The organism is Asticcacaulis sp., from assembly GCF_047605585.1.
GTDB lineage: Bacteria > Pseudomonadota > Alphaproteobacteria > Caulobacterales > Caulobacteraceae > Asticcacaulis.
On record NZ_JASGFK010000003.1, the window covers coordinates 343,419 to 400,325 of the forward strand.

General features: G+C 59.8%; 54 protein-coding genes (1 of these 54 cut by a window edge). 32 read left to right on the forward strand and 22 right to left on the reverse strand.

Features of this window, described 5'->3' with window-relative positions; all coding sequences use genetic code 11:
- Positions 1–240: 240 nt before the first annotated feature.
- Entirely contained in the window at positions 241–522 is a 282-nt protein-coding gene (locus tag QM647_RS10800; RefSeq protein WP_414995520.1) for a hypothetical protein, read from the forward strand.
- A 49-nt stretch (positions 523–571) separates the two neighbouring features.
- Here the strand turns inward: QM647_RS10800 and radC are convergent, their stop codons facing one another.
- Together radC and map are read right to left on the reverse strand one after the other, a co-directional pair.
- The gene (gene radC / locus QM647_RS10805; protein ID WP_414995521.1) at positions 572–1,306 is read right to left on the reverse strand and encodes a RadC family protein; all 735 of its coding nucleotides are present in this window, start codon (positions 1,304–1,306) and stop codon (positions 572–574) included.
- A gap of 2 nt (positions 1,307–1,308) precedes the next feature.
- The gene (map, locus tag QM647_RS10810) at positions 1,309–2,127 is read right to left on the reverse strand and encodes a type I methionyl aminopeptidase (protein ID WP_414995522.1); all 819 of its coding nucleotides are present in this window, start codon (positions 2,125–2,127) and stop codon (positions 1,309–1,311) included.
- Between the two features lie 171 nt (positions 2,128–2,298).
- Between map and QM647_RS10815 the strand changes: the two genes are divergently transcribed.
- Together QM647_RS10815 and QM647_RS10820 are read left to right on the forward strand one after the other, a co-directional pair.
- Positions 2,299–3,150: a division plane positioning ATPase MipZ gene (locus tag QM647_RS10815; RefSeq protein WP_414995523.1), complete on the forward strand. Its 852-nt coding sequence runs from the start codon at positions 2,299–2,301 to the stop codon at positions 3,148–3,150.
- Entirely contained in the window at positions 3,150–3,611 is a 462-nt protein-coding gene (locus tag QM647_RS10820) for a J domain-containing protein (RefSeq protein ID WP_414995524.1), read from the forward strand. Before QM647_RS10815 ends, QM647_RS10820 begins: the two co-directional genes overlap by 1 nt.
- A gap of 143 nt (positions 3,612–3,754) precedes the next feature.
- Here QM647_RS10820 and QM647_RS10825 read toward each other — a convergent pair whose 3' ends face one another.
- Positions 3,755–5,224 carry a serine hydrolase gene (locus QM647_RS10825; RefSeq protein WP_414995525.1) on the reverse strand — a complete coding sequence of 490 codons (1,470 nt, stop codon included), beginning with the start codon at positions 5,222–5,224 and terminating at the stop codon, positions 3,755–3,757.
- 534 nt (positions 5,225–5,758) lie between these two features.
- Between QM647_RS10825 and QM647_RS10830 the strand changes: the two genes are divergently transcribed.
- The 3 genes from QM647_RS10830 to clpA all read left to right on the forward strand — a co-directional run bounded on the left by QM647_RS10830 (position 5,759) and on the right by clpA (position 9,351).
- On the forward strand, positions 5,759–6,196 hold the full coding sequence (locus QM647_RS10830) for a phasin family protein (protein WP_414995526.1): 438 nt from the start codon (positions 5,759–5,761) through the stop codon (positions 6,194–6,196).
- A 339-nt stretch (positions 6,197–6,535) separates the two neighbouring features.
- Positions 6,536–6,865 (forward strand): ATP-dependent Clp protease adapter ClpS, encoded by a 330-nt coding sequence (clpS, locus tag QM647_RS10835; protein WP_414995736.1) that lies wholly within the window; start codon positions 6,536–6,538, stop codon positions 6,863–6,865.
- 170 nt (positions 6,866–7,035) lie between these two features.
- On the forward strand, positions 7,036–9,351 hold the full coding sequence (gene clpA, locus QM647_RS10840; protein WP_414995527.1) for an ATP-dependent Clp protease ATP-binding subunit ClpA: 2,316 nt from the start codon (positions 7,036–7,038) through the stop codon (positions 9,349–9,351).
- Positions 9,352–9,440: 89 nt separating this feature from the next.
- Here the strand turns inward: clpA and QM647_RS10845 are convergent, their stop codons facing one another.
- Positions 9,441–9,935 (reverse strand): MarR family winged helix-turn-helix transcriptional regulator, encoded by a 495-nt coding sequence (locus QM647_RS10845; protein ID WP_414995528.1) that lies wholly within the window; start codon positions 9,933–9,935, stop codon positions 9,441–9,443.
- Between the two features lie 73 nt (positions 9,936–10,008).
- Here QM647_RS10845 and QM647_RS10850 point away from each other — a divergent pair, with 73 nt between their 5' ends.
- The 3 genes from QM647_RS10850 (at position 10,009) to QM647_RS10860 (ending at position 13,309) form a co-directional block, all read left to right on the forward strand.
- Positions 10,009–11,148 (forward strand): FAD-dependent oxidoreductase, encoded by a 1,140-nt coding sequence (locus tag QM647_RS10850; RefSeq protein WP_414995529.1) that lies wholly within the window; start codon positions 10,009–10,011, stop codon positions 11,146–11,148.
- 51 nt (positions 11,149–11,199) lie between these two features.
- Positions 11,200–12,171 (forward strand): magnesium transporter CorA family protein, encoded by a 972-nt coding sequence (locus QM647_RS10855; protein ID WP_414995530.1) that lies wholly within the window; start codon positions 11,200–11,202, stop codon positions 12,169–12,171.
- A 142-nt stretch (positions 12,172–12,313) separates the two neighbouring features.
- A complete protein-coding gene (locus tag QM647_RS10860; protein WP_414995531.1) occupies positions 12,314–13,309 on the forward strand; it encodes an LLM class flavin-dependent oxidoreductase in 996 nt (331 codons plus the stop codon).
- Here QM647_RS10860 and QM647_RS10865 read toward each other — a convergent pair.
- The 3 genes from QM647_RS10865 to QM647_RS10875 are packed head-to-tail and all read right to left on the reverse strand — an operon-like array spanning position 13,306 to position 16,191.
- Positions 13,306–15,084 (reverse strand): DUF4153 domain-containing protein, encoded by a 1,779-nt coding sequence (locus QM647_RS10865; protein ID WP_414995532.1) that lies wholly within the window; start codon positions 15,082–15,084, stop codon positions 13,306–13,308. The genes QM647_RS10860 and QM647_RS10865 overlap by 4 nt on opposite strands.
- Positions 15,085–15,133: 49 nt before the next feature.
- Complete coding sequence (locus QM647_RS10870) at positions 15,134–15,760, reverse strand: histidine phosphatase family protein (RefSeq protein ID WP_414995533.1); 627 nt, start codon at positions 15,758–15,760, stop codon at positions 15,134–15,136.
- Positions 15,760–16,191 carry an HIT family protein gene (locus tag QM647_RS10875; RefSeq protein WP_414995534.1) on the reverse strand — a complete coding sequence of 144 codons (432 nt, stop codon included), beginning with the start codon at positions 16,189–16,191 and terminating at the stop codon, positions 15,760–15,762. The genes QM647_RS10870 and QM647_RS10875 overlap by 1 nt, the downstream gene beginning before the upstream one ends.
- Positions 16,192–16,267: 76 nt before the next feature.
- Here QM647_RS10875 and crcB point away from each other — a divergent pair, with 76 nt between their 5' ends.
- From crcB to QM647_RS10900, 5 genes are read left to right on the forward strand one after another with little or no spacing between them, the layout of a single operon-like run.
- Positions 16,268–16,672, forward strand: a complete 405-nt coding sequence (gene crcB, locus QM647_RS10880) for a fluoride efflux transporter CrcB (protein ID WP_414995535.1) — start codon at positions 16,268–16,270, stop codon at positions 16,670–16,672.
- Positions 16,669–17,673: an RluA family pseudouridine synthase gene (locus tag QM647_RS10885; RefSeq protein WP_414995536.1), complete on the forward strand. Its 1,005-nt coding sequence runs from the start codon at positions 16,669–16,671 to the stop codon at positions 17,671–17,673. The genes crcB and QM647_RS10885 overlap by 4 nt, the downstream gene beginning before the upstream one ends.
- Positions 17,670–18,368 carry an HAD-IA family hydrolase gene (locus QM647_RS10890; protein WP_414995537.1) on the forward strand — a complete coding sequence of 233 codons (699 nt, stop codon included), beginning with the start codon at positions 17,670–17,672 and terminating at the stop codon, positions 18,366–18,368. The genes QM647_RS10885 and QM647_RS10890 overlap by 4 nt, the downstream gene beginning before the upstream one ends.
- A gap of 1 nt (position 18,369) precedes the next feature.
- Positions 18,370–19,116, forward strand: a complete 747-nt coding sequence (locus QM647_RS10895; protein ID WP_414995538.1) for an ATP12 family chaperone protein — start codon at positions 18,370–18,372, stop codon at positions 19,114–19,116.
- A gap of 4 nt (positions 19,117–19,120) precedes the next feature.
- Positions 19,121–20,587: a sulfotransferase gene (locus QM647_RS10900; protein ID WP_414995539.1), complete on the forward strand. Its 1,467-nt coding sequence runs from the start codon at positions 19,121–19,123 to the stop codon at positions 20,585–20,587.
- Here the strand turns inward: QM647_RS10900 and QM647_RS10905 are convergent.
- Positions 20,547–20,915, reverse strand: coding sequence for an Mpo1-like protein (locus QM647_RS10905; protein ID WP_414995540.1), 369 nt, complete (start codon positions 20,913–20,915; stop codon positions 20,547–20,549). The genes QM647_RS10900 and QM647_RS10905 overlap by 41 nt on opposite strands.
- Positions 20,916–21,014: 99 nt before the next feature.
- Here QM647_RS10905 and QM647_RS10910 point away from each other — a divergent pair, with 99 nt between their 5' ends.
- Positions 21,015–22,067, forward strand: a complete 1,053-nt coding sequence (locus QM647_RS10910; protein ID WP_414995541.1) for an acyltransferase family protein — start codon at positions 21,015–21,017, stop codon at positions 22,065–22,067.
- Here the strand turns inward: QM647_RS10910 and QM647_RS10915 are convergent.
- The 6 genes from QM647_RS10915 to QM647_RS10940 are packed head-to-tail and all read right to left on the reverse strand — an operon-like array spanning position 22,064 to position 30,043.
- Entirely contained in the window at positions 22,064–23,206 is a 1,143-nt protein-coding gene (locus QM647_RS10915) for a GNAT family N-acetyltransferase (RefSeq protein ID WP_414995542.1), read from the reverse strand. The two genes, QM647_RS10910 and QM647_RS10915, sit on opposite strands and share 4 nt — an antisense overlap.
- 46 nt (positions 23,207–23,252) lie before the next feature.
- Entirely contained in the window at positions 23,253–24,665 is a 1,413-nt protein-coding gene (locus tag QM647_RS10920) for a M20/M25/M40 family metallo-hydrolase (RefSeq protein WP_414995543.1), read from the reverse strand.
- A gap of 11 nt (positions 24,666–24,676) precedes the next feature.
- Entirely contained in the window at positions 24,677–26,080 is a 1,404-nt protein-coding gene (locus tag QM647_RS10925; protein ID WP_414995544.1) for a M20/M25/M40 family metallo-hydrolase, read from the reverse strand.
- A 58-nt stretch (positions 26,081–26,138) separates the two neighbouring features.
- Entirely contained in the window at positions 26,139–27,857 is a 1,719-nt protein-coding gene (locus QM647_RS10930; protein WP_414995545.1) for a J domain-containing protein, read from the reverse strand.
- On the reverse strand, positions 27,848–29,551 hold the full coding sequence (locus tag QM647_RS10935) for an Hsp70 family protein (protein WP_414995546.1): 1,704 nt from the start codon (positions 29,549–29,551) through the stop codon (positions 27,848–27,850). The genes QM647_RS10930 and QM647_RS10935 overlap by 10 nt, the downstream gene beginning before the upstream one ends.
- A gap of 21 nt (positions 29,552–29,572) precedes the next feature.
- Positions 29,573–30,043: a RidA family protein gene (locus QM647_RS10940; RefSeq protein WP_414995547.1), complete on the reverse strand. Its 471-nt coding sequence runs from the start codon at positions 30,041–30,043 to the stop codon at positions 29,573–29,575.
- Between the two features lie 242 nt (positions 30,044–30,285).
- Here QM647_RS10940 and QM647_RS10945 point away from each other — a divergent pair, with 242 nt between their 5' ends.
- Both QM647_RS10945 and QM647_RS10950 read left to right on the forward strand, forming a co-directional pair.
- On the forward strand, positions 30,286–30,654 hold the full coding sequence (locus tag QM647_RS10945; RefSeq protein WP_414995548.1) for a response regulator: 369 nt from the start codon (positions 30,286–30,288) through the stop codon (positions 30,652–30,654).
- 9 nt (positions 30,655–30,663) lie between these two features.
- Complete coding sequence (locus tag QM647_RS10950; protein ID WP_414995549.1) at positions 30,664–32,031, forward strand: PleD family two-component system response regulator; 1,368 nt, start codon at positions 30,664–30,666, stop codon at positions 32,029–32,031.
- A gap of 137 nt (positions 32,032–32,168) precedes the next feature.
- Here QM647_RS10950 and rpmG read toward each other — a convergent pair whose 3' ends face one another.
- Complete coding sequence (gene rpmG, locus QM647_RS10955) at positions 32,169–32,336, reverse strand: 50S ribosomal protein L33 (RefSeq protein WP_018079812.1); 168 nt, start codon at positions 32,334–32,336, stop codon at positions 32,169–32,171.
- A gap of 203 nt (positions 32,337–32,539) precedes the next feature.
- On the opposite strand from rpmG, the gene QM647_RS10960 reads away from it, so the two are divergent.
- On the forward strand, positions 32,540–33,109 hold the full coding sequence (locus QM647_RS10960) for a hypothetical protein (protein WP_414995550.1): 570 nt from the start codon (positions 32,540–32,542) through the stop codon (positions 33,107–33,109).
- A gap of 75 nt (positions 33,110–33,184) precedes the next feature.
- Positions 33,185–33,697, forward strand: coding sequence for a DUF805 domain-containing protein (locus QM647_RS10965; RefSeq protein WP_414995551.1), 513 nt, complete (start codon positions 33,185–33,187; stop codon positions 33,695–33,697).
- Positions 33,698–33,708: 11 nt separating this feature from the next.
- On the opposite strand, the gene rnr is transcribed toward QM647_RS10965, so the two are convergent.
- Both rnr and QM647_RS10975 read right to left on the reverse strand, forming a co-directional pair.
- Positions 33,709–36,114 (reverse strand): ribonuclease R, encoded by a 2,406-nt coding sequence (gene rnr / locus QM647_RS10970; protein ID WP_414995552.1) that lies wholly within the window; start codon positions 36,112–36,114, stop codon positions 33,709–33,711.
- Between the two features lie 51 nt (positions 36,115–36,165).
- Positions 36,166–36,636, reverse strand: coding sequence for a response regulator (locus tag QM647_RS10975; RefSeq protein WP_414995553.1), 471 nt, complete (start codon positions 36,634–36,636; stop codon positions 36,166–36,168).
- A gap of 272 nt (positions 36,637–36,908) precedes the next feature.
- Between QM647_RS10975 and QM647_RS10980 the strand changes: the two genes are divergently transcribed.
- Positions 36,909–38,414, forward strand: a complete 1,506-nt coding sequence (locus tag QM647_RS10980) for an ATP-binding protein (protein ID WP_414995554.1) — start codon at positions 36,909–36,911, stop codon at positions 38,412–38,414.
- Between the two features lie 11 nt (positions 38,415–38,425).
- Complete coding sequence (locus QM647_RS10985; protein WP_414995555.1) at positions 38,426–38,887, forward strand: response regulator; 462 nt, start codon at positions 38,426–38,428, stop codon at positions 38,885–38,887.
- A gap of 1 nt (position 38,888) precedes the next feature.
- On the opposite strand, the gene QM647_RS10990 is transcribed toward QM647_RS10985, so the two are convergent.
- Positions 38,889–39,584, reverse strand: coding sequence for a DUF1345 domain-containing protein (locus QM647_RS10990; protein WP_414995556.1), 696 nt, complete (start codon positions 39,582–39,584; stop codon positions 38,889–38,891).
- Between the two features lie 97 nt (positions 39,585–39,681).
- On the opposite strand from QM647_RS10990, the gene QM647_RS10995 reads away from it, so the two are divergent.
- From QM647_RS10995 to QM647_RS11020, 6 genes are all read left to right on the forward strand, one after another.
- Complete coding sequence (locus tag QM647_RS10995; protein ID WP_414995557.1) at positions 39,682–40,128, forward strand: SRPBCC family protein; 447 nt, start codon at positions 39,682–39,684, stop codon at positions 40,126–40,128.
- Positions 40,129–40,230: 102 nt separating this feature from the next.
- Positions 40,231–42,318, forward strand: a complete 2,088-nt coding sequence (locus tag QM647_RS11000) for a prolyl oligopeptidase family serine peptidase (RefSeq protein WP_414995558.1) — start codon at positions 40,231–40,233, stop codon at positions 42,316–42,318.
- Positions 42,315–43,250, forward strand: coding sequence for a class A beta-lactamase (bla, locus tag QM647_RS11005; protein ID WP_414995559.1), 936 nt, complete (start codon positions 42,315–42,317; stop codon positions 43,248–43,250). The genes QM647_RS11000 and bla overlap by 4 nt, the downstream gene beginning before the upstream one ends.
- Before the next feature lie 2 nt (positions 43,251–43,252).
- Entirely contained in the window at positions 43,253–44,176 is a 924-nt protein-coding gene (locus tag QM647_RS11010; RefSeq protein WP_414995560.1) for a glutaminase, read from the forward strand.
- 113 nt (positions 44,177–44,289) lie between these two features.
- On the forward strand, positions 44,290–44,892 hold the full coding sequence (locus QM647_RS11015) for a hypothetical protein (RefSeq protein ID WP_414995561.1): 603 nt from the start codon (positions 44,290–44,292) through the stop codon (positions 44,890–44,892).
- Between the two features lie 112 nt (positions 44,893–45,004).
- Positions 45,005–46,138, forward strand: coding sequence for an endoglucanase E (locus QM647_RS11020; RefSeq protein WP_414995562.1), 1,134 nt, complete (start codon positions 45,005–45,007; stop codon positions 46,136–46,138).
- Here the strand turns inward: QM647_RS11020 and QM647_RS11025 are convergent.
- From QM647_RS11025 to QM647_RS11035, 3 genes are all read right to left on the reverse strand, one after another.
- A complete protein-coding gene (locus QM647_RS11025) occupies positions 46,135–47,520 on the reverse strand; it encodes a protein adenylyltransferase SelO family protein (RefSeq protein WP_414995563.1) in 1,386 nt (461 codons plus the stop codon). The genes QM647_RS11020 and QM647_RS11025 overlap by 4 nt on opposite strands.
- Before the next feature lie 7 nt (positions 47,521–47,527).
- Entirely contained in the window at positions 47,528–49,333 is a 1,806-nt protein-coding gene (locus QM647_RS11030; protein WP_414995564.1) for a long-chain-acyl-CoA synthetase, read from the reverse strand.
- Positions 49,334–49,491: 158 nt separating this feature from the next.
- Positions 49,492–50,691 (reverse strand): ricin-type beta-trefoil lectin domain protein, encoded by a 1,200-nt coding sequence (locus tag QM647_RS11035; protein WP_414995565.1) that lies wholly within the window; start codon positions 50,689–50,691, stop codon positions 49,492–49,494.
- 157 nt (positions 50,692–50,848) lie between these two features.
- Between QM647_RS11035 and QM647_RS11040 the strand changes: the two genes are divergently transcribed.
- Positions 50,849–51,295 carry a glycine zipper 2TM domain-containing protein gene (locus tag QM647_RS11040; protein ID WP_414995566.1) on the forward strand — a complete coding sequence of 149 codons (447 nt, stop codon included), beginning with the start codon at positions 50,849–50,851 and terminating at the stop codon, positions 51,293–51,295.
- Positions 51,296–51,466: 171 nt separating this feature from the next.
- Here QM647_RS11040 and QM647_RS11045 read toward each other — a convergent pair whose 3' ends face one another.
- Complete coding sequence (locus QM647_RS11045) at positions 51,467–51,997, reverse strand: hypothetical protein (protein ID WP_414995567.1); 531 nt, start codon at positions 51,995–51,997, stop codon at positions 51,467–51,469.
- A 327-nt stretch (positions 51,998–52,324) separates the two neighbouring features.
- Between QM647_RS11045 and QM647_RS11050 the strand changes: the two genes are divergently transcribed.
- The 4 genes from QM647_RS11050 to QM647_RS11065 form a co-directional block, all read left to right on the forward strand.
- Positions 52,325–54,007, forward strand: coding sequence for an AIPR family protein (locus tag QM647_RS11050; protein ID WP_414995568.1), 1,683 nt, complete (start codon positions 52,325–52,327; stop codon positions 54,005–54,007).
- Positions 54,008–54,037: 30 nt separating this feature from the next.
- Positions 54,038–54,970, forward strand: coding sequence for a hypothetical protein (locus tag QM647_RS11055; RefSeq protein WP_414995569.1), 933 nt, complete (start codon positions 54,038–54,040; stop codon positions 54,968–54,970).
- A 209-nt stretch (positions 54,971–55,179) separates the two neighbouring features.
- Positions 55,180–56,697: an Asp-tRNA(Asn)/Glu-tRNA(Gln) amidotransferase subunit GatB gene (gene gatB, locus QM647_RS11060; protein WP_414995570.1), complete on the forward strand. Its 1,518-nt coding sequence runs from the start codon at positions 55,180–55,182 to the stop codon at positions 56,695–56,697.
- Positions 56,698–56,855: 158 nt separating this feature from the next.
- Positions 56,856–56,907, forward strand: the beginning of a protein-coding gene (locus tag QM647_RS11065; protein ID WP_414995571.1) for an ABC transporter ATP-binding protein. 875 nt of this gene lie beyond the right edge of the window; 52 of the gene's 927 nt are visible here — the first part of the coding sequence; its start codon is at positions 56,856–56,858; its stop codon lies beyond the right edge, outside the window.

The window sequence follows — 56,907 nt, forward strand, 5'->3', positions numbered from 1 at the left end:
GCAAAATAACTATATTATATTCAGGTTCTTATAAATGCGAAGTCCGCCGCCGATGACCATTTTGTGTCATCTGAAAGTGCTTTCACCTATCGCCAGAACTCCAAATCCGGTCTAAGATCGGGCGTGGTTGGAATCGTCTTCGCGACCAGCCGGCGTGTTTTACCTCTGGGCGGCTCTGTTCTATTTCATACGGAGTGGAGGCGACGGTCATTATTTTTTGACGATATTACGGGGTTTGTTGTGAGCACGAGATTATACGATACCGCCTGGGTGAGTGTTGAAGGTGTGGAACAGCCGCTTCAGGTCCATAAGGACAAGCGCAATCCGGCCTTGTTCTTCGTAGGCGACTATATTTACGATATCGATGGCCGGGCCATGGGATCGCAGGGGCCTTCGGTGCCGCGCATCCTGACGGTGCACAGTCTGCAGTCGGCGCGCGAAATCGGCCTGCGGGTCAATGTCGACATGGGCGCGGCCTATCCGGAAGCGCGCGAATTCGTCAGCCAGCGCGTTATTTATTAAAAAGCGCAATCCAAAAAGTGTAACGCACTTTTGGGGAATAGTTGCGCGACTAAAAAGCGCCGATCTGTTTGAGGCTGGCCACGCCTTCGCGGCCGACGATCAGATGGTCGTGAATGGTGATTTTGAGCGGCTTGCCGGCGGCCACAATCTGCTTCGTCATATCGATGTCCCCCTGTGATGGCATCGGATCGCCGGACGGGTGATTGTGGACTAAAATAACCGAACTCGATGACAGCTCCAGCGCGCGGCGCATGATTTCGCGCGGATAGGCCGGCGCGTGATCGACCGTGCCGTGCCCCATGATCTCATCGGCGATCAACTGGTTCTTCTTGTCGAGGAACAGGATGCGGAACTGCTCGCGCGGTTCGTGCGCCAGAGTGACCTTCAGATAAGAGATCAGCGCCGACCACGAAGAGATCACGGTGGTGCGTTTCAGCGGCTCGGCCACCATGCGGCGCGTTGCCTCGAACATCAGGGCGAGGTCGAGCGCGATATCGGCGGTCATGCGCAGCGCCTTGCCCGAATTGTCTACCGCCGAGACCTGAAGCATGTCCTCCAGCGGCGCGGAAAGTGCAGCGGGCAGGGAGCCGAAGCGCGCCAGCAGGGCCTTGGCCAGCGGCTTGACATCGCGCTGGGGAATAGAGCGGAAGAGGAACAGTTCCAGCAGTTCGTAATCGGGCAGGGCGGAGACACCGCCCAGCCGGGCGCGGTGACGCAGACGATGGCGATGGCCGCCATGATCCGGGCGGGCTGCAATGTCTTCGGTGTCCCCCCCGTCCGACATCTCTAGCCCAGAACAGGTGCCGGTTTGAACTGTCCGGTTGGCGAGGCGGTGAAGAGTTCGACGCCGTTTTCCGTTACGCCGCAGCTGTGTTCGCACTGGGCGGTCAGCATCTTGTCGCGCGTCACGGCGGTCCAGCCGTCATTCAGCACCTTCACGTCGGGTTTGCCGAGATTGATCATCGGCTCGACCGTGAAGAACATGCCCTTTTCCAGCCGCGGGCCAGTGCCGGGCTTGCCAAAGTGCAGGACGTTCGGCGTGTCGTGGAAAACGCGGCCGACGCCATGGCCGCAGAAATCGCGGACCACCGACATGCGGTGGCTTTCGGCGTATTTCTGGATGGCGGCGGCGATATCGCCAAAGGTATTGCCGGGCTTGATCTGGGCCAGGCCGAGCGCCATGGCTTCGTAGGTCACGTCGATAAGGCGCTTGGCCTTGGGCGCCACGACACCGACTTCGTACATGCGCGAGGTATCGCCATGCCAGCCATCGACGATGCAGGTGACATCGATATTGGCGATGTCGCCTTCGCGCAGGGTCTTTTCCGACGGAATGCCATGGCAGACGACGTGGTTGGGCGAGATGCAGACCGTATGCTGGTAGCCGCGATAGAACAGACAGGCCGACAGTCCGCCATGATCGGCGATGAACTCACGCGCCAGGTCATCGAGATACGAGGTCTTCACGCCTGGCACCACATAGGGGATCAGCATGTCCAGGCATTCGGCGGCGACGCGGCCAGCCTTTCTCATGCCGGCAAAGTCCTCGTCCGTATGGATGCGGATGGTGTCGGAGCGGAGCATATAGTCGGAATCTGTGTTCATGGCGGCAATATAGTCCTGTCGTCCGGTTAAATCCAGTAGGGCCAGAGACTTAACAAGCGACAACTTACCCACCTGAAAATTTAACACTTGGTTAACCTTGCTCTGGCGGCAGGGGGCGGATCAGCTTAAATGGGAGGTTACCATCGGCTTTATGGTGGGCGGGAGTGAATGATGTCTGATACGCGTATTCTGGTGTTCGGTAATGAAAAGGGCGGGGCGGGGAAATCCACCGTGGCCATGCATGTGGCCGTACACCTGCTGCACCTCGGCAAGCGCGTGGCCTTCATCGATCTCGACCTGCGCCAGCGTTCGCTCGCCCGTTTCTTCTCCAACCGCGCCAAATGGGCGGCGGCCAACGAGAAGGTGCTGCCGAACGCCTTCGAGCCGCATCTGCACGACAAGCCGGCCAGCCTGCTGGCCATGCCGGAAGCGGAGGCCAAGGCGGCCTTCGACCGTGCGCTCGATGAAGCCATTGAGCAGGCCGACTACATCATCATCGATACGCCGGGTGGCGATCACGTCCTGTCGCGCCGGGCGCATGCCGTGGCGCACCTGATCATCACGCCGATGAACGACAGCTTTATCGATTTCGACCTGCTGGGCGAGGTCGATCCGGTGACCCTCGATGTCAAGCGGCCGTCGATCTATGCCGAGACCGTGTGGAATTCGCGCAAGCAGCGCGCTGTCTGGGACGGCAAGTCGATCGACTGGATCGTGCTGCGCAATCGCCTGGCCGCCAATGAGGCGCGTAACCGTAAACGGGTGGATGAGCGCGTGCAGGCCCTGGGCAAGCGCGTCGGCTTCGAGGTGCTGGCTGGTCTGCGTGACCGGGTTATCTATCGCGAGCTGTTCCCGTTTGGCCTCACGGTCGCCGATCTGTCGGCGGAAATCCGTCCGGTGGCGGTATCGCTGACTCATATCGCCGCACGTGCCGAACTGCGTGCCCTGATGGGATCGCTCGGCCTGGAAGCCGGCGAGGAAGTGCCGCATACGGTCGAAGATATTGAGGCCGTGGACGCCTGATGTTGTGGGCCATCGGGGCGGTCGCTGTCTTTCTGTTCCTGGCCTGGGTCGGGAAACAGTCGCGTCTGGGGCGTTTGAACCCCGGACCGTGGATACGCCAGTTCCGTACGCTGCGCAGTGTCATCGCCATGGGGTTGGTGGTGTTGGGCGTCACTCTGTTGATGCGCGGAATGGTGTGGCAGGGGCTGGTGTCGTTCCTGGTGTCGTTCGTGCTGAGCGGCAGTGTGCGCTATCAGGCTTATTTTCGCCAGCCTCAGCAACCGGCGACGGCTGCCAGCTATACCCCGGAAGAGATCAAGGCTTATAACACCCTGCGGCTGGCCATCGGCGCCGATCGGAAAGCGATCCGTGAGGCGTGGAAGCGGCTGATGAAGGCGGCGCACCCGGATCAGGGCGGGGATGTGGGGCGCGCCAGTGCGCTGAATGCGGCGCGTGACGTGCTGCTCAAACGCCGTCGCTAAACTTACGGGGTTTGGCTCGGCGCCCCCGGGGCCTGCGGCCCCAAGTCTTCTCTCTTTCCAAAGAAAAACCCGGTCTTTAAGGCCGGGTTTTTCTTTGGAACAAGGTAAGATTTGTGGGGTCACGGACCCCACGCCCCGTAAGTTTAGGCGTCGGGCTTAATCACCATGCAGTCCAGATGTTTGGCCGAGATATCCTTGCAGGCGGCCGAGGCCTGGGCCTTGGTCAGGGTGACAAAGCGCGTGCGATACCAGCCGTTTTCATTCTTGCTGATGTCGGTGGTGCCACCGGAGAGATGATCGCTGAACTTCGTCTTCATCTTCTTGGCCCAGTCATTGGCCAGAGTCTTGTCCTTGAAGGCGCCGATCTGGATGGCATAGACCGCCGTCGGGTCCTTTTTCTTCTTGCCCTTGCTGTCCTTCGCCGCATCCTTGGCCTTGTCCGCCAGCTCAGCCTTCTTCGATTTGGCAGGAGCCTTGTCGGCGGTGGCCACCTGGGTAGTCTTTACCGGCGCGGGCGTCTTGACCACGGCAACGGTGTTGGTGGCGGCGCTCAGGGCCTGGGCCACGTCCGGCGCCTTTACGGTCGAGCTGGTGCGCTGGACATCGACATCCGCGGCATTGGCCTGTTCGCTGCCGGCCAGGGTTTCGCGCAGCTGGGCATCGGTGAGAGGCGAATTGCCGACCACCTGACCGTTATCCGCCAGGATGGTATAGGGTTGCGGGCTGTCCGGCAGCCGGGCTTCGGCATCCATGGCGCGGGTGAATTCGTTCTGGGCGATTTCGATCTTCTCGCCACGATCGCGGCGGGCAATGACTTCAAAGCCGGTATTCATCAGGGCCGTGACGTGTTCGCGGCGCTGGGTCTTGTTCGAACCGCCGAGCATGACGGCGATCAGGCGGTGATTGTTGCGCACGCCCGAAGCCACCAGATTATAGCCGGCGGCATTGGTGAAGCCGGTCTTCATGCCGTCGATCCCCGGCATGCCGCGAAGGGGATTATGATTGACATAGGTGCGGCCGCGGAAGTCCTGCGAGGGCAGGTTGAAATAGTCGTAATACTGCGGATAGTCGCGCATCACCGCGCGGGCCAGAATGGCCAGGTCGCGCGCCGAGGAAAGCTGGCGCGGGTCGGGCAGGCCGTTGGCGTTGACGAAACGCGTCTGGGTCATGCCGAGGTCCTGGGCGCGAATGGTCATCATGGCGGCGAAGCGCTCTTCGGTGCCGCCGATCTTTTCGGCCAGAGCCACGGCCAGGTCGTTGGCCGAATAGAGGGCCACCAGGCGCATGGCGGTATCGACATCGATCGAATCGCCCGGCTTGAGATAGACCTTCACCGGCGCCTGCGAGGCCGCCTTGGCACTTATGGTGATCTGATCGGTCGGCTTCAGCGTGCCGTGCGCCAGGGCATCGAACGCCATATAGAGCGTCATGATCTTGGTCAGCGAGGCGGGGTAACGGGCCGAATCGGCGCGCTGGGCATAAAAGACTTCACCCGACTGGGCATCGACGACGATGGCGGCATAACGGGCATTGTCGGTCAGGTCCTGGGCGCCGGCCGCCACAGGTACGCTCACGGAAAAAACAGCCGCGATCAGCAATACAGCCGTTCTCATGCCCTGCCTCCCATTTGAACAGATTTCCCCGGCCCGCTTAAACATCCGCCCGATCATACGCATCAAAAGCTATCCTCAACTCGTTACACACGCGACTTACACATTGCTGATTTCCGCCGGATACTCACAGGATTAAGAAAACCCAGTCCCCTGAAATAAGAAAACAATGTGTTCTCAATGTGAGCGCTAAAATCACCATAACGTCAGAGGCTAATTCTGTCGTGAATTTTCCTTAATCAAAACTTAAACTCACCGGATCGTGACCGTCATCTGCGCATTTCGCGCTGGTTCTGCGCCCCGCTCCATGCGAGACAACCATCACCGTCATATGGACGCCAAGAAACTCCCATATGAGGGGAATCGCGTCGCCGGGACTTTCATTTCATTTTTGTGCAGCGCAACATAAAGCTTGACCTTATGCTGCACCTGCGTTATGTTCCGCATCAATCGGGCAGAAGGTCCGGAACCCAAATGATCTTCACCCAAGCGTGTTCCTGAGTTGATCTGCCCACCCCCATGAAAAGGAGTTTACCCATGTCGGAAGCTGCTGAAACCATCAAGACGACCGTTGATAAGTTCACCACCGCTGGCAATCAGGCCTTCAAGGATTCGGTCGAAAAGACCCTGGCCGGCCTGAACGAAGCCAACACCCTGGCCAAGGGCAATGTCGAGGCCGTCGTCGAAAGCCTGACCGCCGCCACCAAGGGCGCGGAAACGGTTGGCGCGCAAGCCGTGGCCTTCTCCAAGAAGAACTGGGAAGAAGCCGTCTCGGCCGCCAAGACCCTGCAAGGCGCCAAGAGCATCCAGGAAGTCATCGAGCTGCAGTCCAAGTATGCCAAGTCCTCGATGGAAGCCTACGTCTCGGAAATGAACCTGCTGACCGAAACCCTGTCGGCCTCGTTCAAGGATACCTTCAAGCCGATCAACGCGCGCATGACCGCCGCCGTCGAGAAGTTCCAATCCTACCGCTAAGCCAGTCTTACCGCTAAGCAAGTCCTGCCACTAGACAGGGCTCCGCCTCTGGCGGCAGCGCATAAATTAAAGCCCCGCGCCTTGACTGGTGCGGGGCTTTTCCTATCTGACGCAGACCCGTCACACCTTGATACGGTCTGTGATCGCATTGCGGCATGTTTTTGAATTTAGGGCCTTAACAGCGCGGCCATTTGGACTATCTTGTAATCAGGCGACTCCGTCACAATCTGTTAGCAAGCGGCGAATGCGCATATGGCAGATCGTACAGGGTAGCTTCGAGACCTATTTGAGATGAGACGTATTTTGCGACAGAATCAGCAGGCGAACGAACAGGCGGTCATGGCGGCTGACAAGGGCACGACCACCCGTCCGGGGCAGGCGCCCGGTCTGCTGATCGAAACCAAGCCCAAGCCGCAGAAGCCCTCACTTTATCGTGTTCTGATTCTGAACGACGACTACACGCCAATGGAGTTTGTCGTTTACGTGCTCGAGCGTTTCTTCAATAAATCCAGGGAAGACGCCACGCTCATCATGCTGCACGTCCATCAGACGGGGGTAGGGGTGTGCGGCGTCTATACTTACGAAGTCGCGGAAACCAAGGTGGCGCAAGTGGTTGATATGGCGCGCCGCCATCAGCATCCGTTGCAGTGCACTATGGAGAAGGATTGAAGATAGACGAACGGCCGGGATTTTATCCGAATTCTGTCAGCAGAATTCAGATCAGGTTCAGACTGTGGGGGCTAGGGTTCTGCATGGTTAATATCTAAACCACGCGTTAAGAATTCGGGTTCAGAGTTTGAGTTGAGTAACAGCGTTTTCAGGTTTTATTGGAGGTCGTCATGCCGTCATTTTCCAGCGCATTAGAAGAGACCCTGCACCGCGCAGTCGGTCACGCCAATGCCCATCATCACGAATATGCGACACTTGAGCACCTCCTGCTGGCCCTGATCGACGATGTCGATGCGGCGGCCGTCATGAGTGCTTGTAACGTCGATCTGGCCAAGCTGCGCACGGCGCTTGACGCCTATATCGAAAATGATCTCAAGTCGCTGATCGAACCCAGCTCGGAAGAGGCCAAGCCCACCGCCGGGTTCCAGCGCGTCATCCAGCGCGCGGTGATCCATGTCCAGTCGTCGGGCCGCGATGAGGTGACCGGCGCTAATGTGCTGGTCGCCATCTTCTCCGAACGTGAATCGCACGCCGCCTTCTTCCTGCAGGAGCAGGAAATGACTCGCTACGATGCGGTCAACTACATCGCCCACGGCATCGCCAAGAAGCCGGGCGCCTCCGAACCGCGTGTCGTGCGCGGCGCCACGGAAGACAACGCCAACACGTCTGAAGAGAAGGCCAAGGGCGGTTCTACCGATGCGCTTGCCGCTTACTGTGTCGATCTCAATGAGAAGTCGCGCCACGGCAAGGTCGATCCGCTGATCGGTCGTTCGGCCGAGGTCGAGCGCGCCATTCAGATCCTGTGCCGCCGCACCAAGAACAACCCGCTGCTGGTCGGCGATCCGGGCGTCGGCAAGACGGCCATCGCCGAAGGCCTGGCCAAGAAGATCGTCGATGGCGAAGTGCCGGATGTCCTGGCCGGCGCCACCATCTACTCGCTTGACATGGGCACCCTGCTGGCGGGCACCCGCTACCGCGGTGATTTCGAAGAGCGCGTCAAGCAGGTCGTCAAGGAACTGGAGGCGCATCCCAATGCTGTCCTGTTCATCGATGAAATCCACACCGTCATCGGCGCCGGCGCCACTTCGGGCGGGGCCATGGATGCCTCTAACCTGCTGAAGCCCGCGCTGGCGGCTGGCACCCTGCGCTGCATGGGCTCGACCACCTATAAGGAATATCGTCAGCACTTCGAGAAGGACCGCGCCCTGGTGCGTCGCTTCCAGAAGATCGACGTCAACGAGCCGACGCTGGACGACACCATCAAGATCCTGAAAGGCCTCAAGCCCTATTATGAGACCTTCCACCATCTGAAATACACCGACGCCGCCATCAAGACGGCGGTGGAACTGTCGGCGCGTTACATCACCGACCGCAAGCTGCCCGACAAGGCGATCGACGTGATCGACGAAGCCGGCGCCCTGCAGATGGTCCTGCCGGAAAACAAGCGCCGCAAGGTGATTGGTCCGAAGGAGATCGAGTATGTGATCTCCAAGATCGCCCGCGTGCCGTCCAAGACGGTGTCGCGTGACGATACCCAGGCCCTGCGTGACCTGAAGGTGGATCTCAACCGCGTTGTCTTCGGCCAGGACGAGGCCATCGAACAGCTCTCGACCGCCATCAAGCTGGCCCGTGCCGGCCTGCGCGATCCGCAGAAGCCGATCGGCTGCTATCTGTTCTCCGGTCCGACCGGCGTTGGCAAGACCGAAGTGGCCAAGCAACTGGCCGCGACCATGGGGATCGACCTGCTGCGCTTCGACATGTCGGAATATATGGAGCGTCACACTGTCTCGCGTCTGATCGGCGCCCCTCCGGGCTATGTCGGTCACGACCAGGGCGGCCTGCTGACCGATGCCGTCGATCAGCAACCGCACTCGATCGTCCTGCTCGACGAAATCGAAAAGGCGCATTCCGACATCTACAATATCCTGCTTCAGGTCATGGATCATGGCGTGCTGACGGATGCGGTGGGCAAGAAGGTCGACTTCCGCAACGTGATCCTGATCATGACCACGAACGCCGGCGCTTCGGATAACCAGAAGAACTCGATCGGCTTCGGCCGTGAAAAGGTCTCCGGTGAAGATGAAGCCGCCATCAAGCGCCTGTTCACGCCGGAATTCCGCAACCGTCTGGATGCCATCGTCACCTTCAAGCAACTGAAGCCGGAAGTGATTTCGCAGGTCGTCCAGAAGTTCATCCTGCAACTGGAAATGCAACTGGCCGACCGCCATATCTCGATCGAACTGACCGACGAAGCGGCCGCCTGGCTGTCCGAAAACGGTTACGACGAACTGTATGGCGCCCGCCCGCTGGCCCGCGTCATCCAGGAAAACATCAAGAAGCCGCTGGCCGATGAAATCCTCTTCGGCAAGCTGGTCAAGGGCGGCCATATCCTGGTCAAACTGGCCGACGGCAAGATCGCCTTCGATATCACGCCTTCGCAAAAGGGCGCGGATAAGCCGGGCGCCAAGGCCGAAATCGTAGAGTAAGGGCAGGGGACGCGGTCCCCTGCACCCCACAACGCGATGGTGTTAATTGAAAACATAAAAAAATCCCGGACCTTAAGGTTCGGGATTTTTTATGTTTCAGTCTCATCTGCCAAGTGTCGAGGTGCAGAAGGCTGTGCCTCCTGCGTCTTATCCAAGGCTTCCAGATTGGCGATTACCTTCTTCAGCAACAGGCTCAGGGTCGCGACCTCCTCGTCGCTCAGGCCGGTGAGAGCGTCGGCATTGCCCTGGGTCAGCACCTCATGCATGGCGGGCAGGCGTGCGATGGCGTCTTCAGTCAGAGAGATCAGACTGCTGCGTTTGTCCTCCGGATCGGGTATGCGGTGAATCAGGCCGTCGCGTTCCATGCGCGCCAGCATCTGCGCCATGCTGGGCTGCTCGATCTTCGCCCACTGCGCCAGGTCCTTTTGCGGCAGGGCCTTGCCATCTGACAGCACACCCAGCACCGGTAGCTGGCCGGTGCTGAAGCCTAGCGGCTTCAGGCGTTCTTCGCCGAGACGGTTCATCAGGCGGGCGAGGCGATTGACCAGATGCCCCGGTCGCGAAAAGAAATCAGGACTAAACACGGAAACTCCATTTGCATAGGTGCCTATTTAAATATATATAGGTGCCTATTGAATTTGTAGCGGAGCTTTTGACATGACGCAAGTCCAACCCCGTACGGCCATTATCGGCGGTGGCCCTGGCGGCCTGACCCTGGCGCGTCTTCTTCAGCTCAAGGGTATCGACACAACGGTCTTCGAAGCGGACATGGCGCCGGATAGTCGTAGGCAGGGTGGGTCGCTCGATCTGCATACAGAGTCCGGTCTGGCCGCGCTGGCCGCCGCCGGGTTGAGGGAAGAGTTCGACCGCTACGCCCGTCCGGAGGACCAGAGCGTGCGGCTGTACGACAAGGACGGGCTCTGCGTTTACAACGACGATGACGAAAGTCACGATGGCCGCCCGGAGATCGATCGCGCCCAGTTGCGCAGTCTCCTGCTACGCTCCCTGCCGGCGGATACAGTGTGCTGGGGCAGCAAGGTTCGCGCTATCCAGCTGATCGGCGAGGGCTTCGAGATACAGATGGAAAATGGTTCCGGGGGTACTTTCGATCTGGTCGTCGGCGCCGATGGCACCTGGTCGCGAACCCGTGCGCTGGTCTCCGCGGAAAAACCGGCTTACAGCGGTATCAGCTTTGTCGAATTGACTATCGAGGATGCTGATCGCCGCCATCCTGAGTTGTCGCGGTTGGTCGGGCCGGGTAAGATTTTCGCCCTGGCGGAGGGCAAGGGCCTTATCGCGCAGCGCAATTCGGGTGGCAAACTGCATGTCTATGTGGCGTTGCGCGTGCTGGAAAATGCACTAACCGCGCTCGATCTGTCGTCTGCCGACAAGGCGCGCGAGGTGTTGACAGGGCATCTGGCGGGATGGTCGCCGGATCTGCTGGCTTTCATTCAGTCCTGTGGCGATCATATTGCCGCCCGACCGATCTATGCCTTTCCGGTGGGTTATCGCTGGCCGCACCGCAGCGGCGTCACCCTGCTGGGCGATGCGGCGCACGTCATGTCTCCCTTTGCCGGCGAGGGCGTCAATAACGCCATGCTGGATGCTCTTGAATTGGCTCAGGCCATCGCCGGACCGGACTGGCGTGCGGGCGTCCGGGCTTACGAAGAAGCCATGTTCGCGCGAATACCGGAATCCGCGCGCCAGTCCGCTGAGGCTATGGAAGCCTTTCTGGGACCTGACGGTCTGCAAAATGCCGTGCGTATATTCAAGAGCTTCGGTATCGCCGCGTCTTAAGCATTAGGCAAGCGTGTGGGCGTACCCTGTGGAAAACAGCGGGGTGGCCCCATGATCACGATCTTCCACCGGACAGGCGACCGCGTCGCGGAAACGCAGCAAAGGGCCGATCAGAACGTGCCGGACGATCCGGTCTGGGTGGACCTGATCCAGCCCAGCGAAGATGAACTGCGGCAGCTGCCGCAGAACCTCAATATTGCCCTGCCGTCGCGGGAGGAAACCTGGCAGAATCACGCGCTCAACCGCATGTATACACGTGACGGCACCGCCTACATGACCGCCACCCTGCTGGACGATAACGAGGCGCGCACCTGCAGCACGGTCACCCTCATCCTGACGCCGGATTTTCTGATCACCCTGCGCGATATCGATTCCCCCGCCTTCCTTCAGCTTCAGGAACGCCTGCTGCTATCGCCCAAAAAGTTCCGGACGAGCACGGATGTGCTGATGGCGCTTGTGGAAATGCTGATCCTGCGCACCGCCGCCCATGCCGAAGAGGTAATCACCGGCCTGGACCGCCTGTCCGGCCGCATCTTTTCCGATCATGGCTTTGAAGGGGAAAAGCGCACGCCTTCGGAGATTATGCACGAGGTGCTCAAGGCGCTCGGTTTCTATGCCGATCTCAATTCGCGTATCCACGAAAGCACCCAGAGCCTGCATCGCCTGTGCGCCTACCTCGCTAATACCCTGCCGCCGGGGGATGCCTATGCCCGCGCCCTGAAGGCGCTGGGCCGCGATGCGCAATCCGTGACCGAGCAATCGGCTTTCCTCTCGGGCAAGATCAGCTTTCAGCTCGATGCGGCGCTGGGCATGATCAATGTCGAGCAGAACCAGATCGGCAAGATCTTCTCGACCACGGCGGTCTTCTTCCTGCCGCCGGCCCTGGTCGCTGGCATATACGGCATGAATTTCGACCATATGCCCGAACTGCACTGGATGGTCGGCTATCCCGTGGCTTTAGGGCTGATGGTGGTCGCGGTGTTGCTGCCATACTGGTATTTCCGCCGCCGCGGCTGGCTCTGAACTTATAATTTCCGAGCAGGGCTTTCAATCGTAACTGCATCCCCTACATAAGCGCTTAGAGGCCGCGCAGGCTCGCCGCATCGGCGGCGGCGGGCGGTCGCCCTTGCCAGGCCAAGGCCTGGAGGTTTACGGAGCGCGCCGCATGATACCCTTTTCCATCCTCGATCTGTCGCAGATTTCCGAAGGCTCCAGCATCGGCGATGCCCTGGCCAATTCGGCGAAGATGGCGCAGGCAGCAGAGGCGGCGGGCTACAAACGCTACTGGCTGGCCGAACATCACGGCATGCCCGGCATCGCTTCGGCGGCGACCTCCATTGTGATCGCCCATGTCGGTGCGGCGACCAAGACCATCCGCATCGGCTCGGGCGGCATCATGCTGCCCAACCATTCGCCGCTGGTGATCGCCGAACAGTTCGGCACCCTGGAAGCGCTCAATCCTGGCCGGGTCGATCTCGGCATCGGTCGCGCCCCTGGCACCGATATGATGACCGCCCGCGCCCTGCGCCGGAATATGGATGCGGGTGTCGAAAGTTTCCCGAACGATATCCTTGAGTTGCAGCATCTGCTTGGCGAACCGGATGAAGGCCAACGCATCCTGGCTGTGCCCGGCGCCAACAGTAAGGTGCCTATCTGGCTGCTCGGTTCCTCGCTCTATAGCGCCCAACTGGCGGCGCAACTGGGATTGCCTTACGCTTTTGCCTCGCACTTCGCGCCAGAACTGCTGTTCGATGCGCTTCAGCTCTATCGCCAGCATTTCCGGCCGTCAGCGGTGCTCAACAAGCCGCACACCATGGTCGGTGTCATGGGCGTGGCGGCGGACAGCGATGCCGAGGCGGAATATCTCTACACCTCGATGCAGCAGTCCTTCGCCAACCTGCGCCGTAATGTCCGCACGCCGTTCCCGCGTCCCAGCTATGACGCCGTCGCCAGCCTGACGCCGGACGAAACAGCGATGATCGATCATATGCTGCGCTACGCCATGGTCGGCTCACCGGCCACGATCGAGAAGCGTCTGGGCAGCTTTCTGGAACAGACCCAGGCCGACGAACTGATCGTCTCTATGCCGATCCACGATATCGCCGCCCGTCTGAAATCGGTGGAATTGTTCGCTGGCCTGCCGATGATGCAGAAGGCTTAGTTGGAGACGAATCTTATGTTGTCAGCATGAGGGCCGGAAGGTGTTTTGAACTTGTCATCACTGTATTGAATGACGGTTGACTTTCCAAAGCGTAGTTTGTTCCAGCGCGGTTTTTCAGCGAGGAAATTCCCACTCCGGAAGTTACTGACTGCCTCGCCTTCAAGGGCTTGGCCATTATTGATCAAAACCCAACCGGTTGGGGTATGCGTGAAGGCGTACAGATAGGGCTCACTATAGAGCAGCAATTCACGATTGCCGTCATCATCCAGATCGAACAGCCGGCCCTCACATTTCTTGTCACTGGCAGTGAGACAATCAGGCAGGGGATACGGCTCTTCCATATATGTCTGGCTGAGGAAATCGGCCGGTACGGCATCCTTCGTGAGCATAGTTATGTGTTTGACATCGGGGCGATAGGTTTTGGGTTTGTCCTCATCCTTTGGCGGCGCTCCCCAGCGATATCCACTAGGCATGGCAGAGGCTTCATTGGCTGCTTTGCGAATAGCTTCCGTCTTTCCTGCCTTACTCAGGTGTTTCAGTTCATCAATCCCATAGCTGCCGGTCTCAAACCGCAGCACGCGCCAGTCAAATTTGTCCGACGCCACCTTGCTGCTATTGACGCGGTCGGCTTGTGAGGCTGCGCTCAGGCGATAGGGATCGGCGATTGGCGTCAGAACGCACAGACAGATCAACGCGGCGATAAAGGCCAAAGCAATATTGACGGGCGCGAGCAGGACGAGCCAGCCTTTTGGCATGACGGCCGCCACCGCATAGCCCAGTCCATAGAGTAAGGCGATGGTCACGCCGACCAGCGCCATGGTGCGTTCCGGCGTCAGGCCGTACTGGGCGATGCGCAGCCACAATGACCAGGCCGCCAGGCATGAGAAAACCAGCAGCAGCCCGCAAGCGATCCGCGCTGACCAGCGCAGAATGATGTGCGCCTTGACCGTCTCATCGCCCTGCTGCCAGGCGGCATTGATCAGCAGGACCAGCGCCACGCAACCGGCCAGCAGGGAAGCCGTCGCCGCCTTGGTCTTCCACAGCGGTTCCAGCCCGCTGAAGCACAGCGAGACGGCAAACAGCAGGCCGATTATCGTGATCACCGGCAGCAGCCACGACAGAACGCCCAGCACCAGGGCGCGGAAGTTGTGCATCAGCTTGGGTTGGACATCGCCGAGATTGACGGACGACGCAATCGCCAGCCCGGTCATCGGAAAGGCGAAATATTCATTCGTCAGCAAATCCTTGAACCAGTGGAAGCCGATAAAGCCGAGCAGACCGGCGCCGAGAAACAGAATTGCCCAGAAGAGGAGGGTGAAAATGCCGCTCAGGACCAGTTGTACGCCGCGTTTCCATGCTTCGTCGAAATAGAGAGCGTAGGGCGCGATCGGTTTTCCGGCCTGGTCAGCGCTGGAGATCAGTTCGTGGCTGACGAACAGAAACGGATAGATCAGGAAGGACAGATTGAGGAAAAACGGATTGAAGTTGGTGTCGAGGCTATGGGCGGCGCGGTTCCAGGCGATCAGGGCGATCAGGCCCAACGCAATCGCGCTCCAGAGGGCGAGGCTGAGCCGCTTCATGGCGCCGGCGCCGGCCCAGACGATAAAGGCGCCCAGGATCAGGGTACTGGTCAGCACCTGCGCCCACAATGGCACGGACTTGCCTTCCAGCGCATCGAAGCTCTTTATCAACCAGGCAATGCCCAGGCCGAAGACGAGCCCGACCGCCAGCCGGACAATGAGCGCTTCATTGGCTTTCAATGAGTGAGTGTTCATCGCGTTTCCCCCGTTTTGTCACAGGGGTAACACGAAATGCGTGGTGCGGCTATATCCGCCCCATCGTGGTTTGCGCGTTGTAGATCTGCTGGATCGGCGCATTGTCCGGATCGAGCGCAATCATCCGCCACCCGCCATCGACCTCTTCAAACCGTGCCGGCGCGGCATTGGGGCTGGAATACATGTCGTTCAGGAACTTGCGCGTCACGGCGCGGAAGGGAATGCCGTGGAAGACAAACAGGCATTTGCCGCCGCCCGCGCGATATTCATTAACGCAGGCATAGACCCGGTCGATCACCTCCGGCAACGGTTCGGCGTCCCACGGATAGTGCTTGCCGTCGACATCGGCCTGCGGGTTCATATGCTCGCGCATATCCTCGCGGTGTTGGTGGACCTCATCGATCGTCATGCCTTCGAACTGGCCGAAATTGCGCTCGATCAGCCGCCCATCGATCACCGGCTCGATACCGCTTGCCGCGCCCACGATCCGCGCCGTTTCCAGCGCGCGGGAGAGGGGGCTGGCGATGATTTTCGTGATACCTTCGCCCGCCAGGATTTTCGCCGCCACATGCGCCTGTGCGCGACCGGTCTCGTTCAGCGGAATATCGGTCGAGCCCTGGAGGCGCATCTGCACGTTCCAATCGGTCTGGCCATGGCGAAGGACGTAGAAGGACATTACAGTTTCGCTTTAATCTGGGCCGCCAAGTCTTTCAATTCATTGAAGTCAGCCATTTCGCCGCTGCCATGGCGGCGCGGCGGGCTGTCTTCCCAGACGGGAATGATATGGAAGTGGATATGGAAGACCGTCTGGCCGGCGGCCTCGCCATTGAACTGCATGATGCGGATGCCATCCGGCTCCAGCGCGTCACGCACGGCGCGGCCGACCTTCTGCGTCTGGGCGATCAGGTTTTGCAGGTGCTCGGACGGGATATCGAACAGGTTGCAGGCCTTCACCTTGGGGATGACGAGTGTATGGCCCCTGGATTGCGGAAAGGCGTCCATAAAGCTCAAAATCCGCGCATCCTCATAGACCTTGGCCGAGGGGATATCGCCGCTCAGGATCTTGGCGAAGATGTTTTTCGGATCGTACTGGGTCTGGAGGCTCATGGAGGACCTTTGATTTGTAATGATTCCGAACTTAAAGGACTATGATAAGCCCGCCAAGAGGGGTATTAGCTCGCCCATGATCAATATTCTTTTAGTCATGCTGGGCGGCGCCTTTGGCTCGGCCTGCCGTTATCTGCTGGGCCTCGCGTCCGCCGGATGGTGGCGGCATGAAGGCTGGCCGCTTACGGACTGGCCGGTCGGCACCTTCCTGGCCAACCTGATCGGCGGATTGCTGATCGGGCTGCTGATGGGCCTTCTGTTTGGTCCGCTGAAGGGCCTCTTCGATACCGAACGCGCGCGCCTGCTGCTGGGCGTCGGCGTTCTCGGCGGCTTTACCACCTTCTCCTCGTTTTCGCTGGAAACGGTGCAGATGCTGGAGCGCCGCGCCTACGGCCTGGCGGCGAGCTATGTCTCGCTGTCGGTCATCCTTTCCATCGCCGCCGTGATGGCCGGCCTGTTCCTGATACGGAAATTTTCATGAGTAAAGACGTCAAGACCCTGTACATTACCGATGGCGAGGACGGCATCCGCGTCGATCGCTTCTTCAAGCGCCGCTGGCCGCATATCAACCATGTACAGCTAAACAAGCTGCTGCGTTCCGGCCAGGTGCGCGTCGATGGCGGCCGGGTGAAGGCCGATACGCGTCTCGCCACCGGCCAGACCATCCGCGTCCCGCCGCTGCCGGAGGCGCCGGATGTCGACCAGCAGAAGCGCGAACGCGCCCTGCTGTCGCCGCAGGAAATCCGCTTCGCCCATTCGCTGGTGCTCTATGAGGACGAGGACGTTATCGCCCTCAACAAGCCCTCCGGCCTGGCCGTGCAGGGTGGCACCAAGACCAAGAACCATATCGACCGGCTGTTGTCAGCCTGGGGCGAGGGGCTGGAACGCCCGCGCCTGGTTCACCGCCTCGACCGCGATACCTCGGGGGTGCTGCTGCTTGGCAAAAGCCCGCAGGCCGCGGCGCGCCTTTCCGGCGCCTTCGCCAAGCGCCGCGCCAACAAGACCTACTGGGCGTTGGTGGTCGGCAATCCCAAGCCGGAAGACGGTTATATCGATACGCCGCTGGTCAAGAAGGGCTTCCACGACCGCGAGATCGTCCAGCCGGCCGAGCCCAATGAACCGGGCGCCGAGCAGGCGGAAACCGAATATGTCACCATTTCCCGCGCCGGTCCGCGCGTGACCTGGATGGCCCTGCGTCCGCATACCGGCCGCACGCACCAGCTGCGCGCCCACATGCAGGCCATCGGCCATTCGATCCTGGGCGATCCGAAATATGGCAGCGAGGAGAGCCAGTCCCTTTCGGCCGGCCTGAACCTGCAACTGCATCACCGCCGCATCGAGCTGCCGCACCCGACCAACGGCACCCTGATCGTCGAGGCGCCGCTCGATCCGGTTATCCAGGCCGGTTTCGACCGCTTCGGTTTCGATGAGCACGAGGCAGAGACCGATCCGTTTGCCAATAAGAAAAAGAAGAAAAGATGAGTTTGCGTCTCGCCGTTTTTGACGTTGATGGCACTTTGATCGACAGCCGCTCGTCGATCTTCCGCGCGGCGGTGGAAGCCGCCCATGCCATCAATATTGATCCGCCGACCTATGACGACGTGCGCGCCATTGTCGGCGTGTCGCTGTTCGATGCCCTGGCCATGATGCGCCCCGATCTCGATAACGAGACCATCGCCGCCTATACGCATGAGTTCCAGCAGGCCTTCCTGCGTTTTCACGCCGATCCGGAGTTCAGCGAAGACCTCTATATCGGCGCAGAGGACACCATGCGGGCCCTGAAAGCCGAGGGCTGGCTGATCGGCATGGCCACCGGCAATTCGCGCCGCGGCGTGACCCGCACCGTGGCCAAGCATGGCTGGGGCGATCTGTTCGACGTCACCTTCTGCGCCGATGATGGCCCTTCCAAGCCGCATCCGCACATGCTCCAGCGCAATCTCGATGCGCTCGGCGTGGCCACGCACGAAGCCGTGATGATCGGCGACGCCAGCCATGATATGAAGATGGCCCGCAGCGCCCATGTCCGCGCGGTCGGCGTCTCCTGGGGCTTCCATACGGTCGAGGAACTGCAACTGGCCGGCGCCCACGATATCGTCCATGATTTCACCGAGCTGAAGGCGCTTCTGGATGACTTCAATCCGGAAGTCTTGCCTGAAGCGAAACGCGCAAGTTACTGATATGACCTACAAAGCTGAAGCGCCCGATAAGAAATCCGATAGCCTGGGCTTCCGCCCGAAACGCTTCTGGAAAGCCACAGCCACCCTTTCAGTGGAGGGCGGATTTGCCGTTACCCTCGATGGCCGGCCGGTCAAGACGCCCAAGGGCAATGTCATGGTCCTGCCTAATGCGGCTCTTGCGTCACTGGTCGAAGCAGAATGGGCGGCGGTCGGCGATTACGTCGATTACGAAGCCATGTCCTTGACCCGCCTCGGTTTTGCCAGCGTTGATCGCATGGGGGAGGTGCTGGACGAGACCCTGGCCGAGGTGACGCGCTATTCCGAAACCGATCTGTTGTGCTATCCGTCGGAATATCCGGCCGCCCTGCAGGCGCGTGAAACCGAAGCCTGGACGCCCGTACTGGTCTGGGCCGATGCGGCGCTCGATCTCCAGTTCCACCAGAACCAGAGCATCATCCACCAGCCGCAGCCGAAGGAAACCATCCGGCGGATTCAATCATTGATCGCCAATGCCACGCCCTACGAACAGGCGGGGATCATGCTGGCCATTCCGCTGCTGGGGTCGGTGATCCTGGCGATTGCCCTGTGGCGTGGCCATTTGACCGGTGCAGCGGCCTTCGATGCCTCACGTATCGGCGAGGATTTCCAGTCCGAAACCTGGGGCGCCGATGCCGAAGCCGCCAAACGCGCCGCCGGCATGCGGGTGCAGGCAAAGACGTTGCAAATCTGGTTTGACGCCCTAAAGTGAGCGTATGACCACGTCTCTGGCCCAACCGCTCGTCCTCCAGGCTCTGGAATCCCTTAAAGCGCTCGACCGCCGTAAAGCGGTGGCATTGTTGCGACAGGACATGGCGGCAGCGCCATCGGCTGGCGAGCGCTGGCGCAGCGTTGCGCATCTTGCCGGCACCATCGGTGAAACCGACCTTGAGCTGGAAGCGATGTGGCGCCTGGCCCAGACCCAGCCACAGACTCTCGATAACGTTTTGGCCTACTGTACTCTTCTGGCGAAGCGTGCGCGTTCGGCTGAAGCGCTGTCTGTGCTCGACAGCTTGCCGGCCGCGATCCAGGAACTGCCTTCGGTTCTGCATTTCCGCGCCATGGCCGCGTCAGAGCAGGGAGATTTCGCTGGCGCGGAGTCTCTGTTCCGCCGTGTACTGGAGAAAGCGCCCCTGACGATCCAGACCTGGTTTGGCCTGGGCCTGATCCGCAAGTTCGAGGCGGGCGATCCCGATCTGGCGCGGATGGAAGCATTGACGCCGCAATTGCCAAATAATCTTTCGCCCGACCTGCGTACCCAATGGTTCTATACTCTGGCCAAGGCGTATGACGACGGCGGGAACAGGGCCATGGCCGCTGCCTTATACCAGCAGGGCGCGCGTATCATGCACGCCGCGGCGCCCTTCGACATGACCGGCTATGCCCGTTTTGTCGACGAAGTGATCACTGGTTTCACGCCGGAGGCGTTCGGACACCTGACCCCTTCCGGGTGCGACAGCGATCGGCCGATCTTTGTCAATGGCTTGCCGCGTTCCGGTACGACCCTGGTTGAGCAGATCATCAGCAGCCATTCAGCCGTACAGGGCGGAGGCGAGCTGAACCTGATCCGCTCCGCCCTGATTTCTGTCGGCAAAGGCACTTTGCCGGAAGCTGAAAACTATCAGCGACGCGTCATTTCGGCCGACCCGTGGGGTGATCTCGGGCGCGATTATCTCGACATGTTGAGGCAGAGGCTGGGGGCCGATCTGCGCGTGGTTGACAAATCCCTGGATCAGTCATCGATCGTGGGGCTTATCCTGCATATGCTGCCGCGCGCACGCATGGTGTGGATACGCCGTAATCCGGAGGATTGCGCCTTGTCCAACTTCCGCACCCACTTCAAGGATTCGCTGAACTGGACGTGGTCCCTGGACGATATCGCTGCCTATTTCCGGCTTGAGGACCGGCTGCACGCCCATTGGGCGCAGGCCTTCCCAGAGCGCATACTGACCGTGGCCTATGAGGATCTGGTCAGTACGCCGGACGTCTGGACGCGCCGCATTCTGGCTCATGTCGGCCTGAACGAGGAGCGGCAGGTGTTCACGCCCCATCTGCAGAAGCGTTCGGTGATGACGGCCAGCGTCGCGCAGGTGCGTAATCCGATCAATACGGGTCGTGTCGGCGCCGCCGGCGCCTATGAGGTCATGATGACGGCGTTCCGTCAGGCCTATCACAAGGCCTGAGGTGCTCTTCGGCGCGTTGCTGGCGCTTGGTTAAGCCGCCAGTCAGCCACAGAAAGAACATGTGATAGTCGCCCATAAACGACCACAGCGGATATTTGAAAGTGGCCGGACGATTGTGCTCAATAAAGAAATGCCCGACCCAGGCGCAGCCGTAACCCGCCACCAGCCCAGCCGGAATCCATAAAAGATTGCGCGTGGTGACGGTCAGGATCAGCGCCAGAATGCCGAAGGTCGAGCCAAGATAATGCACGGCGCGTGTCGCAGGCAGGCTGTGTTCGCTCAGGTAAAAGTCGAAGAAGGCGGAATAGGTTTTATAACGCTCGGTCATCGATTTCGTCCCTTTGCCCGAGTTTAGCACAGGTCGCCGTGGAAACCGAATGGTTAGGACTTTGGTTTAACTCTGTCCGTCCCGACAAGGTGAGAGGCGATGACCGAAAAGACCAGATTTCATGCGCTCGACGGTATTCGCGGCCTGGCGGCCATTTCCATCCTGTTGTTTCACTATACGGAACATAATGGCCTGAACTGGTTCAAGGCGGCACCGATAGCCGTGGACCTGTTCTTTATTCTTTCCGGATTCGTGATCATGCACGGTTATGGCGACCGGATTGCGCAAGGCATGGCCTTCCGCCATTTCCTCTGGCAGAGACTGCTTCGGCTGTGGCCACTGTATCTGATCGGCCTGATTCTGGGCGTCGTCGCGGCCTTGGTGCAAGGCGTGTCGGGTGGCGATATCTCGATGGCAACGCTTTCCGGTATCCTGATATTGCCGGATTTCAACCGGTTGATCTGGACCATCAATGGCGGCGCCACATATGGCGTATTGTTTCCGCTCAATGCGCCATCCTGGTCCCTGTTCTTTGAAATGGCCGTGAATATGGCCTTTTTCGCCTATGTCGCCTTTTGCCGGAAGAGGGACCTCAAGATACTGGCGGTCGTTTCCCTGGTGATATATGCGGCCTGCGTCCTGCTTACCCGGCAGGTTAATCCGGGCTGGAGTATTGATAATTTCTGGATGGGTTTTCCAAGGGTGATTGCGGAATTCTTTTTGGGTGCTGTCATTTACGAAGAGCGCCATCGTGTACCCGATATGCCGGCCATTGTTCCAATCGGGCTGGCACTGGCTGTCTTTACCGGCTTCCTGTTTGCCGATGGGCGGGCCTTGCTGCCCAATATACTGATCCTGCTGCCGGCGCTGATCGTGACGGCCTCAAAAATGAAGACGGGCGTCGCTTTTGGAAAAGTGGCGGCGCTTCTGGGCGATCTGTCCTATCCACTCTATATCGTTCATGTGCCCATCTATGCACTGCTGTACTATAGTTTGCCGATAACTGATCTGTCAGCACCCGTGCGGACCGTGGGCATGGCCGTTCTGGCGCTTGCGGTGAGCTTTGCGCTGGTGCGTTTAGACCGGATGCTGCGCCACTATCTTAAGGGACTGCCCTGGCGCACCAGGGGCCACACGGGCGTGGCGGGTTAGCCACCCTTCTTGAACGGCGAAGCCTCTTCGGCCAGCATCAGCATCTGTTCCGCCACGGCCTCGCGTTCACGCACCAGATAGGCCTCCACCGGCGCGCGCAGGCGTTTGTCGCGGATATAGTGCGCCGAATAGACCGGATTGGGCATGTAGCCGCGCGACAGCTTGTGCTCGCCCTGCGTGCCCGCCTCGACGCGCTTCAGGCCACGCGCAATAGCGAAATCGATGGCCTGATAGTAGCAGACCTCGAAATGCAGGAAGGGCACATCGATCAAAGCGCCCCATTGCCGGCCATAGAGCGTATCGCCTGCCCCAGAACGTCCTATGAAGTTGATCGCGCCCGCCACGGCCTCATTACCCTCATAGGCAAAGACCAGCGCCATCTGGTCGGTCATGGTCTCGCGGATGCGGCTAAAGAAGTCCCGCGTCAGATAGGGGCGGCCGGTACCCCACTTGCGGTCATAGGTATTCTCGATAAAGCCATAAAGCTGATCGAGATGTGTTTCGGTGATCTCGCTGCCGACGATCCATTTCAGATCAAGCCTTTCCTGCACGTCTCGCCGCTCGCGCCGGATCACCTTGCGGCGGTTGGAGGAGAGGGCGGCGAGAAAATCATCGAACGACGCATAGCCCGCATTGTCCCACCAGAACTGCTGGTCCTGCCGTTGCAGCAGGCCCATCTCGCCCATCAGATGCCATTCGTCCTCGCGCGGGAAGGTGATATGCAGCGACGATAGTTTGTTACTGTCGCACAGCGAAATCGCCGCCTGCGCCAGGGCTTGCCGGACCTCTGGATCGGGCGAGAGCAGGCGGGTGCCTGTCACCGGTGTAAAGGGGATGGCGCCCTGCAGCTTGGGATAATAGTCACCACCGGCCTGTTCATAGGCGCGCGCCCATGACTGGTCGAAGACATATTCGCCCATCGAATGGTATTTGACATAGAGCGGCATGGCGCCCCGGATGGCGCCGGTGTCATCGCTAAGCGACAGATGCACCGGCTGCCAGCCGCTGGCCTGATTGACGCATCCCGTGGCCTCAAGCGCTTCAAGATAAGCAAAGGATGTGAAGGGGTTATCGTCATCCCTTAAACTGTTCCATGCACTTTCGCCAATCTCGTCGATACGGCTGTGAACTTTGAGCATCAGGGCGGAGGTCATGTCGGCTATATGAGCATGAAGCGGCGGAAAGCTACAGGTCCGCCAGCTTTTTCACGAACTGATACTGGAATTTCCGTCCATCCATCAGCGATTTGACGCGGATGCGCTCGTTCAGTCCATGGACACCGCCGCCATCGGGATCGACGAACATGCCGGAGATGCCGTAGGTCGGGATGCCCGCCGCCGTGGTGTAAATGCCGTCGGTCGCGCCTGTGGTCATGGTTGGCAGGACCGGCACGCCAGGGAACAGCTTGCTGCTGACCGCATCGACCGCCGCCATGATCTCCGGATCGAGCGCCGGCGAGGGCGTGGCCGGGCTGCGCGGTTCCAGTATGGTGACGTGATGATTGGGATCGCCAATCGCCTGGTCGAGCACCTGACGCACGCTTTCCACTGAGGTGCCCGGCAGGATGCGGCAGTTGATATTGGTATCGACGCGCTGCGGCAGGGCATTGGTGGCATGGCCGCCCTGGATCATGGTGGCGACACAGGTGGTGCGCAGCATCGAATGCCACTTCTTGTCCTTCGAGACGATGGCATTGGCGGCCGCGTCGTTCGGATCCTTCAGAAGCGCCTTCATGGCCGCGCCGGTTTCGCCGCCAGTGATATCGGCCATCTTGGTAAAGTAGGCGCGGGTCGTCTCGTTGAACTCGACCGGAAATTCCAGCGCGCTCAGCTTCGTCAGGTCCGCCGCCATATCGTAGATGGCGTTCTGCGGCACTGGCTGCGAGGAGTGGCCGCCAGGATTGGTGGTCTCGATCTGGTAGTTCTGGAAGACCTTTTCCGCCGCCTGAACGCCAAAGGCGGTCATCTTGCCGTTTTCATCCAGCTGGCCGGAACCGCCCTCGTTTATGGCATAGGCAGCGTCAATCCAGTCCTTGTGGTTCTGCCCCAGCCATTCCGCGCCATTGAAGGCGCCGGAGGTTTCCTCGCCGCAGGTCAGAGCCAGCTTGATGTCGCGCTTCGGCTTGTAACCCTCCTGCTTGAAGCGGACCATCAGGTCGGTGAAGACCGCCGCCATCGCCTTGTCGTCCGAAGCGCCGCGCGCGTAGAAGTAGCCGCCTTCCTCGACCAGGGTGAAGGGATCGCGCGTCCAGTCGGCGCGGTTCGCCTCGACCACGTCGATATGGGCCAGCAGCAGGATAGGTTTCTTTTTCGAGCCGGTGCCGTGGAAAACAGCAACCAACCCGCCTTCCTTGGGATGCTCGGGCGTGGAAAAGAGGTGGATATCGTCATCGCTGTAGCCCACGGCCTTCAGGCGCGCCGCCATGCGTTCGGCCGCCAGCGTGCAACTACCGGCGGAAAGGGTGGTGTTGGTCTCGACCAGCTCCTTGTAGAGTTCGCGGAAGGCCGGTTCGCCATCACCCGATTTATCGGCGGCGAAAGCGGGGGCGGCGAAAGCAAGAACGGCGGTAAAGGCGAGCAGGCTGGATTTCAGTGTCATGATCGGTCCCCTTATTGATCGGCGTAAAGCTTGACGAGTGTGTGGAAGAAGCGGCGGCCCTCCATCAGCGACTGCACGCCGACATGTTCATTGAGGCCGTGGATATTGCCATCGTCCGGGCCTTCGAAGAAGCCGTAGAGGCCATAGGTCGGGATGCCGGCGGCGGTGGTGTAGATGCCGTCCGAAGCGCCGACTTCCATGGTCGGCAGCACGGGCACGCCGGGATAGACCTCGGCCACGGCCTTTTCGATCGGCCCCAGGATATCGCGGCCGAGCGCCGGCGCCGGGGTAGCCGGGCTGGGGGCGCCATTGAGCGTCAGACCGACTTTCGGATTAGCGATGGCAGTGGCCAGGGCCTGCTGCACCTCGGCCACCGGCGTGCCGGGGAAGATGCGGCAATTGACATTGGCCTTCACGCTCTGCGGCAGGGCGTTCACCGCATGACCGCCCTCGATCAGGGTGGCGACGCAGGTGGTGCGCAGCATCGAATGCCAGGCCGGGTTCTTGGAGAGTTGCGCATCGGCCGCCGCGTCCTGCGGATTGGCGACAATGGCGCGCATGGCCGCCGCGTCTTCCGGTCCGGCGATGCTGGCCATGCGGGTGAAGTATTCGCGCGTGGCGTCGTTGAGCTTCACCGGGAATTCGTAGGCGGAAACGGCCTTCAAGGCATCGGCCATCTCATAAATGGCATTGTCCGGCACAGGGCGCGAGGAGTGCCCGCCCGGATTAGTCGTTTGCAGGGTAAAGTCCTGATAGACCTTCTCGGCAGCCTCGATATCGAAGGAAACGTGCTTGCCGGAGGCATCGTCCGAGCCATAACTGCCCTCGTTCAGGGCGAAGGCGGCGTCGATCCAGTCCTTGTGGGTCTCGGAAAGCCACTTGGCGCCGTTGAAGACGCCCTCGGTTTCCTCGCCGCAGGTCAGCGCCAGCTTGATGTCGCGCCTGGGTTTGTAGCCCTCGCGCTTGTAACGGATCAACAGGTCGGTGAAGATGGCGGCCTGGCCCTTGTCGTCGGCGACGCCGCGGCCGTAGAACTGGCCGTCTTCTTCGAAAAGCGTGAAGGGATCGCGCGTCCAGTCCTCGCGCTTGGCGGCCACCACATCGATATGGGCCAGCAGCAGGATCGGCTTCTTCTTCGAGCCGGTGCCTTTCAGGGTGGCGACCAGCCCACCGTCATTCGGCGCGCTGTCGGGAATGAAGAGGTGGATGTCGGCATCGGTGTAGCCCGCCGCCTTGAGCCTGGCTTCCATGCGCTGAGCGGCGAGGGTGCAACTGCCGACGCCCGGCGCGGTATTGGTCTCGACCAGTTCCTTGAACAGCGTGCGGAAGGCCGGTTCGCCATCGTCCGCCGCCTGAGCGGTGCCGCAAAGCGCCAGAACCGATGTGACGGCCAGCAAAACAGACTTCAGACCCATATGTACCCCCGTAAAAGAGGTGACGCTAACACCCCTTTCGCGGACGCACAATTGCCTCTTAGGCTTCGCTCCAGATACGTTTGGCTGTCCAGATCAAGGAAAACAGGTTCCAGGCCAGCAATATCAGGCCGCACAAAGCCGTCATGGGCAAGGGAATGTCAAAACCACGATGAAAGCCAATGAAAATCGGTAGCCAGATGATACGCCAGAAAGGGGGGAAGTAGGTTGCGACCAGCAAGGGCAGGCGCTGGACGACGGAGAGGACGATCAGGGAAGCAAGTGCCCAGATAAGCTGGGCTGGCAAAACGAGCGCATAAACGAACCAGACAGCTACGCCAGCCGTGAGCAGAAAGACAAAGGTGGTAAGCAGCAGCTGAGTAGGCTTGCCAAAGCGCATCCATGCACCGAACAGGTTCATCTTGGCGAACCCGGTATTGAAAACACCGGCCAGGAGGGCGGCTGACAAAGCGACATCGGTCGGCAGAGAGAAGTGTCCCAGACTAAAAAGCCACAACAGGATCAAAAGACCTAAAGCATAGACTGGCCTTAGCCAGGGAGGGAGTTTTCCGGGACGTATGTCGGCCTCACCTACGGCTGCGGCCCAGATCAGCATCAATACGGACAGAATAATAGTCAGCCCGGCGCAGCTCAGAGCCAGTGGGGTAAAGGCGTCGCCCACAGGTTTTGATAATTCCGGTGTAGCGCCTAAAAAAGGCAGGAAGACTGTGATGGGAAGCCAGCCGAAACGCAGCCAGGTCGGTAAGGGGCGTTTAGAAGCGCGGTGATGTGCCCGCCAACGTGGCACTTCGAAGCCATAATGATAGGCCAGCATGCCGACGGTCGCGGCGAGCAAGATAAGCGGTGGCAGGATCAGTATTCGCCAGGCTGTGCTCGGTGTGTAAAGCGACAGCAGAATCAGCAGCAGACAAGGTGGGGTGGCCAGCAGGCACCACAGGCCCCAGGAAGGCAGTCTGGGGCGGTTGAAAAAGGTGTCCCAGGCAGATACGGACTGAGGATTGAGATCGCGCACGACGGAGGGCCGGTTTGTGCGAATATCTTTCAACAGATCGGCGATGGTATCAGGTAATGGCATCCGCAGACGCCGCCTGAAATTTATGTCTTCTGGCTCCCCTGTCAGGGCTAGGAAGGCCTTGTGATTTTCATGCTCCCGCTTTTTGACGGCGGTCAGGTAGGCAATGTCCTGCTGCCTCTGGAGGACCTGCAGCAGTAAGGGCGAGCGTCTGATGCCACGAACCTGCTGCCGCCACTTGAAGTGCTCGATAGTGGCGGTAATCAGCGGATCGCTGCGTGGAATATTTGCCAGTAACAGCCGCGCAAGCCAGATTTCATTTTCGGTATAGGTGTCGAGGCTATCCATGGCTGGGGCGCTGAAAAAGTCAGTCAGGGCGTCCAGCCGTTCCGCGTCTGTCGCGCTCGTAGACGCAAGGATTTGCCTCAGACGCATTTTGACCGCCTGAAAGGTGGTAGTCTTGCCGGTGGGAGGGGGAGTGCCTTCGGGGGGAGGCGACGAAGAAACTGGCGTTTTTTTAGATGTGTCGTCTTTCGACGCAGGGACGGAAGGCCCAGAGACAACGGGTGCTGATTTGCCATCGGCAAGGGACAGAGCGCGTTCATAGGCTTCGCGCAAAGCCTTGAAGCCTTCCGCATCGTCTTCCGGATTTGTGACTTTCAGTTTCTGGGCATAGGCGCGGCGAATCTCGCGGCGATCCGTTGTTCGCGGGATGCCGAGCGTCTTCCAGATCGAGTTTACAGCCATGTTTCGCCTTCGAGCGCATCCAGAGCGGATAGCAACTGATCGCGGGCGCGATCGATGATGCGATTGTCCTGGCTTTCCAGGGCCCCCTCAAAATAACGCATCAGGCCGCTGACCTGTTCGCGCTTGTCTCCCAGAAAATTTTCGTAACAGCGTGCGGCCCTGGCCAGGGCAGCACGGTTTGCATCATTATCGCGCGGATGCACCTTGAGCGCTTCCAGAGCCTTGCGCTGCTTTTCAAGATCAGTGCCTGACGGGCCATCCTCATCCATAATGACCAGCTGCCGTTTTTCGTCCGTCAGTGGGACATGGACGTCGACTTCGATCAATCCATTGATATCATAGGTAAAACGGCAATCTACCCAAACCTCGCCCGCCGGTTTGCGCGGTACAGGTATGGAAATTTTGCCGAGCGATATATTGTCGGTCACATAGCGCGACTCGCCCTGGAAGATTTCAAATTCGATCAGCGACTGGCCATCCTGCAGGGTCGAATAGGTATTTACGCGACTGGCCGGCACGGCAATATTGCGTTCTATGATCGGTGAGAAAATGCCGTGGCGCAGGTTGCCGTTATGCTCGCGCTCTGCAATCCCGACACCCAGGCTGAACGGACAGACATCGGTTACGGCCACTTCCTTCAGCGCCTGGTCGCGCGCCTTCAGGCCGGCCTGCACCGCGGCGCCCAGGGCGACAGCCTCATCCGGATGCAGGGTTTGCGCCGGAAACCGGCCGAACATGCGGGTGACGGCCTTGCGGACGACCGGCATTCGGGTGGCGCCGCCAACCAGAACGATTTCGCTTAAAGACTCCGTGCGGATATCGCTGTCGCGCAGGCTGCGCAGGACCGGCTCACGCAAACGCTCTATCAGGGGCGCGGCCAGATTTTCGAATGCCTCGGCCGAAACCGCATGCTCGTAGGCCTTACCGCGCCATTGCACCGCCATCTTTGCCTCGGGTTGGCTGGTGAGCTCACGGCGCGCCTTTTCCGCTGCTGCGCGCAGAATCTGGTGCAGGGCATCCTCTTCGCCCAGCTTGAGTTTCCAGTCATCGGTAAAGCGGGCGCGCATGGCTCGTATCAGGAGGTCGTTGAAGTCCTCGCCGCCCAGACGTGCGTCACCTGTGGAGGCGCGAACCTCGATGACACCCTCGAAGATTTCCAGGATCGACACGTCAAACGTCCCGCCGCCCAGGTCGAAGACCAGGAACTGCGATTCATCGGCAAGCTGGTGAATGCCATAGGCGAGGGCGGCGGCCGTCGGCTCGTTCAGCAGGCGCTCGACCTTGAGGCCGGCCAGTTCGCCGGCGCGTTTCGTCGCCTTGCGTTGCTTGTCGTTGAAATATGCCGGAACGGTGATCACCGCCTCGGTCACCGGTTCGCCCAGAAAAGCCTCGGCGTCGGCCTTGAGGCTGCGCAGCACCAGGGCGGACAGCGCTTCCGGAGAAAAGTCGCGCTGACCCAGCCGGGTGGTCCGGCGCGATCCCATATAGCGCTTGAAGGCGCTGGTGGTCAGCTTGGGGTGCGTCGATTGTCGTTCACGCGCCGGCAAGCCGACCAGCAGTTCGCCATTGTCATCCAGCCCGACAGCCGAAGGTGTCAGATTGTGCCCCAGGCTGTTCGGAATCAGTTCCGCCTTGCCATCGCGAAATACCCCAACGGCGGAGTTGGTAGTGCCCAGATCGATACCGATAATCATGATCCCCCCCTTGGATAACCTTTACCGGCGATCCGTAACCTCGATCAGCGCGTCGATCTCGACGGCGAAGCCGAGCGGGATCTTGTACATGCCAACCGCCGAGCGGGCGTGCTTGCCGGCATCGCCAAGCGCGGCCACCATCAGGTCCGAGCAGCCATTGATAACCTGCGGGATATTGTAGAATTCCGGACCGGCCTGGACGAAGGCATTGAGCTTGATCACGCGGATCACATTGTCGAGGTCGCCGCCGGCGGCGTCCTTCATCTGAGCCAGCAGGTTGATGGCGCACAGGCGGGCGGCTTCCACGCCCTGTTCCAGCGTCACGTCGACGCCGACCGTACCCTTGATTCCGCCATTGGCGTCATTGGAGAGCTGACCGGAGATATGGACGTGATTCCCGGTGCGGACGAAGGGCACGTAATTGGCTACCGGCGCGGTGGGGACGGGCAGGGTGATACCGAGGGCGCGCAGGCGCTCTTCACTTTTCGACATGGAAAGTCCTTTTTCATAAGGCAATGGCGCCGGGTGAAGGGCGCGAACTGCCGACAGCTATAGCCGATTTGCAATCGCCTCGGCCATCCCCATTTTTACCTTTTGTTACCTTCCCCTTCACCTCGGCTTAAGAGAGTCCCTGTAAGGTGGCGGTATCAAAAGCCGGGCCCGCCAAGCGGTCGATTCGGTAAAAACAACAGTTTGATGTGGGTCAGAGCGCTGACATGTTCGAAGGTTTGGGTATGAATCAAAAGAAGGTTCTCATCGTTGAGGACAACGAACTCAACATGAAGCTGTTTCATGACCTGCTCGATGCGCAGGGCTACGAAACCTTCCAGACGGGCGAAGGCCTGTCCGCCCTGACCTTGGCCCGCCAGCACCGCCCCGACCTGATTCTGATGGATATCCAGCTGCCGGAAATCTCCGGCCTGGAAGTCACCAAGTGGCTGAAGGAAGACGATGAGCTGGCCCATATCCCGGTCGTGGCCGTCACCGCCTTCGCCATGAAGGGCGACGAGGAGCGCATCCGCGAAGGCGGTTGCGAGGCCTATATCTCCAAGCCGATCTCCGTCACCCATTTCCTCGATACGGTTCGCCGCTACCTGGGGTAAAGCCACCCGATGACTGCCCGCGTCCTGATCGTTGACGACATTGCCGCCAATGTGCGCCTGCTCCAGGCCAAGCTGGAGGCCGAGTACTACGAGACCCTGACGGCGGCCAACGGCCGTATCGCCATGGCCGTGGCGATCGAGGAACAGCCGGATATCATCCTGCTCGATGTCATGATGCCGGAAATCGACGGCTACGAAGTTTGCCGGCAGCTGAAAGAGCACCCCGAGACCCGCCATATCCCCATCATCCTGATCACCGCCCTGGACGGCCGTGAGGATCGCCTGTCCGGGCTTGAAGCGGGCGCCGACGACTTCCTGACGAAACCGGTCGATGATGTGGTGCTGATGGCGCGCCTGCAGGCCCTGGTGCGGCTCAAGCAGATGGTCGATGACCTGCGCGCCCGCGAATCATCCTCGCGCCGCGCCGGCCTGATCGATCAGGCGCTGTATGAGCGCCAGATATCTGCCACCGGCAATGTGCTGATTCTCGACGACAATGTCCGCCAGGCCGAGCGCCTGATGCTGCAACTGGGTGAAGATCATCGCTGCGCTTACGAAACCGATCCGGAAAAGGCGCTGAAGATCGCTGCCGGCCGAGTCGATCTGATCGTGCTCAACCTGACTGCCAAAACCTTCGATGCCCTGCGCTGGGTGGCCCAGCTACGCACGCATGAGGCCACGCGCCAGCGACCTGTCCTGGCCATCATCAATGCCGATGAGCGCAAGATGATGCTCAAGGCGCTGGAACTGGGCGTCAATGACGTGCTGCCGCGCCCCGTCGACATGCTGGAACTGCGCGCCCGCGCCCGCACCCAGATCAAACGCAAGCGTTATGGCGACTTCCTGCGCAATACGCTCGACAAGTCGCTGGAACTGGCGGTGACCGACCCGCTGACGGGCCTGAACAATCGCCGTTTCCTCGATCACCACCTGAACCTGGCCATGGGACGCCACGTCAAGGGCGGGCCGGCGCTTTCGGTGCTGCTGCTCGATATCGATCATTTCAAGCGGGTGAATGACACCTACGGCCATGATGCCGGTGATGAGGTGATCCGCGAATTCGCCCGCCGCCTCAGCCTGAATGTCCGGGCTATCGACATGGCCTGCCGCTTCGGCGGTGAGGAGTTCGTGGTGCTGATGCCGGAAACCGATCAGGCCGCCGCCCTGAATATCGCCGAACGCGTCCGCTCCCAGGTGGCCGATACACCCTTTGTGCTGGCCGATGGCCGTAAACTCGATGTGACGGTCTCGGTAGGCGTCGCCACTTCCCAGGGCCTGGGCGATTCGCCGGAAGCCCTGCTCAAGCGGGCGGACGAGGGCGTCTATGAGGCCAAGCAGTCCGGCCGCAATCGCGTGATTGTCAGAGCTGCGGCTTAAGCGCGTGGCGATATTCGTGGTGTACGCCTAACCCCCAGACGCAAAAAAGCCGCGCCGGGTATAGGGGGGACTCCGGCGCGGCTCCTTAAAAGCCCTTCAGCGGGGGGATGCTGAAGGACAAACTTGCAAAAGGCAGATTACTTAATCTTGCCTTCCTTGAATTCAACGTGCTTGCGCACGACCGGATCGTACTTCTTCAGCACCATCTTTTCGGTCTTCGTGCGGGCGTTCTTCTTGGTCACGTAGAAGAAGCCGGTGTCCGCCGTCGAGTTCAGGCGGATCTTGATGGAGGCTGGCTTTGCCATGACGTAAAGTCCTTAACGTTCGGATGCGCCACAAGGCGCGAATAAAATCAGGAGCGCGGAAAATACTCACAGAACGTCATAAGTCAATGGACAAATGCGCCGGGAGGACGTTTTTTCGCTGACAGGCCGCCATAGACGCATTTTTGCCGTGAAGGTCAAGCTATCTGCCCCGGATTTACACAGTTTTGAACCTGAAAGCCCAAATGAAACGCCTCCTGACCGCCGGACTTGCCCTCGTCACCTTGAGTCTCACAGGCTCGGCCTTCGCCGAAGGACACCCTACGGGCTATCAGTCGCTAGCGCCGGTAAGCATTAGCGCCGATCCGGGCAAGACCAATACGGCGCAGTCCGATCCGCTGACCGATGTGACGCGCGTCGACCTGGTGGTGCGGCTGAAATGCGCCGACGAGACCTGCACGACCGCGGCCTTTGGTCTGTCGATCGACGATGAGGCCGGCGAGGCGGCGGCCCTGACGTTCACGCCCACTGAGGACGGTAAATTGCAGGCCAGGGTGACCAAGGTGGGGGGCAGCGGCGAAGAGGTGGTGCAGGCCTATGGCCTGTCACCCAAGCCCGGCGAAAGCTTTGACCTGCGCCTCCACTGGAACAACGGCAATCGCGTCACGCTCGATCTCTACGGCACCAATCCGCTGACGGGGCTGCAGACCATGGAAAGCCATGATATCCAGCTCGATGCCGGGATCAAACAGCTGTCCATGCGCGCCTCCGGCGGCGATCTGACCCTGATGAAGCAGAGCTATACGTTCCGCTAAGCGGGCCGCTTTACAGCCATTCGTAGGCTGCATATAAGCGGGCTGCTCGAAAAGCGGGCACCGGAGGGGGGAGTCATGATCAATCTGTCGTGGAACACGCAAGGCCGTATTGCGCTCAAGGATTATCGCAAGGAACGCTGGCGGCATTTTTTCTTCTGCCTCATTCCGGTTGGTCTGTTTATCGCGGGCACGGTTGCCGCTGTTTCGATAGATCCGCTGGTCGGTGCCGGCGCGTATATTATTGGCGCCATCGTGCTGTTATACTACCGCTATCGGTTTCTACAGGTCATGATCAGGCGCCTGCATGACGTGAACATGTCCGGTAAGTTGCTGATCATGAGCCCGGTGGTCATGCTGATCGTGCTCGCCTTCGTGGCAGTATTCGTGTTCTACAGCCTGTCGTCGGCCAGCCTGGGACCGACCGTGGGCAAATGGTTTGGCGATAGCAGCGGCCTGGCGGGGATAATCATCATCCTGCCGATCGTCGCATTCAACCTCTTCCTGCGTTACCAGATGAACCGCGAGGGCACGCCGGGCGCCAACCGTTATGGCGCGCCTTCCGGCACGGCTCAGGCGAACGTGTTCTGAAGCGGTAGGGGCTACCGCTTCTTCTTTTTCTTCATGTTCTTGACGCCGTGCTTAGGTCCGTTTTGGGGCCCGCCGGACTTCATCGTCTTGTCGCGGAAACCGGCCTTCTGCGGGCCTTTTCCGCGTGTCTGGTAGCCCGGACCCCGGCCTCGTACGCCCAGGCGGGGTTTCGGCGCGTTGGGATCGGCCGCTTCCGGCTCGCTCAGCATCTTGAACACCAGCCCGCCGGTGATCGGCATGGCCTCGGTCAGTTCCACCTCGATCTGCCGACCGAGACGCCAGCGCTCGCCACTCCGCTCGCCGATCAGGGCGTGCTGCACATCGTCATGAACGAAATAGTCATTGCCCAGAGAGGAGACCGGGATGATGCCGTCGGCGCCGGTATCATTGAGCTTCACGAACAGGCCAAAGCGCGTCACACCGACGATTCGGCCGGCAAAGGTCGCGCCCACCTTGTCGTGCAGGAAGGCCGCCACATAGCGCTCGATGGCCTCGCGTTCGGCCTGCATGGAGCGGCGCTCGGTGGCGGTGATGTGCTCAGCGGTATCGGAGAGCGTCTTGATCTCGTAGTCGGTGAGGCCGTCATCGCCCAGTTTCAGCGCCCGGATCAGGCCGCGATGGACGATCAGGTCGGCATAGCGGCGGATCGGCGAGGTGAAGTGGGCGTAGTTGTCGAGATTGAGCCCGAAGTGGCCGTAGTTTTCCGGCGAATAGTGCGCCTGCATCTGGGTGCGCAGGACCACCTCGTTGATGATCTCGGCGTGCGGGCCGTCCTTCTGGCTGTCGAGCAGGGCGTTGAAACGCTCCGTGCGCGGCGGTTCGCCCTTGTTCCAGGGTAATCCAATCGTTTGCAGGAAATCGGCCAGATTGCCGACCTTTTCCAGCGAAGGCGTTTCGTGGACACGGTAAACCAGCGGCGTTTTATGCTTTTGCAGTTCCTCGGCCGCGCTGACATTGGCCTGGATCATCATCTCCTCGATCAGCTGCATGGCGTCGAGCGAAACGCGCTGTTCGATGGAGATGACATTGCCTTCGCCATCCAGCTTCACACGCCGCTCCGGCGAGGTGATGTGCAGCGGCTGGCGTACCGTGCGCCCGCGCGTCAGGCAGGCGTGGGCCGCCCACAGGGGTTTCAGCAGGGCATCGAGGATCGGGCCGGTCTTGTCGTCCGGATTGCCGTCTATGGCGGCCTGCGCCTGCTCATAGGAGAGTTTGGCCGCCGAACGCATCAGGCCGCGCACGAACCTGTGGCTGATCTTCTTGCCGGCGGCGTTGAAGACCATGCGCACGGCCAGCGTGGCGCGGTTTTCGCCTTCCTGCAAAGAGCACAGGCCGGAGGACAGCACATGCGGCAGCATGGGCTCGACGCGGTCAGGGAAGTAGGTCGAATTGCCCTTGTCGCGGGCGTCGCGGTCGAGCGACGAACCGGAGGTAACGTAAGAGGCCACGTCCGCAATCGCCACCCAGACGACATGGCCGCCGGGATTGGTTTCGTCCTCGTCGGCATGGGCATAGACGGCGTCGTCGTGGTCCTTGGCGTCCACGGGGTCGATGGTAACGAAGGGCAGGTCGCGCAGGTCGGTACGCTTGCCAAGCTTTGGCGCCTCGGCGGACTTGGCCTCGTCCTCGGTGCTCGACTGGAAGCCGATCGGCAGGCCGTGGCTATGAATGGCCATGACCGAGGCGATCCGCGGGCTGTCCTCCTTGCCGATGACCTCCAGCACGCGCGCCGGCTGCGGCCCGTACTTGTGGACCCCGCCGACCGGGGCCGCGATCACCACGTCACCGTCTTCCAGCGTGTCGAGATTGCCGCCGGTCAGGGTGAAGCTCGCCTTTTCCTTGCGGTTGACCGATTCCAGCCGGTATTCCGTGGCGCCCTTGCGCTGACGGCCGATGCGCACGACACCGACCAGTTTCGGCGCGCCCTGGTCGAGCACCTTGATCAGGTGTGCCACCCAGCCGTCCGAGGTCTGCTCGAAGCGGACATAGATACGGTCGCCCATGGCCGGCGGTGTCTGGGCGGCGGAGGGCTTAAGGGGCGCGAGGCGGGCCAGCGGCGCCGGGTTCTTGGCTTCGGACTTGCCCCACTTGACCCACAGTTCGCCATCGATATCGCGCTCGACCACTTCGCAGACGCCGGTATCGGGCAGGGCGCCCAGGGCGCCGAAGGATTTGCGGCCGCTCTTGTGCAGCTTGCCGGCCTCGCTGAGCGCTTTCAGACGCTGGCGCAAAGCGCGCCGGTCGTCGCCCTTGAGACCGAACTGCTTGGCCAGATCACCGACATCGACCTCTCGCGAGGCCGCCAGGGCATCGAGCAGGGTCTGGTCGTCGGGCAGACCCTTGGGAGGCCGGGGCACAGCAGGTGTCTGGAGATGAGGGGCTTTATTGGCGCGCGGAATGCGGGGGAGCTTTGTCATTGCCTCTAATGTAGGCCAGACTCAAACGTGAAACCATCCCCCGCCAAAGATTTAACTATAGGCTGGCGCCGGGTGATCGGGAGGTAGCTGCATCAGGGTGAACCAGTACTGCTCGATGCGCGCCACGATATCGTCATAGGTGTCGGCATCCAGCGGCTTGGTAATGTAGCCATTGGCGTGATGGTCATAGCTGGCGGTGACATCCATGTCGGCGCCGGAACTCGAAAGCACGATCACCGGAATGCGCTTGAAATCCGGATCCTGCTTGACGGTCTGCAGGAAATCCTGACCGTGCATGTAGGGCAGGTTGAGATCGAGCAGGATCAGGTCTGGACGCGGCGCCTCGGCATGTTCACCCTCGCGACGCAGGATACTCAGGCCCTTTTCGCCAGTCTCCGCCACCACGATGTCGCTGGACAGATTGGCGCGCTTGAAGGCTCGCCGCGTCAGCACGGCGTCGCCGCGATTGTCTTCAACCAGCAAAACCTGCGCTGTTCTGATCCTGTCGGCGATCGTGGTCATGCGACTCTCCCACCTGCTGTCCGCTATACGCAATATGTGGTTATTTTCACCGCCGGTGCAAGCCAATTTCCCGCGAAATAGTGAGTTGAAATTCGCCACTTAGACTGCAACATAGAGGTTGTGCATTGTTACAAAAATGCGTTCCCAGCGGCGGGTGTCCGGGCGTATAGTGTGACGTTGACCCAGAGTAAGATGGCGTAGAGTGAGATGTCGAAATCTGCGCCGCGGGGGCGGCATGCATAACCAGTAGGGCGGACGCCGTGGATCACGGAATGATGAATACCAATCAGTTCATGCCGCATGGCTACTGCTTCCTGTGGCAGCCGGGGGTGTTGTGGCTGCACATACTGTCCGATCTCGGCATCGTAATGGCCTATTTCGGCATTCCGCTAGCCCTGGTCTACTTCATCCGCAAGCGCCGGGACATGCCCTTCCGCCGCGTCTTCATCCTGTTCGGTGCCTTTATCCTGCTGTGCGGCTGCACCCACCTCCTGAGCATCTGGGTGCTGTGGCATCCCAACTATATCTTCGAAGGCTGGGTCAAGGCCGCCACAGCCGTGACCTCCATCGCCACCCTGGTCATGATCGTCCGTCTGATGCCGGAGGCCCTGACCCTGCCCAGTCCGGCGCAGCTGCGCGAGGCCAATGCCAGGCTGGAGGCATTGTATCACCAGAGCGAGGAAAACAGCCGCGCGGTGATCGACAATGTGCTCGACGGCATCATCACCATTGACGAACACGACCGCATCCGCAGCTTCAATGCTGCCTGCGAGGACATGTTTGGCTATCCGGCCGAGGAGGTCATCGGTCAGCCGATCTCTCTGCTGATGCCGGATCCGACCTACAGCGAACATGCCAGCTATGTCAGCGAATACCTGCCGATCGATGCGGGGGCGCGCGAAGTGAACGCCCGGCGCAAGGATGGCAGTCGCTTTGCCGCCGATCTTTCGGTCAGCACGTTCGATGTGGAAGGCAAGAGCCACTATACCGGGATCATCCGCGATATCACCCGTGCCAAGCAGGCCGAGGTCGCGCGTCAGAAACTGCTGCGGCGCCTGACCGATTCCAATACCGAACTGGAGCGCTTCGCCTATGTCGCCTCGCACGACATGCAGGAACCGCTGCGCATGGTGCTCAATTTCAGCCAGATCATCGCCCACGACTATGCCGACCGGCTGGACGATGAGGGGCGCGAATACCTGAAAATCGTCGGTGATTCGGCCGCCCGCATGCGCGACATGGTCCAGGACCTGCTGGAATATGCCCGTCTGGACAAGGAAGGAGCGCGCTTCGCCACTGTGGACCTGCGCGTTGAGCTGGCGCACGTGCTGGAAAACCTGCGCGGCCTGACGCGTGAAACTCAGGCGGTGGTCACCTACGACACCCTGCCGGTGATTTCGGGCAATGGCGTGCAACTGATGCGGCTGTTGCAGAACCTGATCACCAATGCGATAAAATACCAGAAGCCGCGTCGCTTGCCGGTCATCCATGTCGGCTGCAAGGATGAGGGCGACGAGTGGCAGTTTTCGGTGCGCGACAATGGCATGGGCATCGATGAGGCCTTCCTGGAACAGATTTTCGACCCCTTCCGGCGCCTGCATAACTGGGAAAAGATCCAGGGGACCGGTCTGGGGCTTTCCGTCTGCAAGAAGATTGTCGAGACCCACGGCGGCCGTATCTGGGCCGTCTCCGAGCCGGATACCGGCAGCACCTTCTTCTTCACCATTCCCAAGACACCGCAGCCACTGGATCGGGTCAGCGCAGACCGTTTCGCATAGGAGAACAGGCCATGGCCAATCTGCTTATTCGTGAAGGCCGTCCGGCAGAAATCATGCTGGTCGAGGACAATCGCGGCGATGCCCTGCTGGCGGCGCGCGCCTTCCGGCAGGCCGAGATAGAAAACAATCTGACGGTCGCCGATACCGGCGAGAAGGCGATGGCCATGTTGCGTCGGGAAGGGGAGTACGCGAACCTTCGCCTGCCGGACCTGATTCTGCTCGACCTCAACCTGCCGATGATGAGCGGTAAGGACGTGCTGACGGCGCTCAAGGCCGATGACGCCCTGCGTCATATCCCGGTGATTATCCTGTCCAGTTCCGCCGCCAGGCCGGATATCGCTGGCAGCTACGACCTGCACGCCAATGCCTATATCGTCAAGCCGCTCAACCTGGAGAACTTTACCGATGTGGTGCGCTCGATCGAGCAGTTTTTCTTCATGCTGGCTGTCCTGCCGGTGGCGGACCAGAGCTGAGCTATTTGGAGATCAGTGAAGCGGCGATATTGATAGTCAGGGCCAGGACAGTGGCATTGAACAGATAGGCCGAGACACAGTGGATCAGGCCGATCCGTCGCATGTCGGTGCTGGCGAAATCGACGTCCGCCGTCTGGCCGGACGTGCCGATGACAAAGGCGAAGTAGAGAAAGTCCATATAGTGCGGCGTTTTGGTGCCGGGGAAGTTCAGGCTGGGTGTGTTATTATGGCGCGGCAGTTCGGCATAGTAGCCGTGCGCGTAATGAAAGGCGAAAGCCAGGTGGATATAGGTCCATGAGGTGACCAGGGTCAGGCCCGCCAGGCCGATATGCCAAACCCGCTCCGCCGGGCTGACGCTCTGGGCGGTGGCCAGTTCGCCGGCGATCGCCGCGAAGCTTAAGATCGCCGCCAGGATGGACAGCAGCAGGATGGTCCATTCGCCATCGTCGTACAGGTGGGCGTGGTTTTTCAGACTTTCGTGATCAGCCGTCAGCATGGCGTGAAGCGCCAGCCCGATATAGAGCCCGGTAAAGCTGTTCCAAGCAATGAGGGCGGCGGTGATTCCCTTCAGGTGAGTCAGGAAAAGGCAGGCGAAAAGCACGATCAGGCCTATGGCGACCGAGAGGAGCAGTTGCGGTTTCTGGCGCAGATAGCGGATGACGAGCAGGTTGAGCACGCCGGTTTTTGCAGGTGTCATACTATATCTAAAAGCTTGTCAGTTGGCGGGCCTATGTTACGCTCCTCGTCCTGGCATTTGTCAAATGTCTCATCCCGGGGAGGAACCGAACGCTTTCATGACGATCAGTTTTCAGCATGGTATTGATTTGCCGCAGTCGCCGCACGAGGTGTTTTCCCTGCTTGCCGATTATTCCAAGGTGCCGCTGTGGCTGAAACGCTGTGAGGGGGTCGCGAAACAGAGTTCTGGACCGAACAAGGTGGGCGATAAGCTGCGTTATGCCTATTGCGAGGGCGGCCGCCATGGCCTGATGGACGGGGTGATCACCGCCTACGAGCAGGACAGCCATATGGCCTACCGGTACTATGACAAGATGATGCAGGTCATTGTCGAATTTCGCATGGAGCCGAGTGGTGAAGGGACGCGCCTGACCCATTTCATCGATATCACGCCGCATTCCTTCATGGCCAAGCTGATGACGCCGTTGTTCAAAATGAAACTGCCGAAGCAGACCCTCCAGACGATGGAAAATATCCGCGCCCTGCTGGCCAAGGAAACGGTCTGACCGAACATTAAAATTCGGCAATCTTTTCGCCCCGGCGCTCGACAGACGCGCCAAAGAGGGCTTTAACACGTACCAATCGTAACAACTGACACAGGTTGGTCCATGTTCCTCAAATCCAAACTCACTGCTGCCTTGCTGGCGGGCTCCGTTTCCCTGGCGGCCCTGTGCGGCGTGGCACACGCGGCACCCCTGACCTATACCGATATGGTCAAGCTCGATCGCATCAGCGGCTTCAAGCTCGATCCGACCGGCCGCTATGCCGTGCTCAGCGTACGCGCCACCGATCTGGAAAAGAACAAGGGTGTGACCTCGATCTGGCTGAAGGACCTGACGCAGCCCGAAAAGACCGAGGTCAGGCTGGCCATTTCCGATGGCGGCGCCTCCAATGCCCAGTTCGGCCCGGATGGATCGATCTACTTCATTTCCGGCCGCGGCGAGGGTGGCACCGACCAGGTGTGGAAGACCGACCTGACCGGGGCCACCGCCACCCAGGTGACGAAACTGCCGCTCGACGTGCAGGCCTACCAGATCACGCCGGACGGCAAGGGCATCGTTGTCGGTCTGGCTGTTTTCCCCGAATGCAAGGGCAGCGAGATTGCCTGCACCGTGCAGAAGCAGACCGATCGCAAGGCCGACAAGTCTTCCGGCACGGTCTACGACAAGATCTTCGTCCGCCACTGGGACACCTGGGCCGATGGCACGCGCAATCACCTGTTCTATGTGCCGGCGGCCGGCGGCGACGCCGTGGCCCTGACCGATGGTTATGATGGCGACGTGCCCTCCAAGCCATATGGCGACGAAGGCGACTATACGATCAGCCCGGATTCGAAGACTGTCTGGTTCTCGGCGCGCGAGGCCGGCAAGTCCGAGCCGTGGAGCACTAATTTCGACATCTATTCCGTGCCGGTCACCGGCGGTGCGTGGACGGATCACACGGCCGACAACAAGGCCTGGGACGGTACGCCGCGCGTTTCGCCGGATGGCAAGACCGTGGCGTATCTCGCCATGAAGCGCCCCGGCTTCGAGGCTGACCGTTTCGGCATCATGCTGATGGATGATAGCGGCAAGGTGCGCGAACTGGCGCCCGACTGGGATCGCTCGGTCGCCGGCATGCAATGGGCGAAAGACGGCAAGAGCCTGCTGGTCGATGCCGATGATGTCGGCAAGCACATCCTGTTCCGCGTCGATGTCAAGACCGGCAAGGTAACGCCGCTGACCAAGGGGGGGCACACCAGCGCCTATGCCGAAACCCCACGCGGTATGGTCTTCCTGCAGGACAGCCTGAAACGCCCCTCGACCTTCTATCAGGCCAAGCCGAAAACCGCCTTCCTTGACGATGGCGCCACCAATCTGACGAAGTTCGATTCGGTGCTCGATGGCCTGACCACCGGCGCGTACGAGCAGTTCAGCTTCAAGGGCTGGAACAACGAGGATGTCCACGGCTATGTCATCAAGCCGGTCGGCTACGAAGAGGGCAAGTCTTACCCGGTCGCCTTCCTGATCCACGGCGGGCCGCAGGGCTCCTTCGGTGACGGCTGGTCCTACCGCTGGAACCCGCAGACCTATGCCGGTGCCGGCTACGCGGTGGTGATGATCGATTTCCATGGCTCGACCGGTTACGGTCAGGCCTTCGAGGATGCCATCTCACAGCACTGGGGCGATCGCCCGTTGGAAGACCTGCAGAAGGGCTGGGCCTATGCGCTCGACAAGTACAAGTTCCTGAACGGCGACAAGGCCTGCGCGCTCGGCGCCTCCTATGGCGGCTTCATGGTCAACTGGATCGCTGGTAACTGGAAGCAACCGTGGAAATGCCTCGTCTCGCACGATGGCGTCTTTGATGCGCGCAATATGGGCTATTCCACCGAAGAACTGTGGTTCGAGGAATGGGAGCAGGGCGGTGTGGTCTATGACGATCCGGCCAAGTACGACACCTTCAATCCGGCCCTGCACGCCAAGGACTGGTCGGTGCCGATGCTGATCGTCCATTCCGATAAGGATTATCGTATCCCGGTCGAGCAGGGCATTGGCGCCTTTACCGCGCTCCAGCGCCAGGGCATCGAATCCGAGTTCCTGCGCTTCCCGGATGAAAACCACTGGGTGCTGAAGCCGGCCAATTCGATCAAGTGGCATGATACGGTCTTCAACTGGCTGGATACCCATATTGGCGACAAGTCCGAAGGTGCAAAATGATTTCCCGGCGCAGTCTCATCCTCAGTGGCGGGGCAGCGCTGGCTCTGGCCGGCTGTTCTGAAAAAGTGACGCAGGCGCTTGGGTTTGCCCAGCGCATGGTCGAAATCCAGAAACGCCATGGCGGCCGGATCGGGGTATCCGCCCTGACCGGCACGGCCAGCGCCAATGCCGAAGCGAATGGAAATTTAAGCCTCCAGTCGACCGAGCGTTTCGCCATGTGCTCGACCTTCAAATGGGTGCTGGCGACCGCCATCCTGCAACAGGTCGATCAAGGCAAGCTCAAGCTTTCCGACCCGATCAAATACGGCAAAAAGGACCTGCTCGAATACGCCCCGACCACGACCGCCAATCTCGCCAGGGGGCAGATGACCATTGGCGAGCTGTGTTCGGCGGCGGTCTCGCTATCCGACAATACGGCGGCCAACCTGTTGTTGCCGCTGATCGGCGGACCGGCGGGCCTGACCGCTTTTGTTCGCGGGCTTGGCGATGCGGTTACGCGTCTGGACCGAAACGAGCCGTCGCTGAACAGCAATATCGACGGCGACGTGCAGGATACCACGACGCCGGAGGCGATGAGTAATCTGCTGCGCACCGTCTTTACCGGCACAGTCCTGAAAGCGGATAGTCTCCAATTGCTGAAGGGCTGGATGGTTGCCACCTCCACTGGCAACCCCCGCATTCGCGCCGGCGTGCCCAAGGGCGCGGTGGTGGCCGACAAGACCGGCACCGGCGCCAATGGCGCCACAAACGATGTCGCCGTCGTCTGGCTCCCCAATAAACCGCCCGTCTTCCTGTCGATCTATACTTCCGGCGGCACGCTCGATATCGATAGTCGTTATGCGGTCATTGCCGACATCACCCGGCTGGTTTTCGATACGCTGAATTTCGTCGAAACACTGGACAAGGCAGAGGCATCCAGCGCATCGTCCTGACCATGAAATCAGGTGTTTCGATCGATGACGTGCTGGCCGAGGTGGCGCTGATGGTGCGCCCGCAGTTCGGTAAGGGGCGGCGCGCCGACTATATTCCGCAGTTGGCCGGCGTCGATCCGAACAAGTTCGGCATGGCCGTCTGCACCGTTTCCGGCCGCGAATATGTGATTGGCGATGCCGATGAGCCGTTTTCGGCGCAATCGATCACCAAGCTGTTCGCGCTCGGCCTGGCTCTGAACCAGATCGGCGATGAGGTGTGGACGCGAGTCGGCAAGGAGCCTTCGGGCACACCGTTCAATTTCCTCTCGCAACTCGAATACGAGCAGGGCGTGCCGCGCAATCCCTTCATCAATGCCGGCGCCCTGGCGATCACCGATATCCTGCTGGATACGGTCCAGGCGCCGGAGCAGCTGGTGCGCGACTTTATCGGCATGCTGAGCGGCTCACAGCTTGAGATCGATGCCGCTGTAGCGCAGAGCGAGATCGACACCGCCCACAAGAACCGTGCCATCGCCAATCTGATGCGCGGCGCCGGCACCATAACACACACGGTCGAGGCGGTGATTGCCGCCTATTGCCGCCAGTGCGCCATCACCGTCACCTGCCGTCAGCTGGCGCGCGCCGGCCTGCCCCTGGCGGCGGACGGTTTCTCGCCCATTGCTGAAGAGACCATCTTCCCGTCCCGCCTGACCCGCCGCCTCAATGCGCTGCTTCTGACCTGCGGCACCTATGACAGCGTCGGTTCCTTTGCCTATCGCGTGGGGCTGCCGGCGAAAAGCGGTGTCGGTGGCGGCATAGTGGCGGTGGTGCCGGGACAGGCGACCATCGCGGTCTGGTCGCCGGAACTGGACAGGTTCGGCTCCAGTGTCGTCGGTACGGCAGCGCTGGAATACTTCTCCCAGCTAACCAATTGCTCGGTACTTTAGTTTTGCCAAACCTTTATGGCTGACCGTGCCATCGGGATGCCAATCTTACAGGGGGCGGCCTAGACTCTTTGGACATCTGACAAGACGCCACGACTGGTGGCGAGGAGAGTCCTATGCCCAGAAATTACAATATCAACGACAATACCGGCGGAACCAATATGTCGGGCCGCGCCTATACGCCCCAGGTCGCACCGTGGGAGCGCGACAGCGACGATGTCAGCGTCCAGCGCAGCCTGCGCGAGGACAGCCAGGAATGGCGCGACCGTCGCGATGACCGGTATGACCGCGATTACGATTACCGTAGCCGTGACCGCTATGATCGCGGGCAGGACGCCTATTATCGCCAGGATCTGGTGCCGGGCTACGGCGAGGAACGCGCGGGCTATCGCAGCGCCAATAGCGAACGCGAAGATCGCCATCGTGCCGGCCATCGCAAGAACTGGGAAAACCGCGATCCCGATTATCGCTACCAGTATAATGACTATCGCCGCGCCGATGACAGCGACGTGCGCCGTGAGAACCAGGCGCGCTATGGTGAACACCGCCGGGACCGCGGATACCGTCGCGACGACGCGCGCGACTATTACTACAGCCAAGGCGATTATGAGCGCGATCGCTACAACGAACGTGAACGCTACTATGCCCGCGATGCCGACCAGGGGGATTATCGACGCGACCCGGATCGCGAAGACCGGGGCCGCTGGAACCGTCGTTAAGCTGAATTGAGAGGGGCATGCTGAAGACGCCGGATGGATATTCCATCCGGCGTCTTTTGGTTGTGATTGAACAGCCTGTGGTTTAGCGTACGTGGCGTATAAGGGAGGGATGATGCGTCAGGTGATCCTTGCAGGCTGCCTGCTGTTTTGCGCCGGAGTGGCCGAAGCGCAGACGGTAAAGTCGATTGAGGCCGTGCCGGCGGACAGGCAGGTGCTGGATGTTCATGTCGGCGGGCGGGCGGCTGCGCATCCCATGCCGGGTGGGGGCGTGGCCTATGAGCATCAGTGGCCGGGCGTCTATTTTGAAAGCCGTTTCGAGGGGCAGAAGCTTTATATGGCTTTCAGTGATCCGTGGAATGAATACCGCCTGCTGATCGATGACCTGCCGCTGGTGAAGATCGCGCAACCCGGTGAGGGGCGATTGGAAGTCGGTGATTTGACGCCGGGTATGCATCAGGTCAGGGTGGAGAAGGTCACCGAAAGCATCGATCACGCGGCGATGTTTGATGGTTTCTACATACCGGCGGATGAAAAAGTCCTGCCGGTAACGGCGCGGGCCCGACAGATCGAGTTTATTGGCGATTCCTCGATGAGCGGTTATGGCAACCGTTCGACAACGCGGACCTGCACCAGTGAGGAAATTCGTCTGACCACCGATACCCAGCAAGGCTTTGCCGCGTTGACGGCCAAGCATTTTGACGCGGATTACCAGATCAATGCCATTTCCGGGCGCGGCCTGATCCGTAATTACGGCGGCTTCTCACCCGACTATGCGATGTCAAAAGTCTATCCATTCGTTCTGCTCGATAAGACTGTGCCTTATGAAAGTGACGGCTGGCAGCCCCAGATTGTCATGGTCAAACTGAACGCGGATCTTGCCACGCCATTGACGGCTGATGAAATCTGGAAAACGCAGGATGCTCTTGAGACCGAATACAGAAAGGCGCTTCGTGCCTTCGCCTTTACACTGCATACTCGTTACCCGCAGGCGGCTTTCCTGATGTGGGGGCCGGATATCAGCAAGATCACCGACGAGAAGACAAGGCAAGCCATACTTGCCGATGAAGCTGCGAACGCCGAAGAAGCTCGGCGGATTGGTATTCCATCCCTTGGATTTGTACCCACGCCCGGTAAACTGGAAGGCACGGGTTGTGATTATCATGGCAGCCTGGCGGATCACCGTATGGTGGCGGCGGCCCTGATCAGCTATATCGACGCCCACCCGGAGCTTTGGCAGGGCCACTAAAGGGCCAAGGCCTGCCTATAATCCTCGATAGCGTTAAGCTTGGCGTCGAACAGCGACCAGTCGTCTTCCAGGGCGATCTGGGCCCAGATGGCCTCGATCTCGTCGATTAGCAGGGTTTCCGGATCGGGCCTCTTGAGGCGCGGATGATCGAGCTTTTCCGGTGCGGCGGTGGCATAGGTCTTCAGGACACCGGCAAAGGTGTCAAAGACCGGACCCGCATAAGACGCGCCGCGCGGACCGGAAAGCGCCCGCTCTTCGCTGATCGTGCCGCCGAACCAGTCGAAAAACACGCCTTCAAAACTGCCGTCTCTCCGCTGAGTGGCGAGGAAATCATAAAGCGCGGCGGCGAGGGAAGCATTGTCAGCCTGGGGTATCAGATTGAGGCGCCGGCAGGTGGCCAGGCCGAGTTCGTGTTCGTAACGCGCGTTGAAATCATTGAAGCTGGCGATCAGGGGCTCGGGTTCGGTGATCAGGGTCAGGCAGCGGCCGAGCTGCCCCAGGTTCCACAGGACCGCGTCAGGCTGGCGGCCATAGGCATAGAGGCCGCTGTGGTCGAAATAGGCGGCGGTAAAGTGCGGATCGTAATAGGGCAGGAAGCGATAGGGGCCGTAATCGAAGCTCTCGCCGGTAATGTTCATATTATCGGTATTGAGCACGCCGTGGACAAATCCCGCCGCCATCCAGCTGGCGGCTAGTCGGGCGGTACGTGTTACCACGGCATCGAACAGGGCCGCTGTATCCTTGCACTCCGGGTAGTAGTTGGTGCGGACGAAGGCCACCAGATCGCGCATGGTCTCGACCTCGTTGCGGTAGGCCAGCCGCTCGAAGGTGCCGAAGCGAATATGGCTGTGGCTCAGCCGGACGAGGACCGAAGACCGCGTCGGCGAGGGCTCGTCACCACGCACCAGCTGCTCGCCGGTCTCGATCAGGGAAAACGACTTCGAGGTCGGCACGCCCAGCGCCTCCAGCATGGCGGTGGCCAGGACCTCGCGCACACCGCCCTTGAGCGTCAGCCGGCCATCGCCGCCACGTGACCAGGGCGTGGTGCCGGAGCCCTTGGTGCCGAGATCGAGCAGGCGGTCCTGGTCGTCCAGCAACTGCGCGAACAGGAAGCCGCGGCCATCGCCAAGATCGGGATTGTACTGGCGGAACTGATGGCCATGATAACGCAGGGCCAGCGAAACAGGCTGGTTATCCGGCAAAGGCTGGAAGCGGCCGAAATGGCCGATCCATTTGGCATCGCTCAGACTTTCCAACCCGACCGATTGCGCCGCCCTGTGGTTACGATAACGCAGGATCGTCTGCGGGAAATCGGCGGCTTTGACCGGATCGTGCAGGGCCAGGGCGCTATGCGCTAGACGAGGGGCGGGGCGGTAATCCATGGGCGGCTTATAACCGCAGCTTGCCCGATTCGATATCGCTGATCAGGTTCGCCGTCAGGGGCACATAGTCATCGCCATGACAGACAAAGATCGGATCGGTGGTCCTGGTGATGTCGTAGCCGACCTTGATCAGGTCCATCTTCTTGTATTTGAAAGTGCCGGTGGTTTCGGCGTCGTGCAGCATCCGCACAAAACGCGGCCGCGCCCAGACCGGCAGCTTGGAATCGACGAAATTCTTGAAGATTTTCAGATCAAAGCCCTCGCGCTGGATGATCGACACCATGCCGGCCTTGCCGTCATGATTGGGCACCGGCACGCCATAGACGATGGCCTCCTCGACGCCGGGCGCCGCGGCGGAATATTCCGCCACCTCCGAGGTCGAGACGTTTTCGCCCTTCCAGCGGAAGGTATCGCCGATGCGGTCGACAAAATAGAGATAGCCGGCCTTATCCTGACGCATCAGGTCGCCGGTGCGGAACCACTGGTCGCCTTTTTTGAAAACATCGGTCAGGATCTTCTTCTGGCTGGCGGCCTTGTCGGCGTAGCCGGAATAGGCGTGACGGGCGTCGCCGGCGATCTGGCCGATGGCCTCGCCGATCTCGCCGGGTTTGCATTCATAGCACAGGCCGTTGGGCTGACGATCGGGCATCTCGCTCTCGACATCGAAGCGCACCAGGCGGACATTGAAGCTCTTCTTGAGTATTTTCGGCACGCGGGCGATGGCGCCGGAATGGCCGTCGAGATTGAACAGCGACACATTGCCTTCGGTCGAGCCATAGAACTCCATGACTTCCCGGATGCGGAAGCGCGCCTTGAAATTATCCCACACCTCCGGCCGCATGCCGTTACCGAAGGCCATGCGCACCTTATGCTTGGTCTCGTCTTCCGGATTGGGCGCCGGCGGCGAATTGACCAGATAGCGGCACAGTTCGCCGATATAGGCGATATGGGTGATGCCCTCGTAGCGGACATCGTGCCAGAACTGGCTGGCGGAAAACTTGCGCTTCAGCACCACGCCGGCGCCATTAAGCAGGGCGGCGCCGACCGCGCACAGCCCGCCGGTGGCGTGATAGAGCGGCAGGACGCAATAGACCTTCTCGGTCGGCTTCATCTCGGTCAGGCCGGCGAAGGCGCGCATGTAGAGTTCGGCGCGGGCATTGGAGATCTTCGCCGCCTTGGGCAGGCCGGTGGTGCCGGATGTGTAGATATAGAGCGCGATATCGTGGGCAGTGAGGTGGCTGCGGAAGCTGCGGTCCGGGCGGACGGAGGAGACACCCTTCAGGGCGGCATCGAGGCTGCGGCAGTTCTCGGTCTCGTCATCACGCGACAGGTCGAGCACCCACAGGGCCTGATGGCGCTCGATCTGGTCCTGTACCTCCTGGAAGCAGGGACGGGTGGTCTGATCGACAATGGTCAGGCTGGCCACCGAGATATTGATGCAGTGGGCGAGGCCGGAACCGGTCAGGGAGTTGTTGATCAGGGCGGTGATGACGCCGATCTTGTTCAGGCCCAGCCAGATGGCCAAATATTCCAGCCGGTTGGGCAGGAAGAGGGCGACCGTATCGCCGGGCTTGAGGCCGCGCTGACGGCCCCAGTGGGCATAGCGGTTGGCCAGTGTATCGAGCTGCTGGTAGGTGAGGGTTTTATCCTCGAACTTGATGGCCAGGTTGTTGGGGAACTTCGCCACCACCTCTTCGAATTCATCGCAGACCAGTGTGTGTGATTCCGGCTTCACCGGCTTGACCCACTTCAGGATTCGCAGCAGGCGCTTGAGGAATACGGTGTCACGCTTGATGTTGGCGACAAAACCCATGCGTTATGCTCCCGGTACATTTCGGCCTTCGCCGTTTACTATCTCCTTAACCTATCGCTGAATCGTTACCGGTAAAGCGCAAATTCGTGTCAGGCGATATTTTATCTGACGCAGACGTAGCGGAAAGCCGCACCGTGGCGGCTTTCCGCAGGAGCATGTTACTGGTTGATCTGGCCGGCTGTATCGCCGGAGAAAAAGCCCCAGTTGGCAGGCAGAAGCGAGGCGTTGGCGCCCTTCACGCCATTGCCGGCCAGGCCGCCGAAGCGCGACAATTGCACGCCCGCGCCGCCAACAATGATGGTTTCGTTCTGGCCACCGGTGATTTTACCGTCCTCGGCCGACAGGGACTTGCCTCCGGAAGCGGTCAGATTGGCAGTCGACCAGCCTGCCTGTGTCGAGACGGTGGTGATGGCGCCGTCCGCCTTCACCGCATCGGCGATACCGGCGGCGGGGGCGTAGGTGCCGGCAGCGACGGCGACCGCCGGATACCATTTCTGGTTATCTGTGCCGGTGCAGGCCCAGGCGATGACCGAGGTATGGACGCGTACATCGAAGCGTAGGATATCGGCGCAAAGGTCAGCGCGGTTGCGAAGGGAGCCATCCTCCGTAAAGGCCCAGTCCTGTTCCGGCTTGCCGGCACAAGGCTTCAGGGCTAAAGGCTCGCCCCGCATCACCGCGGTCAGGCATAAATCGCCCTGGACGATCGCGCCGCTGTTGCCCACCTTGAAATGGAACGACTGGTTTGGCTTGCGATCGCAGTTGTCGTATTCCAGCTCGGACTTGGAACCGGTGATGGCAAAGCAGCGACCTGAAACGAAATAGCTGGCGATCACCGGCTGGCCGCTGGTGACCGGAGCGGCGGCTTTCGGGGCGGCTGCCGCAGCGGCCATCTGGCTGGCGGAGCGTCTCATATTGACGGCAAAGAACTTCTGGTTGTCGGTGGCGTTGCAGTCCCAGGCGATGACGGGGGTGCCGGGGTCCTTGCGGAAATTCAGGATATCGGCGCACAGGCCGGAATCGGTTTTCAGCGTACCGTCCGCTTCATAGCTCCATTTTTGCTCTGGCACATCGGCGCAGGGCTTGAGCGCCAGAGGCTGGCCCTTTTCCACGGCGGCGAGACACTGGTTGTCACCCTGATAGATTAGGCCGGTCTGGTCATCCATGCGCAAGCCCTGCTCTGGCTGGGCGCTGCACTTGTTGACAACGAAGGTGCCGTCAGTTGCGCGGCTTTCCAGGCAGGCGCCAGCCACAAATTTTGAACCGATGGATAACTGGCCAGTTGGGGGATTTGTCTGGGCAAGCGCAGAGGTGGAGAGGCAGGTGGTGGCGATGGCCAGCCAGCCGATCAGGCGTTTCATGGAAGTCTCCCGGTTTTTGAATTGTCTGTTTAATGGTATTTTGTCAGACAAAACGACGCTTGTAAACCGGGATTTCGTTACTCATGCGTCACGCAAATACCATAATGTTTCCCGATATCTCGCGCCAAGTAGCCATTTTGCGCATGGAGTTTCCACAATGACACGCTTCACATCCCTCAAGGTTTTTGCCCTCGCCGCCGGGGCTCTTTCGCTGATCGCCGGGGCCACAGCCCCCCTGGCCGCCTCGGCGCAAGGCCGTTATGACGGCTATTGCTACGTCAAGAAGTCCGACCTGGCTGGCAAGGACGCCGCCATCGGCGCCGTGGCGGGCGGCATCGCCGGCAACCTGCTCGGCAAGAAGGGCGACAAGACCAAGTCGACCGTGGTCGGCGCAGCGGTCGGCGGTGCGGCCGGTTATGTCATCGGCAAGAACTCGAAAGAAAAGGTGCGCTGCCGTGGCGCCAACTACTACGTCTTCACCAAAGGTGAGTATGAGCCCGCGCCGAAAGCCGATCACAAGGTGGTCTATTTCGAGGACCGCCCGGCCGGCATGAACTACTACTATATCTCGAAGGGCAAGGTGCTGCGTTATCGCGGCCACTAAAGCAGGGGCAGGGTCGCGGACCCTGCACCCATAAGATATATGTGCCTTTGGCCCCTTTCGCAGATCGCGGAAGGGGCTTTCTATTTTCTCCTCCCTTGCGAGCCTCTAGGTGAAGCGGGGGAGGTGGCGCGGCGAAGTTCGTGACGGAAGGGGCTTCTCGCTGACGGGGCATTACGGCGGGTCGGTGCCGGCGTTTTCCTTATCTTCCGCAATGGCGGCGAGATACTTGGCGAAAATTTCGTTGGCGCGTCGTTCGAGATCGAGCGCGGTGCGGGCCGCTTCCGACACCGGTTCCGGCTCAAGCGCTTCGGCCGCGTCTTCCGGCAGTTCATCGACGCCGTCATCATCGAAACGGTAGACGAACGGGGCGTTGTCTTCGGCCTCGGCTGTCGCCTCCGGCATCGCTTTCATCGGATTTGACATGACCGACGCAGTGGCAGGGCAGGTGACAGGCGCGCAAACGCTCCGGCCGATCGGATGGGTAATGGGCTGCTGTTGCAGGGGCGTGACCCGGCTGTAAATCTGGATCAGCATCCGGTCACAGGCCGTGACGGCGCGCAGGGTGCGTTCGCCATCAAGCGCGGTCTTGGGCATGGGCAGGGCTTCGACGGCCTCAAGCACGCGGTCGGCAAAGGCCCGCAGCCGCATCCGCCGCTGTTCAAGCGGCGAAAGGTCGGCGGTGGTGTCGTCAGAACTGTCCATCAGGAAATGATGGGGGCGTTTTTAGGGGAGGGGATAAATTGCCGCTATTGGCCCAAAGCGGTCAACAGTCATTATTCGATTGAGGTCGGAAGCGGAACTAGGCTTCGAGCGTCAAACATAAGTTTGCGCTGCTACAATAATCTCCCACCAGAACGCTGACTCCACCTTCAACTAGAAAGGTAATCGCAACCGATTTCTTTCGTGAGAACTGATTAATTGACCACGAGCGGAAAATGCAATTACCGATTGCGAAGCAACGTTAGCCGTCTAATATAGTTGAATGATTCCATATATCTCGTTGGTAAACGAGGGAAGGCACCAGATAGAATGTCCAGTCTCCGTGTTCGTCAAATGCAAAATCGGATTCGTAGCTTGTTCGAAAGCGATTTGGATTTGCATGGTATTGGAGCGACCGATCCAGAGAGGGATTTAAAGATTCTAACTCGGTGTCTAGCGGCTTTCGCAATTTACAGTGCAACCGGCTGTTCGGAGGCCGAGGCTTCGTCCGCCGTCTGGGATGGTGGTGACGACAATTGCGTCGATGGAGCGTTCTACGATCCCTCGGAGAAGCAGGTTGTAATTGTTCAATCAAAATGGATTCAATCGGGCACGGGCGAACCGTCAGCCACAGACATTTCATCTTTTGCTGGTGGCATCAAAGACTTAATCGAGGGCGATCTAGACGCGTTCGGAGATCGGCTGAAGCCGAGAGTCGAGACAATCTCGAATGCATTAATGCAGCCTGGAACTACGATCAGGATAATTTTGGCTTCGACCGGTGCAAGTGTCATTGCTCCACATGGGACCAGAAACATCACTCGACTTTTGAACGAACTGAACGAAGGCGAGGACGACGGTATTGCCACTTTCGAAGTGATAGGGATGAACGAGGTTTTTGCGGGGCTTTCGAGCGAAGGAACCGTCGGGAAAATTAATCTGTCCGCGACTCTCCTGGATTGGTCTCGGGTAAATCATCCGCATAGCGCCTATTTCGGTATTATCGATGGGGCACAATTAAAAGCATGGTGGGGGGCTCACGGGAAGCGCTTGGTCGCAAAAAATATTAGGCATGCACTTGGCGATACCGACGTGAATCTGCAAATTCGCGCGACTGCCACCAGTGAGCCAGAGCATTTTTGGTATTTCAACAATGGCATCACGCTGATAGCTGAAGATGCGACACGGGCTCCTGCCGCCGCAGCATCGCATTTATCAGGCAATTTCGAACTAAAGGGGGCCTCTATCGTCAATGGTGCTCAAACCGTGAGCACATTAGCCCGGGTAGACGATGAAGCCCTCGGTAAAGTGAAGGTATCAATCAGAATTGTGATCTTGAAAGATGCTCCCGAAAAATTCGGCGCCGATGTTACCCGTACTAACAACCTACAGAATAGGGTTGAGGGGCGCGATTTCGTTTCTGATGATCCTGTGCAGGCGAAGATTAAATCTGAGATGGCGATGGAAGGGGTCGACTACCAATTTCATCGTAGCGGTGACTTCATTTCGTCGCCAACCTCCTGTGATCTTATCGAAGTTACAACAGCGTTAGCCTGCGCGTCATCCGACACGTCCCTTTCGGTTGCAGCTAAGACGGGGATCGGTCGATTTTTCAATGATTTAGCCAAAGCTCCATATAAGTCGGTTTTCAACCCCAACACGACCGGGGCTAGGGCGTTTAATGCCATTAGAGTTATGCGAGCTATCGATGAATGGATTGCTGACACTAAGGGTAATACGATTAAGAAAAGCGGGTACAGTTGGGGAGTGCTAATTCATGGCAATCGAGCCATCGCCGCATCGGTCTTCAAAAAATTGGGTAACGGTATGATCGATCGATCGATCAACGATTTCGATCACTTGTATAAAGATAAAGTGATTGCCGCATGTAACGAAGTGTACCCAAAAATTGTACATGTTTTGGAAGAAAAGTTTCCCAGCAAGGCATTAGCAGTTTTGTTCAAGGGGCCGAACAACTGCAAAATAATTTATGATGATGTTTCGTCAACATAATTGCCATTACTCGGCGGAAGGGGATTCGACTTGTCAGACCATCCTCAGGGATTGCAGGGACGTTCATATCCATACCACGTTAACACTACTGCGGATCACTGGTGGCCAAAGGGGCTGCAGCGCCTTTGGGGAGACCAGGAGGAGTATGTTTCATGTATTAGCCCCGCTGGCGATATCGACCGGAGGAGGCCTTCTAAGAATGGCTCCAAAAAAGGCTACGCACAGAAACGCGGCGGCCACAAAATAACCTTTGGAACCAGCCCGTGGAATCACACCTTTGAACCTGAGTTCGATGAAGTCGACAATAGCGGGCCACCGATATTAAAGCTCATTGCTGCGAAACTGCTTGGCGAAGATAGGGAGTTGTTGGGAATCCCATTCGATCCAGAGATAGCAGATCAAATTGTGATGCTTTGCTTCTCTCTATTGATCCGTAGCCCGGCATTTCGTTGCCATTATTCGCATGTCGGCGAAGCCTTTGGCCTCGGATCTGACGAAGAAACGGGGAAGGCGAATATTTCACATTTCTGGCGGCACGCGAAAGACATCGACCTAAAAAAATGTAACTCAGGTAAATTGCTCCTTCTACATTCAAGTGAATCGGAGTTTTGCTTTGGAGATGGCCTATACGACACGATATTTACACGTCCATTGGTATGGCGAGGCCGAGGAGTTCAGTGTGTGGCTGACCTGATGGGGGATGCATTTGTGCCGTTACTTCCAGATCTTTGCGCATATCTATACTTCGAGCGTGGTGGCCTTGGCATCACCACTCACGTGCTTCAAGTGAGCGCAAAGGCTGTTGCTCAGGTAAATGAGCTCACGCAAATTTATTCAAAGGAGCGACTGTTTTTTCGGAAATCGCCGCCCACGCTTAGTGCAGAGTATAAGCGAAATGAATACCGTAGGGTTGAGCAAAGCCCCGCGTCTATTACTGCGGAGCTTCGGGCTCTGTACCGATGACGACAAAGGTGCAGTGAACAACTCCGAGATTGCCGGAGGCTCTAACTTGGCAGTAGATTGTTTGGGACCGCCGCAATGTCTGCTTACAGGCCGCCTATCGGCTCGACCTCGCGATGTCCGCTCTGGGGTGCTAACAGGACGTTTTTGTTTTTCATTCTGTATGCGAATTACCCCTTTATGCCATCAGTATCACCCGCTATATCCACCCTATGACAAACACCGCTTCTCCTCTCGATTCCGGCCGTGTGGCCGATCCTTCAAAGCTGATCATGGGCCGCACAGGGCCATGGGAAATCGTTATGGGCCTCGAAGTCCATGCGCAGGTGGCTTCTAATACCAAGCTGTTTTCCGGCGCCAAGGTCGGCTTCGGCGCGGGCCCCAACGAGCAGGTCTCGCTGGTTGACGCCGCCATGCCCGGCATGTTGCCCGTGCTGAACAAGTATTGCGTGGAGCAGGCGGTGAAGACCGGTCTGGGCCTCAAGGCGCAGATCAACCGTTTCTCGCGCTTCGACCGCAAGAATTACTTCTATCCTGACCTGCCGCAGGGCTATCAGATTTCGCAGCTCTTCCACCCGATCGTGGGCGAGGGCGAGGTGCTGGTCGAGCTGGATGGCCCAGGTAAAGAGGGAACACCGCCGATCACCGTGCGCATCGAGCGGCTGCACCTGGAGCAGGACGCCGGCAAGTCGATCCACGATCTCGACCCCAATGCGACCTATGTCGACCTGAACCGTGCCGGCACCGCGCTGATGGAGATTGTCTCCAAGCCGGACCTGCGCTCTTCGGACGAAGCGGTGGCCTATTTCAAGAAACTGCGCACCATCCTGGTCTATCTCGGCACCTGCGACGGCGACATGGAAAAGGGCAATATGCGCGCCGACTGCAACGTCTCGGTGCGCCGTCCGGGCGAGAAGTTCGGCACGCGCTGCGAGATCAAGAACGTCAACTCGTTCCGCTTCATGCAGCAGGCCATCGAGTACGAGGCGCGCCGTCAGATCGAGATTCTGGAAGACGGCGGCGTGATCGAGCAGGAGACACGCCTGTTCGACGCCGTGAAGGTCGAGACGCGCTCGATGCGGTCCAAGGAAGAGGCGCACGATTACCGCTATTTCCCCGATCCGGACCTGTTGCCGGTGGAACTGGAAGAGGCGTGGATCGAAAGCATCCGCCAGCATCTGGTGGAGCTGCCGGACGACAAGAAGGCGCGTTTCATCAGCCAGTACGGGCTTTCGCCTTACGATGCGCAGGTGCTGATCAGCGATCAGGCGCGGGCGGACTATTATGAATCCGCCGCAAAAGGCCGTGACGCCAAGCTGGTGGCCAACTGGGTGACCAACGAGTTGCTGGCGCGCCTGGCCAAGGACGGTCAGGAAATCGTCGACTCGCCGCTGCCGCCCGCCCATATCGCCGGTCTGGTGGAGCTGATCGAGACCAATGTGATTTCCTCCAAGATCGCCAAGACGGTCTTCGAGCACATGTGGGAAGGCAAGGGCGCTATTACGCCGGCCGAGATCGTGGAGAAGCACGGCCTCAAGCAGGTGACCGACACCGGCGCCATCGAGAAGGCGGTGGACGAAATCATCGCCGCCAATCCGGACAAGGCCGCCGAGGTCGCCGCCAAGCCGCAGGCGCTGGGCTGGTTTGTCGGGCAGGTGATGAAGGCCACCGGCGGCAAGGCCAATCCGGCGGCGGTCAATGAGCTGCTGAAGGCCAAGCTGGGGCTGTAAGAGGCCCCCTCCGCCCGCTGAGCGGGCACCTCCCCCGCTGCGCAGGGGAGGAGTGAAGGATTAGCCCTCGGTCATGAGATCGGGGGCTTTTTAATTTCCGCTTATCTGGTGCAATTGGCGGGCGAGTGGGTATAGTGCGGTAAAGCAGGAGGGGACATATGGCGGATATCGCACTGAGCCTTGAAGGCGTTTCCAAGCGTTACGGCGATT

Coding starts and splice junctions, on each gene's coding strand:
- radC (WP_414995521.1), bottom strand. CDS start 1,306: ATGTCGGACGGGGGGGACACCGAAGACATTGCAGCCCGCCCGGATCAT.
- map (WP_414995522.1), bottom strand. CDS start 2,127: ATGAACACAGATTCCGACTATATGCTCCGCTCCGACACCATCCGCATC.
- QM647_RS10815 (WP_414995523.1), top strand. CDS start 2,299: ATGTCTGATACGCGTATTCTGGTGTTCGGTAATGAAAAGGGCGGGGCG.
- QM647_RS10820 (WP_414995524.1), top strand. CDS start 3,150: ATGTTGTGGGCCATCGGGGCGGTCGCTGTCTTTCTGTTCCTGGCCTGG.
- QM647_RS10825 (WP_414995525.1), bottom strand. CDS start 5,224: ATGAGAACGGCTGTATTGCTGATCGCGGCTGTTTTTTCCGTGAGCGTA.
- QM647_RS10830 (WP_414995526.1), top strand. CDS start 5,759: ATGTCGGAAGCTGCTGAAACCATCAAGACGACCGTTGATAAGTTCACC.
- clpS (WP_414995736.1), top strand. CDS start 6,536: ATGGCGGCTGACAAGGGCACGACCACCCGTCCGGGGCAGGCGCCCGGT.
- clpA (WP_414995527.1), top strand. CDS start 7,036: ATGCCGTCATTTTCCAGCGCATTAGAAGAGACCCTGCACCGCGCAGTC.
- QM647_RS10850 (WP_414995529.1), top strand. CDS start 10,009: ATGACGCAAGTCCAACCCCGTACGGCCATTATCGGCGGTGGCCCTGGC.
- QM647_RS10855 (WP_414995530.1), top strand. CDS start 11,200: ATGATCACGATCTTCCACCGGACAGGCGACCGCGTCGCGGAAACGCAG.
- QM647_RS10860 (WP_414995531.1), top strand. CDS start 12,314: ATGATACCCTTTTCCATCCTCGATCTGTCGCAGATTTCCGAAGGCTCC.
- QM647_RS10865 (WP_414995532.1), bottom strand. CDS start 15,084: ATGAACACTCACTCATTGAAAGCCAATGAAGCGCTCATTGTCCGGCTG.
- QM647_RS10870 (WP_414995533.1), bottom strand. CDS start 15,760: ATGTCCTTCTACGTCCTTCGCCATGGCCAGACCGATTGGAACGTGCAG.
- QM647_RS10875 (WP_414995534.1), bottom strand. CDS start 16,191: ATGAGCCTCCAGACCCAGTACGATCCGAAAAACATCTTCGCCAAGATC.
- crcB (WP_414995535.1), top strand. CDS start 16,268: ATGATCAATATTCTTTTAGTCATGCTGGGCGGCGCCTTTGGCTCGGCC.
- QM647_RS10885 (WP_414995536.1), top strand. CDS start 16,669: ATGAGTAAAGACGTCAAGACCCTGTACATTACCGATGGCGAGGACGGC.
- QM647_RS10890 (WP_414995537.1), top strand. CDS start 17,670: ATGAGTTTGCGTCTCGCCGTTTTTGACGTTGATGGCACTTTGATCGAC.
- QM647_RS10895 (WP_414995538.1), top strand. CDS start 18,370: ATGACCTACAAAGCTGAAGCGCCCGATAAGAAATCCGATAGCCTGGGC.
- QM647_RS10900 (WP_414995539.1), top strand. CDS start 19,121: ATGACCACGTCTCTGGCCCAACCGCTCGTCCTCCAGGCTCTGGAATCC.
- QM647_RS10905 (WP_414995540.1), bottom strand. CDS start 20,915: ATGACCGAGCGTTATAAAACCTATTCCGCCTTCTTCGACTTTTACCTG.
- QM647_RS10910 (WP_414995541.1), top strand. CDS start 21,015: ATGACCGAAAAGACCAGATTTCATGCGCTCGACGGTATTCGCGGCCTG.
- QM647_RS10915 (WP_414995542.1), bottom strand. CDS start 23,206: ATGCTCAAAGTTCACAGCCGTATCGACGAGATTGGCGAAAGTGCATGG.
- QM647_RS10920 (WP_414995543.1), bottom strand. CDS start 24,665: ATGACACTGAAATCCAGCCTGCTCGCCTTTACCGCCGTTCTTGCTTTC.
- QM647_RS10925 (WP_414995544.1), bottom strand. CDS start 26,080: ATGGGTCTGAAGTCTGTTTTGCTGGCCGTCACATCGGTTCTGGCGCTT.
- QM647_RS10930 (WP_414995545.1), bottom strand. CDS start 27,857: ATGGCTGTAAACTCGATCTGGAAGACGCTCGGCATCCCGCGAACAACG.
- QM647_RS10935 (WP_414995546.1), bottom strand. CDS start 29,551: ATGATTATCGGTATCGATCTGGGCACTACCAACTCCGCCGTTGGGGTA.
- QM647_RS10940 (WP_414995547.1), bottom strand. CDS start 30,043: ATGTCGAAAAGTGAAGAGCGCCTGCGCGCCCTCGGTATCACCCTGCCC.
- QM647_RS10945 (WP_414995548.1), top strand. CDS start 30,286: ATGAATCAAAAGAAGGTTCTCATCGTTGAGGACAACGAACTCAACATG.
- QM647_RS10950 (WP_414995549.1), top strand. CDS start 30,664: ATGACTGCCCGCGTCCTGATCGTTGACGACATTGCCGCCAATGTGCGC.
- rpmG (WP_018079812.1), bottom strand. CDS start 32,336: ATGGCAAAGCCAGCCTCCATCAAGATCCGCCTGAACTCGACGGCGGAC.
- QM647_RS10960 (WP_414995550.1), top strand. CDS start 32,540: ATGAAACGCCTCCTGACCGCCGGACTTGCCCTCGTCACCTTGAGTCTC.
- QM647_RS10965 (WP_414995551.1), top strand. CDS start 33,185: ATGATCAATCTGTCGTGGAACACGCAAGGCCGTATTGCGCTCAAGGAT.
- rnr (WP_414995552.1), bottom strand. CDS start 36,114: ATGACAAAGCTCCCCCGCATTCCGCGCGCCAATAAAGCCCCTCATCTC.
- QM647_RS10975 (WP_414995553.1), bottom strand. CDS start 36,636: ATGACCACGATCGCCGACAGGATCAGAACAGCGCAGGTTTTGCTGGTT.
- QM647_RS10980 (WP_414995554.1), top strand. CDS start 36,909: ATGATGAATACCAATCAGTTCATGCCGCATGGCTACTGCTTCCTGTGG.
- QM647_RS10985 (WP_414995555.1), top strand. CDS start 38,426: ATGGCCAATCTGCTTATTCGTGAAGGCCGTCCGGCAGAAATCATGCTG.
- QM647_RS10990 (WP_414995556.1), bottom strand. CDS start 39,584: ATGACACCTGCAAAAACCGGCGTGCTCAACCTGCTCGTCATCCGCTAT.
- QM647_RS10995 (WP_414995557.1), top strand. CDS start 39,682: ATGACGATCAGTTTTCAGCATGGTATTGATTTGCCGCAGTCGCCGCAC.
- QM647_RS11000 (WP_414995558.1), top strand. CDS start 40,231: ATGTTCCTCAAATCCAAACTCACTGCTGCCTTGCTGGCGGGCTCCGTT.
- bla (WP_414995559.1), top strand. CDS start 42,315: ATGATTTCCCGGCGCAGTCTCATCCTCAGTGGCGGGGCAGCGCTGGCT.
- QM647_RS11010 (WP_414995560.1), top strand. CDS start 43,253: ATGAAATCAGGTGTTTCGATCGATGACGTGCTGGCCGAGGTGGCGCTG.
- QM647_RS11015 (WP_414995561.1), top strand. CDS start 44,290: ATGCCCAGAAATTACAATATCAACGACAATACCGGCGGAACCAATATG.
- QM647_RS11020 (WP_414995562.1), top strand. CDS start 45,005: ATGCGTCAGGTGATCCTTGCAGGCTGCCTGCTGTTTTGCGCCGGAGTG.
- QM647_RS11025 (WP_414995563.1), bottom strand. CDS start 47,520: ATGGATTACCGCCCCGCCCCTCGTCTAGCGCATAGCGCCCTGGCCCTG.
- QM647_RS11030 (WP_414995564.1), bottom strand. CDS start 49,333: ATGGGTTTTGTCGCCAACATCAAGCGTGACACCGTATTCCTCAAGCGC.
- QM647_RS11035 (WP_414995565.1), bottom strand. CDS start 50,691: ATGAAACGCCTGATCGGCTGGCTGGCCATCGCCACCACCTGCCTCTCC.
- QM647_RS11040 (WP_414995566.1), top strand. CDS start 50,849: ATGACACGCTTCACATCCCTCAAGGTTTTTGCCCTCGCCGCCGGGGCT.
- QM647_RS11045 (WP_414995567.1), bottom strand. CDS start 51,997: ATGGACAGTTCTGACGACACCACCGCCGACCTTTCGCCGCTTGAACAG.
- QM647_RS11050 (WP_414995568.1), top strand. CDS start 52,325: ATGTCCAGTCTCCGTGTTCGTCAAATGCAAAATCGGATTCGTAGCTTG.
- gatB (WP_414995570.1), top strand. CDS start 55,180: ATGACAAACACCGCTTCTCCTCTCGATTCCGGCCGTGTGGCCGATCCT.